Below are 57671 nucleotides of genomic sequence, written 5' to 3'. Positions count from 1 at the left end.
GAATTCCTAACCCATTTAACCAAACAAAATGTTTTTTGTATTCTTTGTTTTCTTCACTAATCTGCATGAGTTTCATTAGTCCTGGGCTAGAATTTTGTAGCTCAATTTCCAGAACCATAGCCCAACCTCGCAATACGGGGCCACGCAAACCCAAAAAAATCCGGTTTTGGTAAATAGCTAAACCTTCAATATCAAAACCATTATCTTTTCCTGGAATTGCAGCTTTAATAAATGAGCCCAAATGAGGATCATTTGCTAAAGCTGCCATAAGTAAATTACCTTGCTGTGTCATCTGTAATTGGGCAGATGTTAACTGCAAATTTGAGTCTTGAGGATGTTCACAAGACGAGAATAAACTTCCATTTACAAAGGGGATTCTTCCTAAAATGTAACGATTCGATTCTGATTCAATTTTTGCCAGCCGAGAAATATTTTTTTGATCAGTATTATCAGGTTTTGGTTTCTTACGTTTGTAGCTATGAGAACCAACTAGCCATAAGTAATAATCTGCATAAGCCAGTCCTTCAATATCAATTTCTTCGTCTTCTGATGCAGGTAAATTAAGAAATTCTGCTACTCGAAACTGTTGGTGTTCTGCAAATTTATTTTGCTCAATAAAAGTTAGTCGTTCCAATATTGTAGTTTCATCTGAACCCAGCCATAAATGCTTTCCTTGGATTAGGGTTATGGCTGAAATATCTGTTCTGTGTTCTCGAAAACTATCAGTAAAAGATAAGATAATTTGCTGGAGTAAATGCGAATTTGACATTTTTTATTGATTCCCTGAATTTAGGAAGATGTTAAATTTAATACATATTTTACTATTATAGCCCAGGTAAGAAAATTAAAATTTTTAGATTGCAGTTTTTAGAAAAGCTAGGATTCTCGTTTATAAGGAAAGATTGAAAAGTGTTACAAAAATTTTACTCAAAACTTAGCAAATAAATATACAAGATAAATCTAATGCTATTATGCAATAACCCAACTAAGTATCTAGTTGCAATTAATTATGAAATTAGCTACAAAACCCACAATAAAAACTTTAGGGGAATACGCCTACCAAGCGATTCAAAAGCATTTTAACAAAACTTTAAAATACGCAAAAACTGTTAGAAAAGATGAAGATCCCGAAGCACTACACCAGATGCGTGTGGGTATGCGCCGTCTCCGCACCGCAGTTAGCAGGTTTGATTTAGCGCTAAATTTGCCAAAGCCAGCCAGCGATAAAAATATTGGTAAAATTGCCCGTAGTCTTGGTAGCCTGCGAGACTTGGATGTACTAAAAGAAAGTTTAGAAACGCTTTACCAGTCAAAATTACCCAACAAAGAACAGGAATCTTTACATAAAGCCTTTAATGCTTTAGCAAAACAGCGGGAAGTTGCATTATCTGATGTATTGAAGACACTCAAAAATGAACCATACAAATCTCTTAAGCAAACATTAGAAGATTGGTTAGAAAAACCCAGCTATCAACCTTTAGCTTCTCTGCCAATTCAGCAAGTACTACCTGATTTATTGTTACCTGAAGTCAGTATTTTTTTCCTACATCCAGGATGGCTAGTAGGAACCCAATTTACTGATTCTGAAGTAAAGATTCGCACTGATTGGAAACCAGAAAAGATAGAACAACATTTGACTAACAAAGGTGATACTATTCATGATTTACGCAAACAGTCCAAACGTGTACGCTATCAAATGGAATTATTTGCCGACTTATATACTGAATCTTACGCAACTTATATTGCAGAAGTAAAAAGTATACAAGATATTTTGGGTAGCATTCAAGACAGTGTAGTTATGGGAGAGTGGCTGATGGATATTTTTAAGTCAGAATTTAATACTCATCTGCCTACATTTGCTAATTTATTAGCAGAAAATCGCTACCAATTATGGCAACAGTGGCAACCTTGGCAAGAACGTTACTTGACAGTGGAAAATAGACATAATTTTCGTTTAGCAATCTTGCATCCTGCGTAAAAGCTGGGAGTTATTTCAATACGGTTCGGTTAATGTTTGTCTGACAAGATCGGTTCTGTTGCTACATCACCTAGGCGGATGCTGACTAGTAAATCTTGCCATTGTGTCTGAAGGGCTGTATCTAGAGGCTTTTTCTGCCGCATTTTTGCCAGTGTTGTGAGTGCTTCGTGCCAGATACCATTTTGGGCATAAATAGCAAACTGTTGTGAGGGTGTTGCTGTTTGTAGTTGCTGGGTAATTTCTTGACTCAGGTTAACTCGTTTGACTACTCCTTCGACATAAACAGGCGGCGATTGTTCTTGTTTGTCGCAAGAAAAAGTCAAAAACCAACGGTACTGTTGATTAACAGCTAACGCGGGAGCATCAGCAGATAGAGAAACGCTGATGATTCCTGGATTAGTTGGAGTCGCTATCGCTTTTTGATAAATTAGGTTTGATTCCTGATCTTGCAGCACAAACATAGCTGGAAGATTCACATTTTGGGAATACGGCACATAAAACCAAAATGTTGGGTGTGATGCTGTAGTCAATCCCCAAACATTAGTCACTGATGGCGGTTCTTGAGTAAATGGTACTAAAGCAGTCAAATCCTGTTTGACTTGTGGACAAGAGCCGCGTTTGGCTCCACCCAACACCCGACCCCCAGGAGCAGGATCTTTTGGCGGTGGCGGCGGATTAAAATACACTTTTTGGGATAAAGTCGCCATATTATGATTAGGTGTTGGCACTGGTGTTGCTAATGCCAAGGTTTGACTAGCTAAAAAACCTGCGTAGCCCAAAGCTAATCCTAAAAGTAGTTTCATTAGTTGTAAACTCCAGTTTGTGTGTGGCTGAGAAAGTTGATTTTATCTGCTTAGACTTCTCTTATCGGCGGTTAATTATTTATTTTTTAAACTTTTGCCAAAAATCTGATTTGCAATTTTGCATTGAAATCGCACCTGCTGTTCCTACCAACAATAAAGCTGACGGGACAAAAGGAACCCATATACCCCAGATTAATAGACTAAGACACAGTAAATACAGTACGCCAGAGATAATACCTACCGCTAATGCTAACATCGGTAGCCACCGCCACCGCCAAGCCAGTAATCCTCCTACCACAGACCAACTCCAAATCCAGATAAATTCAAACCAATATGACCAAACTGTCAGCAATGGTCGTTTATTCAAGACTGCACTGAGAATTTGGCTGATCATCTGTGCTTGTACTAGCACTCCTGGCGTTTGTACATCTAATCTGCTGCCATAGGGAGTAGCCCAGTAGTCAGGAAAATCACCCCTAGCTTTTACACCAATCAAGATGATTCTATCTTTGATGACATCAGAGTTCATCGGACTAGATAAAATCTGGGTGAGTGTGACTGTTTCAGCAATTTTCTTGGCCGCGCGATAGTTGAGTAAGGTTTGTCCGCCATTAGCATCGATGCCTTGATAACCTCCACTACGAGACGATAGACGCGGAAAAACGGTATTACCCAACTGTAAATTTCCTTGTGGGGTGAATTTTGGTTCAATTCCCAAAGGTAAAAGATAGCGGAATGCTAATTGTGTACTAAAGGCATAGTCAGCTGTACATAAAGATGCTGTCTCTGGGGTGAAAAACATCAGATGGCGACGTACAACTCCATCAGTATCACGGATAAAATCACTGAATCCTTGCCGTTTTTTGGGTATTTCTGGCGGTGGTTCAATGCCTTTGGTCATAACTGTCGAATCGCTACCTTTACATACACCAATCAAATTGGCTGTTTTTTGCAATCGCAAAATCAAATCTGGCTGTTCAGCTGGAAAATCACGATAAATATCTAAACCGATCGCTCGCGGTCTGTGCTGCTCTAATTTTATTAGTAGGGCATTTAATGATTTGTCAGAAAGCGAAGTTCCCTTCAAAATCTCACCGTTACGGCGTTGTGTTGCTAAATCATCATCGTCAATTGTGATAATTAACAGCCGTGAATCGGGGCTTTCTTCAGGACGCGATCGCATCATAAAATCAAATGCTTGGAGTTCTGCACTTTGGAGTCCTCCAAAAAACCGCAACCCCAAAATTATACCTGTCATCACCACACTAGAGAATAAACCTAATTTCCATCGCAATTTGAGAGATTGGGGTAAAATCTGAACTTCTGGCATGACAGTGGGTGTGAGTTCTTGCCAAGTCAGCGGTATCTGGGCTGGATTTTGACAAATTACAGGTAGCCACGTAGCACAGGGAAATCTATCTTCTAAGCCTTGTAATCGTTCTCGCGCTTGGCGTACTGCTTGGTATAAGGGTTTTCCCCCAGCAAAGCTAGTTAAAAAATACTTCAAAAATTCTTGGGCTACCTGGTCGGGGACAGGTTCGCGCATAATTACCATTTGAGGGATTTGGAGATCAGCTAGTTCTCGCGCCAGTCCCAAACCATCACAGGAGTTAAAAATCGCCAAATGCAAACCTTTTTCAATGGCTTGCTTGAGGGCATATTTTAACTCGTTAATGCTGAGGCTATCGGTTTTATTTAAATAAATTCGCCCGGTGACATCATCTCCTTGACTAGAACTGTGTCCGGCAAAGAATAAAATATCCCAATTTTTTCCCCACAGATAATCGCTTAATTCTTGACGCTGTGGTTCTACTAAAAAGGTGATATCGGCATTTTGACACTGTTGCAAAATCGCTAAATCAGCCTGAGTATCAATTCCCTGACTATTGCCGACAATAGCTAAAATTTTGACTTTGGGGTTTTGGGTGCGGGGTTGGAGGATGCGATCATAGGTTGGTGATGCGATCGCTATTTCTGTTTTAGGATAGCGATCGAGTAATTCCCACAGATGCCAAGGTAATCTCTGCAATTGGCTATTATCTGTTTGTAAAATTACCCGCACTTCGTCTGTCGGCATGAGTTTTTCTAGCCATTTCTCTCTTAAAGGGCGAAACTCTTCTGCTCGTAACCAAGTGTTAAAACGTGCCTGTAAAACGTGAGCTAAATCTTGACAACTTTGGGTGATAGAAACGTTGGTTACTTGGATCTTCTCAGCATCCAAACGATAACTGTTGCCTGTCTGGCGATAACTCGATTGCCAACGGGTGTAGTAAAGCGGCATTTCTGGACATGGCGGCAATCTACCAGTGATTTCGGTTGTCGGGCGATCGCTTTCTTCCCCAATCTGAAGATTAACACCAAATCCTTCGTTAAAACTAGCATCTGTAAATTTCAAAACCACTAACTTAGCCATGACCGTCACTGCACTGGAAGTTAAAAGTCAAAAGGCAAAACATCTTGAGATCGTTCAATCCAAAATCTACAATCTAAAATTCTTCTGACTCCTGAATTCTCAAATAATAAAGTGTTCTTTAATACTCATATCACCTAATGAGATTCCCACACTAAATTGTTCTTGCATTTCACCACGAAATTGCAACTGGATGTAATTATCAGCACTTCTGGCTTGAGCTTCCAAAAATACCTCTCCCGACTCATCTAAAACCGTGAGTTTTAATCCTTCAGGTAAATAAATTTGATTGCCTGTAGGGTGTAATTGTAAACGAATGCTGGTTTGAACATTTGGTTCTGGGCTAATTTCTACAATTAGCATCAAGGGTTGGTTAACTAGTTGGATACCCAAATCAATCAATTTTGCCCGTTTGGTAGCTGCTTGCGGCTGGTTGGATGATTCTTCCGTAGTTACACCACCACGAAAAGCATAAGCAGGTCTAGATTCTAACAAATCTCGCAATGATTCCACCGTTTCCCAGCCAGCATCAACTTGACCGATAAACCATTGGCTCAAATTTATCAGTGTTTGGATTGGAGAAGTTTTCAAATGTGCGATGCGGTCAATTAATTTTTCTAGAGGTTGCAGTTGATGTAAAGGTAATAATTCAGTGTCCACACTCCGAATAAAACCTAATAGGTTTGCTTCTTGCAGTGATTCATCTACTTGCACTACTACATAACCTACTCGGTCTTCCCAAGTTTCTGGCGGCATTAAGCATACCTGTTCGGGCAATTTTATTGGGCGACATTCCAGACGACCAACAGAGGAAATTTCCAGGTCGGCTACGTTGGTACACAACTGCATTATGGGGTTCCAACTATCCCCAACGTTGAGGTTAGTGGGAATTTCCATCATTTGCAAATAGTCATTTACCACCCACACAGCTAATGTATTCAATCGAACTTGCTCTGCTTTTGTGGGGTTAGGTTGTTGATTGGCAAATTGTTGAGCAATTGTGTGAGCTGCTTGAGTAATGGGCAATTTGATACCTAAATCGTCTACTCTGTGGGTACTTTTAGTCATGGTTTAATACTCTGTTGTCAAGGACGGTGCTGTGGTATATATCGCCTGCATTCACTAAATTTATGCCACAAAATCGGAAAGAAGAGGAATTTCTGCACGTTGTTGTGTTACCAGAGGTTTGGACTCACGACAGGAATCAAAATTAAAACCCAGGGGTACGCAGAGTTTTTATGAAATGTTTATTTTTTGAGCGACTAAGTAGAAAGGTGCAAATAAACCGAACTATGTAACGGAAAGTAAAGTAGCTTGAAAACCTGTTCCCTTCTGCCTTCTGCCTCCTGCCTTGTCATAACGACAATTTTTAACACCGACCTACTTAATAGTTAGTGCGGCTTGTTGAGGGAATCGCTCAATTGAGTATTTGTGTAATTGGGAACCCAACCTTCTGCTGAGGTGAAATAGCGCACGCCTTTAAAATTTAAAGATGCTGTGGGACTACACCAATGCTCAACTCCTGCGGGGATAGAAATGTAGTCTTGAGATTGCACTAAAAGCTGTACTTGGCTACCATCTGGTCTGACAAAGCCAAAGATCATTTCTCCAGCTAATACATAGAGGAGTTCAGGCGCAGTATGAGTATGGTAACGACTATAAGTATCAAGCAGCATCTGGAGATTAGGCACACCTGGATGCACATTCAACAAGTCACACCAGAGAGAATTATTATCTTGTTGAAGAAATTCAAAGACGCTGTTATGCAATTCTACGATGTAGTCTTTCTCTAAGGCAGTCAAAACATCCTGTTCTAGTAGATTGACGAAAAGAAGCGATGTTCCTGGGTCATAGTGTTTGAGATGCACATCAACAGGAGCAAGTTCACGCACTATCTGACTTAAATCGCTCTCGACAGTACATTCTTCTAGTAATAGGATCGCCATGACAGAAAAAAATGATTAACTTTTAAAAAGTATACTCAAATTTGATCCAATAAGTCACAATCACCGATAGATATGCTGGAGTATATTTATCAGTTACGTACCCACACACTGATGGTGAATAATTTTAAATTTTGCATTTTAAAACAACTATGGTGATGAATTATCATCCTTACCATAAACATCACAATTTGGCGATTGAGCGTTAAACAGCCAAATCCATCTTTAGTAACTTAAAATTAGTGAAAATTACATGATAGTTTAGATGACAAGGAATATTTTAAACTCACTATCTCTGATTTTTGATCATTAAAACTTGCAAGATTTTTATGGCGATATCACAAGGAATATCTAAAGCACGGTACAAGTCATTTAAAAAATTTTTTTCTTCTTCTGTAACTATGGTTTCTGTCATTACCAAATCTGCGGCTACAGCAAACGCTGCTTCTCGTAGCTCTGGCGATAAAGATTCTTTAGCTGCATTAAATAAGGCATTAAAACCATCGTGCCGAAGAATACTTAGATTTTTTTCTAACAGCTTGTTGATGATATCTTCGGAATAACTACTAAAAAGTTGGAGCCGTGACAGTACAGTGGAGATACTACGCACTTGCTGTTCGGAAAGCACCGCATCCGAAGTAATCGCTACCAAAGCAATAGCAGCAAAAGCTTCTGTTGATGTTAATACCTCTGGGGCTTGGTTTTCTCTGCCCAGGATTGTGTCTAATAAATTCATAATCTTTGCTCCTGGATTTGAGTCTCAGTAGCGTACAGTTACCTTGATGTTGTTGAACTTTCAGGTAGTTCTGCAACGCTGTGAGACTTTCAACATTTAGTGTTCCCAGGATTTGACTACGGCGAACACCTACCTGTACTTGGTGGTTTTTGGCAAGTAGTACACCATCAAGCTCTAAGTTAGCGTTCTCCTGTTTTTTCAATTGTTTCTATCATTGCCAATCCTATACCAGAAGCTGCAATTAGCAGTATTGCTGATAGCAAATAGGCGTTAGTAAACATCCGAAGGGCATCATCAAAGAAAATATAGGTGGTCATTGCATCACCTTTGAACTCTATGTAGCTAGTACTATTTATTTCTCAACATGCTGACTAATGATTCCCGTTGAAAAATTGCTAGTAATTGCATCTTAACAAAACTTTAGCTCCTAAAGTAAGAGGTTTCTAAGTTTTTCTTTCTGAAGATTCTGTGAATTTCAGCAGAATTTGGTAAATAAAAATACGGAAACTTTTTTATGTAGAAATTCAAGCATCCTAAACTACCGCAAAATTGTCTATAAAATTAGTAAATTAAGTAACATATTAGCTGTAATTTTTATACAATGTTGGACAGGTAAATATCGACAAAATGCTGATTTTACAACGATATAGACGGCAATACAAAATATATTGCGGCTGGAATACTGATAAAAAAAGTTGTTGTCAATTCATTTTTAACCTTTAGCTATTTTTTTCAATAAATTTTTTGATTACTTAATCAGTACTAAGGGTAAAAAATATGGACAACATGATAGTCGTAAGTTGTGAACAAGATTTTGTAAAGAATTGTAAAGATTAATTGTCTTGTAGAGGTGGCTAATTTTGGATGATGAAATAGGCGATCGCCTATTGATGATACATTGAAGCAGCAAGCTTGGATTTGCTAAGATTTCCAATGCGTAAACTTTTGAAACAGGGCAACTCTTCACTACCATGCCAAAATCTGCAATTGACGCTAAAGACGCAGCAGCTATCCAAGCCGTAAGAGAAGGGGTTGCTGTGTGCGATCGCTCTTTTTGGGGACGCATCCGTGTTTCTGACGAAGACCGCATCCGCTTTTTACACAATCAAAGTACTAACGATTTCCAGAGTCTCAAGCCTGGACAAGGCTGTGATACCGTGATGGTGACATCCACCGCCCGGACAATTGACTTAGTAAGTGCCTACATTCTTGATGATGCAGTACTGCTGTTGGTTTCGCCCAATCGTCGAGAAATTTTAATGCAATGGCTAGATCGCTACATCTTTTTTGCTGATAAAGTGCAGTTAACAGATGTGACAAATGAAACTGCTACCTTCAGCCTCATCGGAACAGCCAGTGATGTGATTGTAGAAAAGTTGGGGGCTGGTGCAATTATTGGTCAACCCTATGGCAATCATCTTTTGGTTGGTGATGGCATGATTGTAGCCGTGGGTAGTGGGTTAGCTTCTCCGGGATATACGCTAATTCTGCCAGCTGCCGAAAAACAGAAAGTGTGGCAGCAAATCTTAGCATTAGGAGCAGTCGAGTTGAGCGATCGCGCTTGGGACGCGTTACGAATTATTCAAGGAAGACCAATCCCAGATGCAGAACTGACTGATGATTATAATCCTTTAGAAGTTGGTTTATGGCAGACTATTTCTTTGAATAAAGGTTGTTATATCGGACAAGAAACCATCGCCCGATTGAATACCTATAAAGGTGTCAAACAAAATCTTTGGGGTATTCGTCTCAGCGCTCCCGTGGACATTGGAAGTGCGATCGCCCTTGGAGGTGACAAAATTGGTACGCTCACTAGTTATACTGAGACGAGTGACGGTTATTTTGGACTAGGTTATATTCGCACTAAAGCTGGTGGTATTGGCTTAAAGGTGCAAGTGGGAGAAGTTGAGGGTGAAGTTGTAGAAATTCCATTTGTTTCTCATGAGTATCCACTGTGAGCATCTTGTTGAGCGATCGCTCACAAATATGTAGCAGTTAGGTACACTTAAGCTAATAATCATTCAAATTTCATCCCCGCGTCTCTCCTTCTCCGCGTCACCAAGACTATGCAATTTAAAGGCAGATTAGCTTATCCTAGCGTTAACACTTTAGATGGCAGATCCACTACTAATTTTCGGTTTTTTAACCACTGGCCACCAAGTAGTATTTCTAGCAGTCCTTGTCCTACATGAACAGGAATATCAAAGTTTTCTCCATCAATTCGCACTTTTCCTAAATAGATATCAAATTCCGCTTCTCCTTGGGCTGTTAGCATTGTTTGCTGTTCTAAATATATCCAATCAAGTGCTGCTAAATCCTGGTTATTAATTGCCAGCCACCAAGAAAACCCTGTATCAAAAAGTGCATCTACTGGTATTTCTAATCCATCAACAGCTATCAACTCTATCTCAAAAAATAATTCATCTTCATCACCAAAGTTTCCAGAAATCATATCCTACCGCACACCCCAGTTTCATTGATGCGGAAAACATGCAGCCTAGCATTTGGGTATTTTTTATGTGCTAGTTGTGTAACTAGTAATACATCCTCATTAATAAAATATTCTCCACTTTCTGGCTCAACTGCCATGTACTAGTTGTAGTGTGTTCTTACTAATTCTGGTTGTACTTGAGCAAAAATGAATTTGCAGCGTTGTTTGAATGCTTCTCGTTCAGCTTTCCATTGAGCTTTCTGTTCTTCCGTCCACTGAATTTCAGGGAAAATTCTTCCCCGACGTAGTGTATGAGTAGACTTTGCTTCAGTCATAGTTGCTCCCACTTCACTGTAATGGTGCTTTGTTACGAGCAGTTACTAACTGGACTGTAAAAGTAGAACCTTCATCTAGTTTACTTCTCACAGAAATAGAACCACTACAACGCCACAATAACCGCTTGACAATAGTTAAGCCCAATCCAGCACCACTCAGTTCTTCAGTAACTCCAGAACGTACACGATAAAAGCAGTCAAAGATTTTAAAAATTTCGCTTTCAGCAATACCAATACCTGTATCACGAAATTCTAACTGCACATAATCGCCATAAAGACGCGCTTTGACCCAGACTTGCCCACCTTTGGGGGTAAATTTAATGCTGTTATGTAGCAAATTAATCACTATCTGCTTAATTCCACCAGTGACACACCAAACAGATGGGAGTTCTGTGGGTACAGTGTAGGCGAGCATAATTCCTTTTTCTTGAGCCACAGGCTGGTAGGTGCTAACTACTCCGGGTACGATATCCGACAGGCGCACTAATTCTAGACTTGTTTCTTCTAAATTATGCTCCAGATTGACAATATCCAATAGACCAGTGATCAGTGTACTCTGGCGATCGCACTGAGTATTTAGCATTTGTAAATAACGTTGTCGCTGCGGCGGTTTTAGGGTGGGGGAATTTAACAGCGACAGTGCTGTTTTCATATGTGTTAGGGGTGTTCGCAACTCCTGACACACACTGCTTAAGTAAGCATCTTTGAGTTGCTCTTTGTTTTGCAACTTTTGATTTTGCTCTTGTAACTTGGCAATGCGTTTGTTCGCAATTTGACGATGAATTACATTCTGGCGCTGGAGTTGTTTTACCAGTAGTTGACTCATGAGCGCTGGTTCTATTGTATTGGGGTAAATCAACTCAGCCGGAAAAACTGCGGATGATTCAGGTGCAGCCACCTGTTTCATACCATCTAAAACTTGCTGAATTACTCTCCCTTCCATTGTTATGACAGCCAGCAATGACGGAATTTTATTATTTTTGGCTTTGTTGCTGTTTTGATTTTTTTGACGTGGACGACGCGCCACTATTAAACTACAAAATTGTGGCGAGGATACTATGAGAAAGTATTCTCGCCGTAGTTGATAATTTGTCGGTAATTGCACCCAGTTTTCCTGGGTTGGGGTGGTGCTTCTAGTATTTTCTTCTTCCTCACTGCTAATTTTCCCCATTCGACAAATATTAATAACTCCAGATGCACCGATCGCAGATTGATAACGCCTTAATTCTGTGTGCCAAATTTTTCCTGGGGGTAATTTAACCCAAAAAGTTGCGGCAATCTGCTGCTCAATCAATAAATCTATTTGCGACCTCACTAGCGATAACAGACTAGCAGGATTGCTTGGCAATGGTTGAGGTGGTGCTTCCACTCCCAAGGCCAGCTGATATACGGATAGCTCCTTACGCAGAGAATCATTCATGAGTCAAGCACAACAAGGAAGAGGAGGAAGAAATAATTATGTCATTGATTGCTAGTTTTATGTATATGTTTTTTACAAAAAGACTACGTAAAATACATTAAGTTATAAAAGGGCAAAGAAAGTATGAAGTGTGAAGTCTAAAGTCTGAAATAACTTTTAATGTGAATTAGGTGGTGAAAACCTTGTAATTTAGTTGCCGATTCTCACATTATGGTTTTGAACAAGCCGGAAAACCTTATGCAATCACATAATTTTTTAATCCACACCCAGCGCGAAGCATAAAACTTCATACTTCATACTTCACACTTCACACTTCATACTTTCCTAGTCTTTCCTGTAAAGCATCCCGCGCATGTTCTCGGTCATCAAAGTGGATTTTTTCTGTACCCAGAATTTGGTAGTCTTCATGACCTTTACCAGCTAACAACACTCCGTCACCGGGTTGGGCTTGTAAAATAGCGGTACGAATGGCTGTCGCCCGATCGCAAATTACAGTCGGTTGCACAGTGTCGGGAATTCCGGCTAAAACATCTTGCAGAATTCTTTCTGGGTCTTCGGTGCGGGGATTATCGGAAGTTACTACAGCCACATCTGCTAAATCTGCGGCGATTTTACCCATTTTCGGACGTTTAGTGCGATCGCGATCGCCACCACAACCAAACACGCAAATCATTTTACCAGGAATAAACGGCCGTGCTGCTTTGAGCAAGTTTTCTAAGCTATCGGGGGTATGAGCATAATCGACAATGACGCTGATATCTTGTTGGGGAGTAACTTGTACTCGTTCCATCCGTCCAGGAACTCCGGGAAAATCAGCAATTGCAGCTGCGACTAACTGTAAGTCTAGTCCTAAATGGAGAACTGCTCCCACTGCTGCTAAAACATTTTCTAAATTGTATTGTCCAACCAAAGGTGAACGAAACGCCACTTCACCCTTTGGTGTATGTAATCTCCCATTTACACCATTTGGTTCATAGTGTAAATCACTCATCCACAAATCGGTATTGCGATCGCCTATGGCGGGGCGCAGCCCATCGCTGACACTGTAACTCCAAACTTGCTCTGGGGGCAATCCGGCTATTAATCTTTGTCCGTAGGAGTCATCAGCGTTAATTATTGCTTTTCCCTTCAGATAATCGGGACTAAATAACAACGCCTTCGCCGCAAAATAGTCCTCCATGTCGCTGTGATAGTCCAAATGGTCTTGGGTGAGATTGGTAAATACTCCCACCTCAAACGGACAACCCAAAACTCGACCTTGGGCTAAAGCGTGAGAACTCACTTCCATTGCGCCAAACTCACAACCAGCATTTACTGCTGCTGCAAGTTGCTGCTGTAGTTCCACTGCAAACGGTGTAGTGTGGACAGCAGTTTGCACAAAACCCGGCCAGCGAGTGTATAAAGTCCCCATCAAAGCCGTAGCTAGATGAGCTTTATTGAGCAGAAATTCAATTAAGTGAGTAGTGGTCGTTTTACCGTTTGTGCCGGTTACACCCACTAATTTGAGTTTTTGCCCTGGATAATCGTAGAAAGTCGCAGCTATTTGCGCGCAAGCTTGAGTCATATCACCGGCGCTAATCACCACAGCCTCCGGCGTGGGAGGATTTTTTTCGGCTGCTTCGGAAGAAACGATCGCCGCTACCGCACCAGAGGCGATCGCACTTGGCCAAAATTCTCCACCATCTACCCGTGTTCCTGGCATTCCAATAAATAAATCTCCTGCACCGCAAGCATGGGAGTTAGTTTTTAACCCCTTAACTTCCGCGTTTTCTAAAACAGAATTATTAGGCAATTGTGCCACACTATCTACTGCTGCTAGTAATTCCCGCAATTTCATCTTGTGAACCTCGCCACACGCTCGTCTTGCGCTTATTCTGCATCATTTTTTTTGGTATTGGATAAATACTTACATAACATTTGCTGAATTTGCTGGACATTAGCACGGGGAGAAGGACGCGGTAAAGGTTGCTCAATCACCTCTGCGCCTTGAATATGGGCTAAAACCAGCACTGGTACTTCATATTCATACGCCAGCCACCAATCTTCACGAGTTGTAATGTCACGGATTTCTAACTCTACAGTCAAATTTTGCGTCTCTAAAATTTGTGCTAATTTTTCCTGCAAGCCCTCGCACAAATGACAACCAGGTTTACTGTATAAAATCAATCTCATAGAAGTATGAAGTATGAAGTGTGAAGTATGAAGTATGAAATTTTATGCTTCATTCTTCATTAATTCTAAAATTACAGCAAGTTCTAAGAGATAGCCGACAAAAAGGCGGGATGGTGTCGTCTGCCTTTTAAGATGGACTATAGTTCAGTTTTTGTGGAGTTTTGGGAATGACCGCAACAGATCCTGTAAAGTTGATGAAACAAGAGGTTGGTAAAGCCGCCGCCCTACTAGTAAAATCAGGTTCAATTGTCGGTTTAGGTACGGGTTCAACTACAGCTTATACAATTCAGTATTTAGGCGATCGCCTTAAATCTGGTGAACTAAAAGATATTGTCGGTATTCCTACTTCTTTTCAATCAGAAGTATTAGCGAAGGAGTATGGTGTTCCTCTCACCACCTTAGACGCTGTTGACCACATTGATATTGCCATTGATGGGGCAGATGAAGTTGACCCCCAGAAGAATTTGATTAAAGGCGGCGGTGCAGCACATACCCGCGAAAAGGTAGTTGATTATTTAGCCAGTCAATTTGTTGTCGTCATAGACAGTGGTAAATTAGTAGACCGCTTGGGTTCTGCGTTTGCAGTCCCCGTAGAAGTCATCCCAATGGCAATTACTCCCGTCACCAATGCCATTAAACAACTTGGAGGTAAACCAGAACTGCGTATGGGTGTAAAAAAAGCCGGGCCAGTCATCACCGACCAAGGTAACTTTGTTCTTGATGTCAGATTTGACTCAATTGACGACCCAGTAAACCTAGAAAAAATTCTTAATAACATTCCTGGCGTTTTAGAAAACGGCATTTTTGTCAACTGTGCAGATGTAGTTTTAGTTGGCGAAGTAGTAGACGGTCAACCAGTAGTGCGGCAATTGTAATATCAATTTGCCTTGAGTGAAAGTGCGGAATATCTGAAGAAGATGAGGAGGAATAATCAGTTACTTCCTCATCTCCCCCTATTTCTCAATAAGATTTCTAAGCACAACTTATAGCAATTCGCAACACTTAGGCTCCTTTCCCTGCGAGACGCTATGCGTAGTAGTAGGTTGCGTTATGGACGACAGTCCTAACCCACCGAAAATCTTCTAATACTTTTGTCAATCAACAGCAAGATATACCTAACAATATCATAATCAAAATTGATGACGATAGCATCACCATTGCTGAATTCAAAGAAATCGCAGCCGAAGAAGATGCGAAAGTAGAAATGAAGATTTTTCGAGAAATTCTTGCAGGAGAAAAACACTACTTTCAAGGAAAAAGAGACTTTTTGTTAGCCAATGCAGGTTTATTATTATTGGCTGCTAACAAAGTACCTAATATTCATGAAAACATTGTAAGTCAACTCAAAACAGGAGTGCAAATGGCTGAATATTTAATTAATTCCTGTAAGTCATAAAAAAAATTCCATCAGCTATTATTGACACTATAATAAAATCTTTATTGGACATCAAGCAAGAAAGCTAACTTTCATAATGAATTGCATGATAACCAATAAATATGTGGTGAATTATTCATTTATTTTATTAACTCAGATAGATGAATAACTCACCACAACTTGGATATTTGTTCAGAAAAAGCTGTCTCACATTTTCGTGTAAATCATCCATAGCAACACCCGTTGGTTTAAAAAACCTACCTTTAATTTTGATTTGAATATCTTGTTTATTAGCAATATCTTGGAATAATCTAGTGTTTTGGATGTAATAACCCTGTTCACATAAAATATATTTTACTTTATCGTAACTACCTTGAACTAGGTTGCGTTGAATCACCTCAACTTTAACGTACAGGCAATTTTCTAAAGAAATAGTTCTAGTATCTTGCCATATCTCGTCAAATCTTTCATTGATAAATGTAGCTACAGGAGAATCTACAGGTAATCTTAACTGTTTACCCATAGTTGTCAATTTTCCAGAGCGAAAGAAAGTAACGAATAAATTCGGAGTACACATGTAAATAGCTAAAGGTTGGCTAATGTTATATAGCTTAACTTTTAATTTATCTTCTTTTTTATTAGCTGCTAGTTTGTAAATTATTTCCTGTATCTCTCGCAGATTGATATAAATTCTTTCAGCAATATTAATATTGCTAAATTCCTCAGACACACCTTGCAATTCTGCAAAACGAGCTGCAACTAAATCTTTATTTTCTGGATTTAGTAGCAAAATTTCAACCTCTGCACTATTGTTTTCAATATATTGCAATATAGCTTGAGTAAATTTTTCCTTGTAGACATTATCTCTCAATAATTCTGTCCAAGTCTCTAATATTCTAATGGTAACGATAGAATTATTAGGGTTTCTTTTGCCAATTTTTGTGTTCTTAACTATAGAAATAAATTCAGATTTATTAAAATAATCTAACTCTACTCCTTGCTGTTCATCCAATTCTTTTAAGTGATAAAAAACAACATCAAAAGCAATAAAAGTACATACCGCACCCAGTAAATTAAAACCCATATTTTGCCAAATATTTAACCAATCAATTTCACCTTGAAATAGCAATGGCGAAATAATTAATAATACTGATATTCCAGAAAGAGCAGAACCAACTTTTACAGATGGACTCCGCAGTAAATTTCTGAATTTGCTCAAAATTGAATTAAATCTATACTGTCTAAGTTGTCTTGCCTGCATTGGCATTCTAAGTTTCATTAGATTCACTCTCCTTAAATTTATGATTGGTTTATAAGTGAATACAGATACGGTTTAGTTAAAAGAAACCCAATCAACTGATTAGAAATCTTGATTTATCAGCGTAGATTTGCGGTTAATTATGCTGATCTAAACCGTATTAGCTTATAAGTGAATGTTTATGCCAAAATTATTCTTAGTTTTGAGCCTAAGCTTGCTCAGTCAACTCGAAAATGCTTGCTATGTATTTCGTAGTAACTTTTAGATACCAATACAATATTCGACTCAAATTCCAAAAGTAATAATTTGGACTTTGGGCTGTTTTAAAAACTAAGTTATTCAATTACTATTCTGAGAATCTAGAAGCAGAACATTATTTATGAAAATAATATTCATTCTCTAAACCTACCTTTCTATGCCGACGAAGTTAGCTGACGGGCTAGGACTGAAAGGTGTCCATCCTGGAAAAACACAGAATTAGCCCCACAATAAATTGGTTCCTCCGCTCTGTATTACCACACACTTAATAGCTAGGCAAAACAGTATTAGGCAGATATATCTTCCGTAAATACTCGTATTTGTTTATATTACATAAATTTGTAACACAATACTCTGTTTTAGACAAGGATTAAAACAAAATAGAGAATTTTGAATACTCTACAATTTGATACTATTTCCTTTCCTAAAAGTTTTCTGGAGAGCCAAAAATATTACCTCATTTTCTGATTGCGTTATTGAATTGGGAATGAATCATCACCATACTTCCTCCCCCGCCATTCCCGTGGAGTGCGGAACGCAGATAAGAAAATGCGTAACACGGCGATGGGATCAGCTAAAGGAGATAGCCAGAATAACCAGCCAGCTTTAGCAGTTTTGCGATCATATGAAGGTGCGATCGCCAGTAACATTCCAAAGCGAATCAGCAACAAAAATCCATTCAACCCCAGCAATAAAAGCAGAGGAAGTAAAATAGGCTGGGGAAAAATCAAGTAAAAAAGTAAAATCAGCAGGGGTAAACCTTGCACTGCTGAAAGTAGCCATAAATCTCCCCAAATTTGTCCAGATGTCGATGCGTCTTTCAAATCGAGACTGCGCCCCCACTCTTTCCAAGTCTCTAGCGCCCCCTCATACATCCGCACCTTCAGTACATTTGCCCCGTCTAAAAAACCTACTCTATATCCTTGAGCCGCAATATACCGCGCCAAAGTGACATCATCACAAAAGGAACTACTGGCGCTGGTATAACCACCCACAGCCGCTAAAACAGAACGACGACATAAAAAGCATTGCCCATTTGCCATCACCCTTTCTGGTTGCTCAGTTCTAATCCCCGCCGGATCGAAGCGATACAACAAAGTCATCAATAAAGCTGGTTGCAACAAACACTCCCCCGGATACTGAAGAATGAACTGAGGTGAGAGTGACACCAAATCATAGCCTTGTGCTATTGCAGCCTGGACTAAACTAGCAACTAAACCTGGATGTGGTTGAGTATCAGCATCCATCCCCAAAAACCACTCGCTATCTTCTGAACTGTGCAAAAAGCCGTTATGTAGCGCCCAAGGACGACCTACCCAATTAGAAGGTAAGGGATCATCTGTCATCACGCGAAAGCGTGGATCTTTCTGTTGTACAGCTTTTACTAAGTCAGGAGTCCCATCTTGGGAGTTACTATCTACAACGATAATTTCTCTCACTTCGTAGCTTTGCTGACTCAAGCCCGATAATAAAGGAGTGATCCGGCGAGCTTCGTTTAACGTAGGAACAACAACGCTGACATTACCTAAAAGCTCCGGTGTTGGCTGCTGGGGTTGAATTGGAGGCAGTCTTCCCGGCCCTTTTAGCAGACGCGACAGCAGAATCGCCGCTGCTGGTAGTTGGAAAAGTAGCAATATAAACAGTACGGTACTTTCTACTGTTAAAGCGTTGTCCATAGATATGTATTAATGTATTAGCTCTACTAGGGCTTCCCTGTAACCTGAAACACAGTTAAGTATAAATTTTATCAATTAGGTAACTGTGAAAATTGTAAAGTTTAGTTAAAATAATACACTTTTTTTCTCGTTCTTAACCTTCCGTTTACCTACGCATCTCTTCTTTAGGATTATGTTAGAAGCGCTCACATGGAAATTTACTGAAAAGTAACACCAATGCTATCACGTCTACACGCAATAAAAAATAACCGCTTTGCAGCTTCAACAGCAGTGTTATTACTGACATTTAGTCTAGCTGCTTGTGGCGGACAGCAAGGCTCAGACAGTTCTGCTACAAAAGAAACACCTGCTGGCACAGCTCAAGATGCTACAGCCTCCAGCCCAGTTAAATTGGATCTTGGTGGCAACGTTGCACTAACTGGTGCAGGAGCTTCCTTTCCCGCCCCATTATATGCAAGTTGGTTCACAGACTTAAACAAAAAATACCCCAATTTACAAATTAACTATCAGTCAGTGGGTAGTGGTGCTGGAGTTGAGCAATTTGTCAAAGGCACTGTAGACTTTGGTGCCAGCGACGTTGCCATGAAAGATGATGAAATACAAAAAGTGCCTCAAGATAAGGGTGTACTTTTATTACCCATGACAGCAGGCAGCATTGTCCTGGCTTACAACTTGCCCGATGTTCCAGAAATGAAGCTACCACGGGCTGTTTACACTGATATCTTGTTGGGCAAAATTAAAACTTGGGACGACCCAAAAATTAAGGCTGCTAACCCAGATGCCAAGCTTCCCAACCAACCAATCACAGTTATCTATCGTTCTGATGGCAGTGGTACTACAGGTGTATTTACACAACACATGAGCGCCATCAGTCCTGAGTGGAAGACTAAAGTTGGTGATGGCAAAACCGTTAACTGGCCAGTGGGTGTTGGTGGTAAGGGTAATGAAGGTGTGACTGCCCAAATTCAACAAACTCAAGGTTCTGTTGGTTACATTGAGTACGGCTATGCCAAACAAAATAATCTCAAAGTTGCGGCTTTAGAAAACAAAGATGGCAAATTTGTTATGCCTACAGATGAGTCAGCAGCCAAAACATTGGAAGCTGTAACTCTACCAGAAAATCTCCGTGCCTTCATTACAGATCCAGAAGGTGCAGATTCTTATCCTATAGTCACCTACTCTTGGATTATGGTTTACAAGAAATATCCTGATGCTGCCAAAGCCAAAGCAGTAGAAGCTATGATCGAGTACGGTTTAACTGAAGGTCAGAAAGTAGCTCCAGAATTAGGTTATGTTCCTCTACCGCAAAACGTTGTTCAAAAAGTAGCTGCTGCGGCTGATCAAATCAGTCCAGACTATAAAATTGCGGTTGATGGTAACAACACCAACGCCAGCAAGTAGCGTTTAAAAAACATTAGTACTTACTTACACGAGGCATCTACGGTCAAAAATTGATTAATTAATAGTAAAAATTTTAACTATTAACTATGACTTGTCGATGTCTCAATTTTTCAAGACGCTATAGAGATAATTTTACTAAGCTGGTTCTTTCTCACATTTTTCTTCGATTTAATCTATAAAGTCAGTATTCATGACTACAAATTCTCAAGATTTGCCATCAGCAGCAATCAGAAATCGTTCTGATCTCGATCAGTCTTTGGATCGGGGCTTCATTTTGCTGACTAAGGTTTTTGCATTGGCAGTTGCGGCCACTTTATTATGGATTGCTGTACAGGTTACCATTGCTGCTTGGCCTGCCATCCAACAATTTGGTTTGAGCTTTTTAGCCAATAGCACTTGGAACCCAGTTAATGATAATTATGGGGTGTTACCTCAGATTTACGGAACTCTAGTTAGTTCTTTAGTTGGTCTACTAATTGCTGTGCCTATAGGCGTTGGTACGGCTGTTTTATTGAGTGAAAATTTTCTGCCATCTAAAGTCAGATTAGTGCTGGTGTTCTTGGTAGAACTTCTCGCTGCTATTCCCAGCGTTGTCTATGGAGTATGGGGAATTTTTGTATTAATCCCAATTGTAACCAACGTGGGCAAATGGCTACATCAATACTTTGGCTGGTTTCCCCTTTTTAGCACCCCTCCTTCTGGCCCGGGGATGTTACCTGCGGGGATGATTTTGGCAATTATGACTTTGCCAATTATCACAGCTATATCTAGAGATGCCTTGATTTCTGTACCATCTAGTTTACGCCAAGCATCTATAGGATTAGGCGCAACACGTTGGGAAACGATTTTTCAAGTACTGATTCCATCTGCCTTTTCTGGGATTGTTAGTGCTGTGATGTTAGCACTTGGTCGGGCAATGGGAGAGACAATGGCAGTCACAATGTTGATTGGTAACTCCAATAATATTAGTCCCTCACTGTTAGCTCCAGCCAACACAATTTCTTCTTTATTAGCAAATCAATTTGCAGAAGCTAGTGGTTTGCAAGTTGCAGCTTTAATGTACGCTGCCTTAGTTTTGTTTGTACTTACATTGATAGTCAATATTTTGGCAGATTTTATTGTTTTCCGAGTCAAGCGAGTGTAGCTTAGTTGTGGGTTAAATTATGACTTATGATTATCCTGAAAGGGATTTAACTCGTGCCGCGATGTCTCCTCGGACACTGTTTAATACAGTTATGACCGGAGTGGCATTTGTCTGTGGAGTTTTGGTACTAGTGCCTTTGGTGGCAGTACTTTCTTATGTTCTAATTCGCGGTTTTAGCAGTCTTAATCTCAGCGTGTTCACTGAATTGCCGCCTGCACCCCTCAGACCAGGAGGCGGTTTTGGTAATGCTATTATCGGAACTTTGCTGATGGTGGGGATTGCAGCTTTAATTAGCATCCCCTTCGGTGTGATTGCAGCAATTTACTTAACTGAATTTAGTTCTGGTAATATAGCTAGGTGGGTACGTTTTGCTACTAATGTCTTGAGTGGAGTGCCTTCGATTATTGCTGGGGTGTTCGCATATGGAATTGTGGTTTTGACATTAGTAAAGCTGAACTTAGGTTCGTATTCAGCGCTTGGTGGAGGATTTGCTTTGGCAATTTTGATGTTGCCAATTATTGTTAAAACAACTGATGAAGCGTTACAGCTAGTATCGCAGGATTTACGACAAGCATCTGTAGGTTTAGGTGCGACTAACTTTCAAACTGTTACACAAGTTGTATTACCAGCTGCATTACCAGCCATTGTAACTGGTTCAACCTTAGCGATCGCCAGAGCTTCTGGTGAAACTGCTCCCTTACTATTTACTGCTTTATTCTCTACCTTCTGGCCCAATAGCTTACTTCAACCAACAGCTTCTTTGGCTGTTTTGGTGTTTAACTTTGCGATTTCTCCATTCCAAAATTGGCAGTCATTAGCTTGGGCAGCATCTTTAATATTAGTGTTAATGGTGTTAATTACCAGTATCTTTGCCCGGTGGGCAACTCGCCAAAAAGCCTAGTATAAAAAGGTAAAAGTAAAAAGGCAAAAGTAAAAAGAAAAAATACTTATACTGCCAGCTTTTTACCCATTTCAAATGGCCTGCTTATTTACGCCGTATTTTACTAGCTCTAATTACACCCCAACAAGCAACTCTTTGCATTGCCATCCCAAATACTTAAATTAGACCCTTTATGGCTACTAACATTAGCACAGTGAATAGCACCGACACCGTATTACGTACAGAAGACCTGAACGTTTATTACGGCAAATTTTTAGCATTACAAAATATTTGGCTGGACATTCCCAAAAATAAGGTGACAGCCTTTATTGGCCCTTCTGGCTGTGGTAAAAGTACACTGCTACGATGCTACAACCGTCTCAATGACTTGATCGATTCCTTTAGAGCAGAAGGCAAGGTTTTTTATTACGGGAAAAACTTGTATGCTTCCGATATCGACCCTGTAGAGGTGCGTCGCAGAATTGGGATGGTGTTTCAAAGACCAAACCCATTTCCGAAATCAATTTATGACAATATTACTTTTGGGGCTAAAATCAATGGCTACAAAGGTAATCTGGATGAATTGGTAGAACGGAGTTTGCGCCAAGCAGCTTTGTGGGATGAAGTCAAAGATAAACTACGGCAAAATGGTTCGTCTTTGTCAGGTGGACAGCAACAAAGATTATGTATTGCGCGGGCGATCGCAGTTCAACCAGAAATTATCCTGATGGATGAACCTTGCGCTGCTTTAGATCCCATCTCTACCTTGCGGGTTGAAGAGCTAATTCATGAACTGAAAGAGCAATATACCATCGTTATTGTTACTCACAATATGCAGCAGGCGGCGCGGGTTTCTGACAAGACAGCTTTTTTCAACGTGCGCCCTACAGAAACAGGTGGTCGGATCGGCTATTTGGTTGAGTATGATGCGACTGAAGCGATTTTCAATAATCCCCAACAAGAAGATACCCGCAATTACGTTAGTGGTAGATTCGGTTAATTATTCCACATTAATTAAATATTACAAGAATCCAGGATTAGGTATGCAGTGCATATCTAATTTTATTTTTTGGCGTTGCTGAATTTAGGGATGAAAACAAGGATTTTTGGTTATACCATTTCACGTTAATTACGATGTACATGAATTTTGGAGAGACGCGATATATCGTGTCTCTACATGGCATGTATTTGTATCAAATTTTTGGTGAAATGGTATTACGCAGAATTAATATCTGGAGATATAAAAATTAGGGTGTGTTGCGCTATGCGACAACATACCCTACTAGCTAAATTCTAGATTCTGCTTCAATTACTGCAAATTTGTTGCAGAGTAGCAGTGAAATTAGGATAAGAAATGGCAGCTGCTTCGGCGCGGTGAATGGTGGTAATTCCCTTGGCTACTAGAGATGCGATCGCTAAACTCATGGCAATGCGATGATCTGTATGGCTGTCAACCTCAGTACCTACCAAGGGTGTACCACCGACAATCTCCATTCCATCGGGTAATTCGGTAACTTTGGCTCCCATTTTATTGAGTTGCTGCGCCATCACCGCAATGCGATCGCTTTCTTTAACTCGTAATTCCTCAGCATCCTTAATTACCGTTGTACCTTTGGCAAATACCGCCGCTACTGCCAAAATCGGAATTTCATCAATTAATCTGGGGATGATATCTCCAGCTATGGTGCAGCTTTGCAAACGACTAGAACGCACTCTTAAATCGGCTACTGGTTCCCCGGCGACTTGGCGCTGATTTTCTAGTTGGATATCTGCACCCATCAGTGCTAATGCTTCCAAGATGCCTGTACGGGTGGGATTCACGCCGACATTCTCAATTAACAGTTCCGAACCCGGTACAATTGCCCCAGCCACTAACCAAAAAGCAGCGGAACTGATATCGCCGGGAACTACGACTTTCTGCCCGTACAATTGGGCAGAACCAGTAATCGTGACGCTATTGGTTTCGGGGTCTGTAGTTAATTCTGCCCCAAATGCCCGTAGCATTCGTTCGCTGTGGTCGCGGGAAAGGGCTGGTTCGGTGACGGTGGTTTGACCTTCGGTGATTAAACCTGCCAGCAATATACAAGATTTAACTTGGGCAGAGGCAATGGGAGATTGATAGTGAATTGGTTTAAGGGCTTGTCCTTGAATGGCCAAAGGTGCGAGAGAATTACCCTTGCGTCCCCAAATTTCCGCCCCCATTTGTTGCAGCGGTTTGACCACCCGCGACATGGGACGCGATCGCAAGGAACTATCACCAGTCACAGTAAAAAAGCGTCCTGAATGAGAAGCCAAAAGCCCCAACATTAGACGTAGTGTAGTGCCAGAGTTACCAGCATTTAACACATCCACTGGTTCTTGCAAGTTCCCTAAACCAATGCCTTTTACTCGTACCAATTCTGTATTCAGTTCCGAAATCTCCGCACCCATAGTCTGAAAACAACTAGCAGTGCTGCGGGGATCTTCTCCTAAAAGCAGACCCGAAATTTCGGTTTCACCTTGGGCGATCGCACCCAACATCAAAGCCCGATGAGAAATTGATTTATCTCCTGGGACTCGAATGCTACCCTGTAGAGATAAACCAACAGCTGGTGGCTGAATAATTAACTTATGAGATAAGTCTTCTTGTGTTTCTAGAGTTATAACTGAAGCCGACATTAGAATAAACTAGCTTTTAAATATACTGGAAGTTTCTTTGCGACTTAGTTTGCCGCTACTAAGTACTTCTTCCCTAGTATCCTATCGTTATATTGGTATTACTAGTTTAACCTTCGGCGAATCCGTTCTCGCAACCGGTAGGGAGGTTCCACTCAAGCAGCTACGCAACACACTTTCTTCCCGACACAGTTGGTCTGCTGTTGTAGTAACTAGTGTGTGATTTCAATTGTTCGTTGCAAAATCTAAAATTCATAAAAGTACAAGTATTTATTCACGGTATTTAAAGTTACCTATTTATGAAAAAAAATGTTGTTTTTAATATTTTAATTGAGATTTAACTTATTTTTGTGTTTATATATTTAGCTTACCAAATCAGCATATTCAGTTAAGATGAAGCATGTTTTACTATTTTAGTTGCTGGTTCTGGACTGCTAAACTCCCTGGTATTAATTTCATCTTGTTATTCAATAGTTGTTAGCCCCTATTGCTCCCATGCTGACCCATCATCGCAAGCCTGTGTGCTTATCACTAATTTCCACTGACCTGCCTTTCTGGTCAGTGGTAGAAACTGCCGGAACACTGTATCAGAAAGATACTGAACGATTTCATTTACTGTTAACTGCACCACCTCTCATTACCTGCGAAGTGGAAACTTCCCCAAGTGTAGAGGAAATCTTGCCCCACCGCACAAGCAATACTTCCGTTCCCAGCAGTCCCAGAGTTTTGTGGCTGGAAATTTCTCCGTATCGGGTAATTATGACTATGCAAGGTAATGATCAAGTGAGTTACCGTCACTTCTGGGAACAAGGCGTGTATGGTGTTAGCCGTTATTGGCTACCAACCGAATCATTGCAACCCCATAATCCGATTCGCTTACGCAATTTTACGAAAACATTGACACTTATTGGCAAACAATTCCCAGAGAGGTTGCGGCTGGAATATGAATTGTGGGCAGAAAAAGTTCAACTGGGATCTTATATCCTCAATCTGGAAATTAAACACTGAAAAATTCGCTTTTTTCTATCCTGCCTTTTCCTAAAATTGGAAAAGGCATAATATTTACAGCAGAATTAAGCTACCTGGAGAAAGACAAATAAAGCCTAAAAAATGACATGACTTTGCCCATTGATTTTTGGTTAGGTTCATTGCAGATTCATCCGCACATTTTATTTGAATCTTTAAAGTAAATCAGCGATCAAATCATCAACCCTTCCCCTCTTTGCTGTTGCATCTTTAAAAGCTTGCATCACTTCCTGAGCATTAGCCAAAATTTCAATGCGGTGATTCTCTTTATTTTTAATAAGTAGTAATTAATACAAATACTAACTAGTCATTAAATTCCCGATTTTTCCTGAAAATTGGGGATATTTTTGTTGGAGATATTTTTATTTTAGTGATTGACTTGTATAAATTTATACTTTAATATTAAAGATATGAGAAAGGCGATCGCCCCTCACGCCAGAGTCTGCGATCGCCTTTCTTTCAACACCTAAATTAGGAGTCGATTATGATCATGGCACAAGAAAGAGAAAATCCTGAAAATCAACAGTCTGTTCCCCAGTCATTTCCTAAAAGAGAACGCATTAAACATTTATTGATTGGTTCTCCTAAAGCTGTCACCAGCACAATACATTACTTGCAAGCAGTGGGTTATGCAAATGTCGGTGATTGGAGTCCTTTATTATCCACAGATAACCCTGATGAAGTGATGAGTATTTTAATCCGCCAAATTTTAACCGCATAACTTGAAACCACAACCCCGATTTTTCTCTACAGTCGGGGTTGTGTTTTGCTAAATCGTCTTAAAGATCCCCCTAAATCCCCCTTAAAAAGGGGGACTTTGAATTGAATTCCCCCCTTTTTTAAGCAGGGGGGCTAGGGGGGATCGAAATGCTACTAGACAACTTGATAAGACTTGTGTGTACACTGTAGCCCACAAGGAGAGGGGCTGGAAGCACTCATCGAATTCACGTTAACTCAACCGTATTGGTGTTTTGCTGACATATCAAACTTTTTCTTTACTCCTCAGTAGTTTCTTCCTTCAATTGCGGACGCTGCTGCTCGGCATGAATTGTTAAAACCCTTGCCAAGGAATCTACCTCACAATCTTTGTATTGTTTACATCCTTCCACGACTTTGAGAGCTTGTCCCCAGTTTTTCAGGTTTGCTTCTGCTTCGGCAATGGCACTTAAGGCATCGGCTTTGAAAGTGGAATTGGTGATCTTGTTGGCAGAGTCGAGGGCAGTTTGCAGTAACTCGGCGGCTTTTTGTTGGTTGTTGAGTTTGCTATAGGCTTCGGCAATGGCTCTTAAGGTAGAGGCTTTGTTAGAGGAATCGGTAATTTTGTTGGCAGAGTCGAGGACAGATTGCAGCAACTCGGCTGCTTTTTGTTGGTTGTTGAGCTTGCCAATGGCTGCGGCAATGTCACTTAAGTTATCGGCATTGAAAATGGATTCGGGAATCTTGTTGGCAGAGTCGAGGGCAGATTGCAGCAACTCGGCTGCTTTTTGTTGGTTGTTGAGTTTGCCAATAGCTGCGGCAATAGGTCTTAAGGCAAGGGTTTTGTAATTGGAATCGGTAATTTTGTTGGCAGAGTCGAGGGCAGATTGCAGCAACTCGGCTGCTTTTTGTTGGTTGTTGAGTTTGCTATAGGCTTTGGCAATGGCGCTTATGGCAGAGGCTTTGTAAATGGAATCGGTAATTTTGTTGGCAGAGTCGAGGGTAGATTGCAGCAACTCGTCAGCTTTTTGTTCGTTGTTGAGTTTGCCAATGGCTGCGGCAATGGCACTTAAGGCAGAGGCTTTGAAATTGGATTTGGTAATTTTGTTGGCAGAGTCGAGGGCAGATTGCAGCAACTCGGCTGCTTTTTGTTGGTTGTTGAGTTTGCTGTAGGCTTCGGCAATGGCACTTAAGGCATCGACTTTGGAATAGGATTCGGTAATCTGGTTGGCAGAGTCGAGGGCAGATTGCAGCAACTCGGCTGCTTTTTGTTGGTTGTTGAGTTTGCCAATGGCTTCAGTAATGGCTCTTAAGGCATAGGCTTTGTAAGAGGAATCAGTAATCTTGTTGGCAGAGTTGAGGGCAGATTTCAGCAAATCAGCAGCTTTTTGTTGGTTGAACTTGCTGTAGACTTCGGCAATTGCACTTAAGGCAGAGGCTTTGAAATTGGATTCGGGAATCTTGTTGGCAGAGTCGAGGGCAGATTGCAGCAACTCGGCTGCTTTTTGTTGGTTGTTGAGTTTGCTGTAGGTTTCGGCAATGGCACTTAAGGCAGAGGCTTTGTCAGAGGATTCGGTAATCTTGTTGGCAAGTTTCAACGCTTGAGCGAAATTTTGATCCTTAGCAAAGGCGGAAATAGCTGCTCCTTGATAGCCAGGATTGTTGATTTGTTCACTGGCATTAGTTAACTGCCTGCGAATTTGAGTTAGTTGCCCCAAAATTGTATAGTTTAACCACCCCCAAATACCCATTCCTAAAACGGCAATAAACCCAATAATCCCAAAATTGCGATAAATTCGCTGTTTACTTTTGTGGATGAGCTTTTCTTTTTGTTTTTGCCTGTCTCCCCACATCAAATAAGATTTCTGCTGTTCAATTAACCATAACTCCCGCCAGCCTAATAAATAACGGGGATTTTGGTGACTATCTATCCAAATTTTTACCTGTTTATTGAGTAATTCATTCGCCTTATCTGCCTTGGGCAAAATCTTTCCTGATAGCTTCAGCACCGCCGGAATCATCCGCTCATGTGCTAATTGATAGGCAGTTTCATCTTCTTGTTGCAACGGCATAATTAAACGCTCTTGCTCTAGCCAACGTACTGCATCTTGGATATCTTTTGCGCCTATCGGCTTGAGTTTGTCTTGCAATTGAGCTAGAGTAAATGCCCCCGCCCTTGTCAATCCATTAGAATCAATTAACTCCAAAAGCAGCTTCATCACCGCTTCTTTTTGGGCTGATGTGGTTGATTGTTCTCGCAGGGTTAATAGTCCCTCAAGATATTGATATAATAAGCCTTCAAATCTGCCAATTTTATTTAAAGCATCCTTGTCAAATTTGCGGATTTCGGTTGTTTTTTGATCGCTAATTACTAAAGAAAGAATTTGAATATCTACAGGAGAAATCGGCTCATCAGATTTATCCTTTCCTCTATCGACTAATTCTTGTTCGACAAAGGTTTCTATATCGCGGCGCTCAAATTCTATATCTTCTGCTTTGGCAATCTCCTCTAAAACTTTGGTTGCTTGTTCTACAGAAAACTTTTTTAGCTTAATACTATTCTTAGAATCAAGAGAATAACCCAAAACTTGCTGAAGTTCATGTTGTTGATAAAATAAATCTGAGCGAAAACTCATTAAAATCTTGACAGCAATTTCCTCATTGCCATACCAATTATTTAAGGCATCAATAAGAGGACGACGAGCATCTGCTGATTGATAATGAACAAAAAACTGTTCAAATTGATCAAAAAAGAGAATTAAGGGTTTTTGGACTGTGGCAATACTTTGATTGAGAACAGCAATCAAGTCTAATTGCTCAATTTCTTCACCAGATAAATTTAATTTTAATTCTTTGTTTAACGTCTTTTTCACTGTGATTAACGGGTCTTTATCGGTAAACTGGATATAAATTCCCTGTTCGCTTTCCAGTTGCGGAATTAAACCTGCTTGTAAAAACGAGGTTTTGCCACATCCCGATTCACCCCACAAAATCCCTAAGCGAAAGTTAGCATTATTGAGAATCCTTAAACAATTCCTAATATCTTGATGGCGCTGCAACTTACTAAAAATTTCTGCATCCGTTGCGGTAAAAGACAATAAACCTTTAATCGCCTGACGTTCAACAGGGTTTTGTGCAGCATTAGATAGGGATGGTTTAACGAAAACAGCAACAACAACCGCAGCGATAAACATTATCCCGGCAACCAGACAAATCCAGAGAAACCATCGAGAATTTTGTTCGCCTAAAAAATTAGCGATCGCAGCCCTCGACAGCCAAGCGAGAATCATAGTAGACAGAATCAAGCAAATCAGTTCAACCCATTTCTTCTCCCGAACCCATCCCGCTACCGTTTGTACAAAACCAGCGATCGCTTCTGTCGTTTTCTTGATATTCTCTAATACATCATTGATACTAAAAGGCGGCGTGGAGTCAGCCATAAGATAAATCTGCAATTTTATAAAAAAATCAGCAGGTGGACAAAATTCACAAGAAAATAAAATCTCTCAAGTCCAGACTCTGCCTTGATTTAGCATCAAATTTATATTGTCCACCTGGCTAAGTATAGCGGTATTTACGTAAGGAAAGCAAAGAGAAAACGTTACAGCAGGGCTAATATAGCAATCCTATTTGATTTGTAAACTTGAAGAGGCTCAGATCCCCGACTTCTTAAAGAAGTCGGGGATCTTATTGCTCACGAATTTTCTATGAATGTCGTGATGTTTGTAATCAAGAAGATGGTATTTCAACTTTCAAGCGTTTAAACATGGCTTCTCGTGCTTGCATTGCTAAATCATCTTCTAATGGTTTGAGTGTGACGGGTTGTTGATATTTCAATCGCAATGCTGTTTGAATTAACCAGTCAGCAACAAAAGGATTTTTTGGTAACAAAGGGCCATGAGAATAAGTTGCGATCGCATTCTGATAAAATGCGCCTTCTGTACCATCTTCGCCATTATTGCCTAAGCCATACACCACACGTCCCAAGGCTTCCACTTTTCCTAACTTAGTACGTCCACCGTGATTTTCAAAACCGACTAGATAAGGTTTGCTACCTGTCATTTCTGCTAAATCTTGTGCTAGGCGTGAGGCTGTAACTTCAATTACCAAGTTACCGATGCAACGTTTGGTATTTTCGCCGGGATGGACAGAAACTAAATCGAGTATCCCTAAGCCTTCAATCCGCTGTCCTAGTCCTGGTTCGTAATAATGTCCTAGCAGTTGCGGTGAACCACAGGTAAATACGCCTGGTGTACCATTTTCAATTTTCTCGCGCATTGCGTCGGCTTTTACACCTTGCAAGTCACGCATGACGATTTCTTGCTGGCGGTCTTGTGCGCCACCGCCAACAATCACATCTACAGATTTAATATCTTCAGCGGTGGAGTTTTGGTCTAGAGGTAATACTTTGACGCTGTATTCCCGCCACTGGGCGCGACGTTCTATAGTGATAACATTACCGCGATCGCCATAGGTACTCATCAAGGTCGGATACAGCCACCCAATTGTTAATTCTAATTGTTGAGAACTCATAACTTTTTACTCATAACTGATAATTTATAACTTTTTTCTCCCTATGGTTGCAGAATCCGGTGCATATCCAAAACCGGAAACGCTGGGGTCAGCATATCGTAAATCCGCCCTCGGTAATGGGTTTGGTAGTTAAAATTTTTGGATGGACATATAGCAATTGTCGCCAGGCTTCAGTATTTTAGGTCACAGTTTTGTGATTGTCAGACAGTCATAATCTCCACAGGTAACTGTAAATTTACTAAATACTGGGTAAACAGTTACACTGTTTTTTCAAATTCCGCAAAAGTTAACTTTGTTTAACTAAGCAACAAATTGTGAATATCTAAAACGGAGATTATATGCAAGCAATTGAAGCTCCCAATTTGACAGTAATTGCATTTGAAAATGCAGTTCCTTTGTCTCAACTACCTTCTGTGTGGCAAGATATTGCTAAAGGATTGGCAAATGTGGGAATCCCTGATCCACAAAGCTATGTTGAGATGGCACAGTTATTTCAATATAAGTTAGAACAGGGTGATGTTGACTTATTTAACGAACGTCCAGAACTAGAATATCTCAAATCATCATTCTCCCAGCTATTTGAAAAGTTAGCTTGGGAAACCCTAGAATTTTATGGTTATGACTTTATCAAAACTAGCTATCCAGATTTTGCTACACTGCTTCAATATGTAGAATCAAAGGGAGAAAAGTTTGCCAATGAAGTAAAAGTAGCTCGGATAGGAATAGAACTTTTTCAAGAATTTGGCTATGAACTACCTGCTAGTTTTTATCATGTGCATTTAGCACCAATTTACCGCGATCATGTATTTGAAGAACGCGCTTTAAGGTTTGATAAGCGTGATATCAAACATAAGCGTTCTTGGGATGCGATATTACACGCAGGTAAGGTTTTTGCGATGCAAATGAAGGTGCAAAGTATAGCCTCTAAATATGGCTTTACTTATCAGCATGGTTGTGGTTGCAATTCTCATTTATCTTCTATTGATACATCTCGTGGGGTATTTGAGTATGAATTCAATCCCGAAAAGCGTCAACGGTGGTTGAGAAGTTTTATCTGGACTGCTTGGTATGAATACGCTTTCTTTCCTATTGTCCCGAATACCATTTATTTAGTTTAGGAAGTGAGAAAGATGAGGGAGATGAGAAAGATTATAAAAAAGCTTCTCAATTCCCAATTTCCCATTCCCTATTCCTAAAGAATTTTTCTTCCAGTCAACACTTCACGCACTTCTAGCATGGCAGAATAAGTAGGTAGAATGTGCAAAGTTTCATTATCTGGTGTATTTTTGAGTGCAGTTGCGATCGCTTGACGTAAATCTGCTTCTACAATTAAATTTAATTGGCTTTCGGTAGACTTTTCGCTATAACGCAGACGTAAGGCCATATCATAGACGCGATCACCACTCACGACAATAGTTCCGCCGCGTTCGACTAATTTTTCTGTATCCACATCCCAAATCCAGGATACATCAGTACCATCGGGTGTGCGATCGTTCAACACCATCAATGTAGTTTTGTCTGTACTTTGATTCACTACCCGAATGGTTTCGTTTGTTCCAACAGGGTTTTTTGATAATAAAATTCTGACCTTTTTACCGTTAATTACTAAATCTTCCGCGCGACCAAAAGCAGCTTGGAAGTTATTAATACTATCTCTAATTGTTGTTTCATCAACGCCCAATTCAATAGCAGCAGTGGCAGCAGCTAAAGTATTATATTTGTTATACAAACCAACAAGGATTTGTCCCCATTCGCCGCTTTCTAAAGTTGGTTTACTCTTAGTAAAACCACAACTCGGACAAGTAAAATCTCCCAGGTGGGATAAGTAAACGCCTTGGTAATCTAAAGAATGCCCACAATTGGGACAATAGATAGAATCAACAGCGTGCTGAATCGCTTCAAGATATTGTTCTGGCTCATTCAACCCAAAGAATAACACCCGTTGAGGTAACTGCTGGCCGAGGTAAGATAACGTCGGGTCATCAGCATTCGGAATTACCACCGTTTCCTGTGGGAGAGTCGAAATTACCTTCGTCCAGCGCTTACTAATAGTGTCTACTTCCCCGTATCTGTCGAGTTGGTCGCGGAACAAGTTTAAACAGAGAATAATTCGCGGCTGAAGCGGTGTTAAAACCTTCGGTACAATATTCTCATCTACTTCCAAAATGGCGTAGTCAACATCCAGCGTACCCACCAAGTTAGTGTCTTCTAGTAGCGCTGTCATCAAGCCATTTTCTAGATTTGCACCTGTGGAGTTATGAGCGATGCGGTAGCCTTTATTTTCCAGAATTGTTTTTAAAAGCAGCGAAGTGGTAGTTTTACCATTCGTCCCAGCAATCAGAATCACGCCATTTTTTACCTGCTGACTCAATAATTCCAAGAGTCGAGGTTCAATGCGACGAGCAATCGACCCTGGTAATACACTAGCAGCACCCAAACGCAGCGATCGCACCGCAAATGTTACAGTTTTAGCCGCCGATACTGCAAAACCCAGTCGCAGTCTATCTATCAGGTTGATTTTTTTTCCCACTTCTTTACCTTAATCTTCTGATGGTTGCTAATTAATGTAGTTGTAAATTTAATCTTGTGAGTTTAGCGAATCTTGACTCAAAAAGCCAGCACTAGGGAAAGTATGAAGTGTGAAGTCTAAAATTTATTTTTCACACTTCATACTTCATACTTCATCCTTGAGACGTTATCTTAAAAAAGAGTGCGCGGGTGTAATTACATATCCAACCCAGGTTGCCAAATTCAGCACAAACTTACGACAAATCGTAGCTTACAAGGTTCCTTTTGATGAATAACCCAAAGTTTCTTTTTTTACAAAAACGAATTGCTGACTGGCGACGGTTGGTATCTAAATGCCTGTTGTTGCTTGTTTGTGTACTGTTGTTCAGTATCAAGCCCGCTTTTGCTGGTATTAATGATGATATTTACGATGGCAATATGTTTGTAGTTTATTCTGGCAATGGTTCCTTGGTTCCACCAAGACAGACATTAGCACAGACTCTAGAAGAACATAAACCCGCATTTTTGGCTTTTTATGTTGATGACAGTAGCGATTGCAAAAAATACGCCATTGTAATTTCTCAGGTGCAGGAATTCTACGGTCGAGCAGCAGAAATAATACCAATTGATGTCGATACGATCGCACCCAAAGAGAAATATGATCCAACAGAACCAGGATACTACTACTCTGGTGCTGTGCCTCAAGTTGTAGTGTTTAATCAGTCAGGCCAAGTAGTTTTAAACAAAAAGGGTCAAGTACCTTATGAGGAAATAGACGATAAATTTAGAGAAGTGTTTGATTTATTACCTCGTACTGAATCAGTACAATTAAAAAGGCGCTCATTCAATGAATTTAGTAGTGAGTTAGCGAAATAAGTAGAAAGGTGCAAATAAACCGAACTATGTAACGGAAAGTAAAGTAGCGTGAAAACCTCTTCCCTTCTGCCTTCTGCCCTCTGCCTCCTGCCTTGTCATAACGACAATTTTTAACACCGACCTACTTAAGTGCCAGGGTAGACCGAGATGGTCTACCTTAATTTTTAGTACTGTCGGCTACTGCATCACCCATCATGCAAAGGATAATGTTTAAATAACCAGTTTTAACAAAAGGGGAAATTAATCAATAGCCCAAAGTTCAAAACTATTGACTATTGACTAATAACTAATGACAAAAAGAGTAGGTTCTGATGTCAAAAGTTTACATTACCGAAGAGCTAATCCAAATTTTGGCAGCCGAACGCCAAGCTTGTCTGAAGGGGGAGCGTCTGAAGTTAGAGGTAACAGTCTCTGGCAATCCTGTAATAGACCAGTTTATCAGAACTGATGGGTTCCAAAAGTTTACTGCCTATCAAGATTTTAAGACGGCTATTCACGATTATCAAAGAGAACATCACGTTTCAGGTATTGTCTGGCGCGAGATGACAGTTAAAGGTAAAATTTTGCGCTATCCAGAAGTAGATACTCAATTAATAGCCCTAACTAGTGACATGGCAATATTACAATCCGCAAAAAATTCTATATTGAATTTTTGGTATGAAGTTACTGCGGATATGGATTTATATTTGAGTTTTAATAACAGTAAGCAATACCAACAAATTACCACATCTGATGTCGAAAGAATTGCTCAAAGAACCGAATGGGCAAGTTTATGGAAGTGGGAAAATTCTAATTTTCTAGAAATGATTTTACAGCTAGGATGGGGCAATCCCGAAGAAGCTAGTTATAAAAGAGGCAGACCCCACTCTGGTAGTGAATACATTCATGCAGTCAATCCTGGTAATTTACCTATTGGTTAAGAAATAGGTAAATTATTAATATTGTAATTAACCACCGTCAAAAAGACGGACAAAAAACCGTTGATTTTCCTGTCTCAATCAGGCACTCTATCTGTATCGGAAATTTACAATATACAGATCAGTAGTGGTATGAAAGTCTGCGAAGTTATCAAAATTATAGAAGCAGATGGTTGGTATCTAGCAAGAACTAAAGGTAGCCATCGTCAGTTTAAACATCCTGATAAAGCTGGTACAGTAACAGTGTCTGGTAAGTCGAGTGTAGACGTACCAATTGGTACTTTAAAAAGTATCTGGAGACAGGCTCAATTGGAGGCAAACTGATGCGTTATACAGTAGTAATTGAGAAAGGAGAGACTAGCTACGGTGCTTATGTACCAGATTTACCCGGTTGTGTAGCTGTGGGTGAAACTTTAGATGAGGTTAAAATATTGATTGCGGAAGCTATTGAATTTCATCTAGAAGCAATGCTAGAAGATGGTTTGCCTATTCCTCAACCTACAAGCATTGCTCATGAAGTTGAAGTATTAAATTAAGTTTTATTAAACTAAAAGCACCTACACTACCAAAAACTAAGTCCTAATTTACGAAAGTTAAAAGGTAGGCTTTTCATCCTACCCCAACTACTAACTAAACTGGATTAAGATATAGGCGCTCAAACTTAAAAATAACACCTAACCTTTCAACGCTTTTCTAAAGTTGCGCCGATAGGATTTATTTACTATGAATACTGGCCATAACAAAGATAAAGCAATGCGATTGGGTAAAGATGGCGTAAAATTAGTCCGCGTAAATCCATTCCAAAACTTCCAACCAATACCCACATAACCTACTATCAAAAAAAATACAATTAAGTTGCTCATGGCGATGAACTCCGTTCGCTACTGACACAATTTAAGTTAAGAATTGTCAAAATATCTCAGCAATTCTTAATTTATACTAAATAAATTATACTTCAGACTCTTGAGAGACTTAATAATATATTCTGTCATTCCAATGTAAAGTAGGCTCTGATATTATAGCTAGTTAACTAAGTATCTATTGCCACAATAAAACATAGCTATAATAAAAACCAAATTATACAAGTCAAAAATAAATAGATTATTCTATATTTCTACCTGCTTTTTTTGGCTGGCTTATTACCTTTAAAGCCTTTGAAACTGTCATAATAAGTAAACTTGATTGCTAGAAACATTTCTTAATTTTTTCTAGACAAATAAGGCTAGTGTGTTGAGTAAATATGCTTAACACTTATTAGATGCCTCTTGTGGAAGTTCCATAAATCAGAACATCTATAAGACACTAAAGAAAGACAATACTCTCAAGGGTCTGCAAGCAGCTAATGCTGCAAATAACTTAGGAGGATTTATGCGTGCAGTACTGATGGCAGGCGGTTCGGGGACACGGCTTCGTCCGTTAACTTGCGATTTACCTAAACCTATGGTGCCGATTCTCAATCGTCCCATTGCCGAACACATTATTAATCTTCTCAAAAGACATCACATCAGCGAAGTAATTGCCACATTGCATTATTTACCTGATGTCTTGCGAGACTACTTTCAAGACGGCAGTGATTTTGGTGTACAAATGACCTACGCTGTCGAAGAAGATCAGCCACTTGGTACAGCAGGCTGTGTGAAAAATATTGCCGAACTTCTGGATGAAACTTTTTTAGTGATTAGCGGTGATAGCATAACGGATTTTGACCTAACAGCAGCGATTGAATTTCACAAACAAAAACAATCAAAAGCCACTTTGATTTTAACTAGGGTTCCTAATCCCATAGAGTTTGGGGTAGTAATTACCGATGAAGCCGGCAAAATTAAGCGATTTTTAGAAAAACCATCTACAAGCGAAATTTTTTCAGATACCGTTAACACTGGTATTTACATTCTTGAACCAGAAGTTTTGGATTATTTACCAGCTAATACTGAATCTGACTTCTCTAAAGATTTGTTTCCCTTACTTTTGGCAAAAAATGAGCCAATGTATGGTTACATTGCCCAAGGTTATTGGTGTGATGTTGGTCATTTAGATGCCTATCGGGAAGCTCAATATGATGCGTTAGATCGTAAGGTAAAACTAGATTTTGCTTATAAAGAAGTTTCGCCTGGTTTTTGGGTAGGTCAAAATACTTTTGTTGACCAGACTGCTAGTATTGAAACTCCAGCAATTATCGGTGACAATTGCCGCATTGGGGCTAGAGTACAGATTGAAGCCGGAACTGTGATTGGTGATAACGTGACTGTTGGTGCTGATGCCAATCTCAAACGTCCGATTGTCTGGAATGGCGCAATTATTGGGGAAGAAGCACATCTGAGCGCCTGTGTAATTTCTCGTGGTAGTCGTGTAGATCGCCGCGCCCATGTATTAGAAGCTGCTGTAGTGGGTTCGCTATCTACTGTAGGAGAAGAAGCGCAAATTAATACTGGCGTGCGTGTTTGGCCTAGTAAAAAAATTGAGTCTGGTGCGATTTTAAACATCAACCTGATTTGGGGGAACACCGCCCAACGAAATTTATTTGGGCAACGTGGTGTGCAAGGATTAGCCAATATCGACGTTACCCCAGAATTTGCTGTACGGTTGGGTTCTGCTTATGGTTCTACCTTAAAACCTGGTTCTAAAGTTACAGTCTCTAGAGATCAGCGGAATATTTCTCGCATGGTAACGCGATCGCTCATTGCAGGTTTGATGTCCGTTGGGGTTTATATTCAAAATCTCGATGCTACAGCTATCCCCATCGCCCGTACAGTTATCCCCACAATGTCGGTGGCTGGCGGTATTCATGTGCGAGTACATCCAGATCGCCCCGACTATATTTTGATTGAATTCATGGATGCTAAGGGGATTAACATTTCCAAAGCCCAAGAAAAGAAAATTGAAGGGGCTTACTTTAAAGAGGATATGCGACGGGCGCTGATTCATGAAGTTGGTGATGTCGCTTACCCCAGCCAAGTTATTGACCGTTACTGCACGGCTTTTGAGAAACTATTGCATGTTTCTACCTTACGCAACAGTCGAGCCAAAGTAGTGATTGACTATGTTTATGCGGTGTCGGGTGCAGTTTTACCCCAAATGCTAGATAAATTTGGCGCGGATGCAGTGGTACTAAATGCCAGCTTAAATAAACATGCTGTCACCACAGGCGATCGCGAAGCCTTGTTAACACAGCTAGGTCATGTAGTAGAAGCACTGAAGGCTAATTTTGGTGTGCAAGTCTCAGCTAATGGCGAACAGCTAATTTTAGTAGATGAATCAGGCTTCCCGATTCGGGGGGAAATGTTAACCGCACTGATGGTGGACATGATTTTAACATCTAACCCCAGAGGCACGGTAGTTGTACCAGTTCACGCCTCCAGCGCGGTGGAACAAGTCGCCCGTCGCCACGATGGGAGAGTGATTCGCACCAAAGCCAACCCCACAGCTTTGATGGAAGCTTGTCAAAGAAATTCCAATGTCGTGTTAGGCGGTAGTGGCGAGACTGGGTTTATTTTCCCGCAACTGCATCCGGGATTTGATTCCATGTTTTGCATTGCCAAGATTATTGAAATGCTGACAATTCAGGAGCGATCGCTCGCTACTGTTCGCGCAGAATTACCCCGTGTGATTCATCGCACACACACCATCCGCTGTCCCTGGACAGCCAAGGGTGCATTAATGCGTTACTTGGTAGAAACTCACCCAGTCCAAAACCTGGAACTCATCGATGGAGTGAAAATTGGTCAACCTTACGATGACAATTGGCTATTAGTTTTACCTGATGCCAGCGAACCATTAGTACATTTATATGTCAACAGTAGCGATCGCGATTGGGTAGATGACACCATCCGCAACTACCGCAACCGTGTCCAAACTTTTGTGGAAAGACAACAAGAATATCACCCAGCAGAAGTTTGAAGCGTTTTTAGTCTTGGAAGAGTACATAAGTAGTCGGACACAATAAAATTCATGGGTGGAGATAGGTGACAGGTTAAAGGTTACAGGTTACAGTCAAAAATTTGTGTAATTAATTCTGTCTGATTACTTAGCAGACACAAGATCCCCGACTTCTTAAAAAAGTCGGGGATCTAAACCTCATCTATGTTGGGATCTGGAGTTTTTGATTATTCTGTTGTGTCATTGCGACGTAAGGAAGCAATCTCATAATCTCGATAAAAAACTACGATTCTCAAAGTAGACGAGGTTTAAAGCCCAGTTTCATACTTGAGACTTTACACTTCAGACTTTTTTTAGATGTCAGCATCTGAGGTAATCATCTAGCTTGGGAAAGTCAGATAATTAATTGAGACTACCCATGATTAATATTCAAGCTATTACGATTCCTGATCCCCAAATTCCCACTCCGCAACCAAACCCCGTACCTAACCCGGAACCTACACCGCAACCAGCAATTCCCGAACCCGTACCGGAAACTGTACCCGCGCCTATTCCTCAGACAATCCCAGCGCCAATTCCCCAAACAGTTCCCGGCACAATTCCCCAAACCATCCCTGAACCTGTTTGAATTATCTTAGTAGTTTAATTCAAAATCCAAAATCTAAACTCCAAAATGCTAAGAGCCGGAATTGTCGGACTTCCCAACGTCGGAAAATCTACTTTATTTAATGCCTTAGTAGCCAATGCCAAAGCTGAGGCTGCTAATTTTCCCTTCTGCACGATTGAACCGAATGTCGGCGTTGTCTCAGTACCGGATGAGCGGTTAAATGTGCTGTCGCAAATTGCCGGTTCTGTACAAATTATCCCAGCCCGTGTTGAATTTGTGGATATTGCCGGTTTGGTGAAAGGTGCGAGTCAAGGTGAGGGACTGGGGAACCAATTTTTATCTCACATTCGAGAAGTTGATGCGATCGTTCATGTGGTGCGTTGTTTCGAGGATGATGACATTATCCACGTTGCGGGTTCTGTTGATCCAGCGCGGGATATTGAAATCATCAATTTAGAACTCGGTTTAGCAGATTTAGGACAAATTGAGCGACGAATTGAACGCACCCGCAAACAAGCACGCACTAGTAAAGAAGCGCAATTTGAAATCACAGTCCTAGAAAAATTAGTTGCGGCTTTAAATGAAGGTCAATCTGCGCGTCAAGTCAGCTTGAATGAAGAAGAAGCAGAAATTATTAAAGGACTAGGACTACTCACCAATAAACCAATTATCTACGCTGCCAATGTTTCAGAAGATGAATTGGCAACAGGTAATGAATTTGTCGAAAAAGTCCGGCAAATTGCATCTGGTGAAAATGCTCAAGTCGTCATAGTTTCTGCTCAAGTAGAAGCAGAATTAGTTGAATTATCCGAAGAAGAAAAAGCTGATTTTTTAGAATCTTTAGGTGTGAAGGAAGGCGGCTTAAAATCTCTGATTCGGGCAACTTACAGCTTGTTAGGTTTGCGGACATATTTCACTAGCGGCCCCAAAGAAACCCGCGCTTGGACAATTCATGCTGGCATGTCTGCACCCCAAGCAGCAGGTGTAATTCACTCTGACTTTGAACGGGGATTTATTCGCGCTGAAACAGTTGCTTACAATGATTTAGTAGCCAATGGTTCGATGAATGGTGCTAAGGAAAAAGGCTTAGTCAGAAGTGAAGGGAAAGAGTACATTGTCCAAGAAGGGGATGTGATGTTATTCCGCTTTAATGTGTAAAGAGTAGAGACGTTGCAATGCAACGTCTCTACAAGAGTTAATTATTTCCACCAACCATATAGATGTAGGAACCGAAATTTTCATCATCAGTACCCACAATTAAACCTCCTGCTGTACCGGGTACTAATTCCATACCTTCAATTTTGTGGTAATTAGAGCGGTAGAGAGAAACCAGTTGTGGACTCTGCCGCCAAATTATTTTATTACTACGTAATCCCATGTAACCAGCAACATATATAGCAGATTGGAAAGGGCCATCATCTCCAGCATCATTAGCTGAAGTGACATATACAATTCCGCCGGAGTCTATTTTTAAATCCGAAATATGGCGCACATTACCAGAGGGAAAAGGGACTGTAAAATTAGCAGAACCTATATGAGTTATTTGATATTTAGTTAAATCGAGCATTCCCCAATAAATAGTAGCTGGTTGTTCTCCTTCTCCTCGATGCGCCCAAACAGCAACTAACTTGCCATCGATATCTTGCAAGGCAAAAGCTTCAAAATTACTTCCTGGTGGAATTTCTGAGAGATTAAATTCCTTGATTACAGAAATAGTTTTATTGGTAGGCTCGAACTGAAGATGATAGGCTTTTCCCGAACTCGCTAAAGCGATAAAAGCAGAGTTGCTGGTTCCGGGAACTGATGTTAAAGCTTCTAAATCTACAGGTAATGTTATTTTGCTTTGCCAGTTTACCGGGAAATACTCAGGTGTATTCTTACCTTTAATGCTAATGGTTGCTAGACGAACTTGATTTTTTTGTTTGTTATCATGGACAATCAGAAAATCGAAAGAATCGCTTTGCTGTTCTAACAACGCTATCCCACTAATGCCAAAAGGGATACCACCACGCACAGGTAGCCATTCTTGTCCCCAAACTCGCTGGGATAAAAGTATGAATGCGCCTGATATCAATATAGTGATAATTAATTTAACAAATCGTGGCATATTAAATCAACTAAATTTTGTTTAGTCTAGCTCATAGTTTGTTGCCAATTTTGGGTGTTTATATCTGGATTCATCTTAAATTAAACTTTTTTAGATAACTGCCAAAGTTGAATGGAATAACACAGATGGTTATCAAAAATAGCGCGTGCTGCTAACCCTTCAACAATTGGCTTTTCTAGCCAACGCTGAAATGCCCAACGAAGGAGTGCGTATAATGGTGGAACAGCGATCGCTAAAACATCAGCAATATATTTGCCCGTTGTTAGTCCAAAGGTCTGGAAGTTATCAACACATAAGTCAATGGTTGGTGCAATGTGGCTGGAAATGTCTTCAGTCTTGATTAACTGAAATCCTGCTTTTTCCAACGCCCCTTGGAGTTCGCTGGCGACATGACAATTAGAAAAAATACCTTCTCGGTATTCGGCACTAAAACGCATCATGTCTGCAAGCAGCAGATAGCCACCATTATCCAATAAACGAGCCGCACCTTGAGCTAAATCAACAGCCGCAATGTATTGGCTGCTTTCGCTAAATAAAATCAAGTCATAAGAGTTTGAGGTGTGAAAATCTTCAAATCTTGTTAAATAGAAAGGTACTTGACCGTTGGTATTCTTGATAAACTTCTCTTGTTGGATTGCATCAGGGGCTAATCCCTCAACAATGAAACCGCGATCGCATAAATATGCTGCGTTACCACCGATACCACAGCCGACATCAAGCACAGTTTTTATCCCTTCTGGAATAAAACTCAAAAGTTTAGCTGCATAGGCAATTTGCGCCACACGCAAGCTAGTTAAAGTTAATTCTTCACCCTTTTTAGGTAGTGATTCCCAATACCCGTAATGAAGATAGACAGAATCTGTAAGTCCCATATAATAATCTATCGCTGCATTTTGGTAGCGAGTAGCTTTGGGAAGATTAACTAATTTTGGTTTTTGCATTTAGAGTTATTAATTGATAAAAACATTTATACCTGTATTCATAAAGACAATGACTTAAGTAGGTCGGTGTTAAAAATTGTCGTTATGACAAGGCAGGAGGCAGAGGGCAGAAGGGAAGAGGTTTTCAAGCTACTTTACTTTCCGTTACATAGTTCGGTTTATTTGCACCTTTCTACTTAGATTTATGACCAACCTAATTCATTTCCTGAATTTGCAAGCGAATGCTGTGTTCGGTATTGCTGCTAAGTTGTAGTTCCATAACTTCGGTACCGAGGGGTTCAATGCAGCTGAGGAGCGATCGCAAGTTTGGTGTACTTGCACCAGTATCTACATACAATCTATCTGCTAAACTGCCAATGCGTTTCCACGTCATGTATAACTTGCCAATCAGTTGTTCAATTTGCGAGGCTTGATTAACTAAATCCGCTGCAACACTTAAACAGCCGACTCTGTGAGCTTCTTCTAGGGCTGTTTCAATGTCTACTTCTTCCTTAATTAGCACTTGGACTTGCGCCGCAGATTTAAGATATTTTGCCAGTTGACGCGCTTCTGTAGTCACTTGCTTAATGGTATCTACATCAGGGTTAGCAATGATTTCTTTTTGAATAAATTTTTGGTGTTGTTCTGGTAGTTTTTCCATTTCTTTTACCAGTGGGGCTATGTAGCGTGGCGGTAAAGAATTGTCTGCGGCTTTTACCTTCACTGTTTCAGGTATTAAATCTGAGGACATAGCCATCCATTCATCAGTGAGTTGACGAACTTCCCGCCGCGTGATGCGATCGCCTTTTTGAGCGGCTTCACTCACCATTTGTTGGACTTCTGGGGACGATTTAGCTGTTTCCACAAAGGCACGTTTGCTAAAGTTATTGACTGCGGCGGGTTCAAGTTTTCCCTCCTCTAAAAGAGTATCAGCACTATTGGCCAGTTGAATCCACGAGTAAGCTTGACTTTTACTGATTTCTCGTTCCTTCAGCCATTTGAGAAAGCCTGTACCCCTGCCATCACCGCCTTTTTTCTCTCTATCGCGCACTGCTCTTAAAATTCGTCCCCGCCAAATTTCTGTTTGCAAGTCAAAGCGATCGCAAACCTGCCAAGCTATATCCAACTGCTGTAAAAAATCAGACTCAGGAATCTGTTCATCTTCTGGGTCTGGCAGTTCAAAGGTAAGATCAGTTGGCTGTTGCAAAGCAGCAGCAAGGTCGTTGATAGAATCGGTATCTTGCACGATAGATAACTGACTGACTAGGGTATAGGGTCGGCTTATTATGACATAATCTGCGTGGGATGAGGCAAGATGCTATTTCCGTTTAATCTTGTTGCTGAGAGAACTTGTAACCACCCCACAAAGATAGAGCGATCGCCATTACTAATAAAATCGGTACACTATACCAAGGAAACTCGGATAACGGTAAATAAGCAGCCGCTCTTAATCCAGTACTGGCGTAAGTTAGAGGCAATAAGTAAACTACACATTTCAATGCCATTGGTAAGGTGCTGGGGTCAAAAAAGGTTGCGCCTAAGAAGGACATAGGAACAATCACGAAGTTGTTATATAGTCCCACAGATTCCAGCGATCGCACACTTAACCCGACAATTACCCCTAACCCCGCAAATACAGCACAATTCAGTACCAACAACAGCAGAAACAACGGATTAAGAAAATTCCAGTTACCAGTAAACAGCAGTGCTACCAAAATCACAGAACCAGATGTCATCAATCCCCGCACTACTCCCGCCAGCATTTTACCGACATGCAACGCTAGAGGATGTATGGGAACCAGCAACATTTCTTCAAAAGTTTTGCTAAAAAGCCTGTCTCCACAAATCGAAAATGTTGTACCGCCAAAGCTAATCGTCATCGACGATAGCGCCACCATCCCCGGCAGAATAAATTCTAAATAGTTATCATAATTCCCGGCAATCCCTGACCCTGGTCTAATTGAACTACCCAGTCCCAAACCAAAAGCTAAAATATATATCAGTGGAGATATTAAACCAGTGGCAGCAACTTGCGTGATTCTTGCACGCAATTCCAACCACTCCCCCCAGAAAATCGTGAGACTATCGGCAAGTAGAAGTTGAAATTGTGTAGTTTTAAACCTTGTTCCCCAGAGTAATGCTTTTTGAGATGTCACTTTTTTGTGTATCAAAGTTTCTGTAATAATACTTTACAATTTTTGTTACCTCAATTAATGGCTGTAATAAAAATCCTCATTTTTAAACTCATGTATTATTTATTACTCATATAAAGACGATACTATTTGGACTCGCAAAAGTTATAGCTTTTCTAAATTTTGCAGACAATCATCCTCAAGAATCGGCATACTTAAATAGGGAGAGCAGTTCAGATCGCTCCCTGCTTTCCAAAACGTGAAGGTGTTAAGTAAAAATGAGACGTAAATCTACTGGTAGATCAGCTACAACATCTAAGCCTGCGGCTTTCCAACCTTCTCTGTTCAACCTCACCACGATCGCAATTTTGGGAGGTGTACTGGTTTTAGGTATTGGTATTGGCATTGCTTTTAGCTCCACAACCACTTTAACGCCCTCAAACGTGGCTTCGCGGGAATTCATTGATACAAGAGCGCCAAACCCTGAAATTTGCGTACAGTATGGTGCTAGTGCAATGGTGATGGACGCTAGGCTGTTTGTCACACTCAACCCATTTAATGTTTATGTTGCTCAACCGAGTATGCGTCCAGGCTGTGTAATTCGGCAAAATAACTGGGCGATTTTAGAACAGCGAAAACTGATAACATCTGACCAAGTTAGAGAATGTAAAAATCGTCTGAATACCTTTGGTTTTACAGGTAATTTAGATAGCGACAAACCTGATATTAGATGTATTTATCAAAATGAGGCGGCGCAAAACTTTTTCACGTCTCAACCAGGAGCCGTTGGATCACCTCAAGAAACCGACAGATTTTAGTATGACAAGTTGAAGGCAGAAGAGAAGTTTTATTCTTTTGACTTTTTACTTGTAACTTAACTTATACCAATTCACGAAAATCTTGATACAAATTAATGGTTTTTAATTCTTTCCCTTTGCTCCCTGCCCCCTGCGACCTACTTGTATCAAACTTAAAGTGAAACGGTATTAGTATCTGGGTTTGGGAAGAGGTTGACCAAACTCAATTACTTCAATTTGGCGTTCATTTGATGGATAGTTGGGGATGCTTGGGATTGTAGGAATGGGAAAATTATTCAAATTACCGGGTTGATTTGAAAAGTTAGGTGGAGGAAGAATCGCGCCTTGAATTGGAGTAGGATTATTGGGAGTTAAGGGCGGTACAGTGATATAGGGTTGCTGTTGGTTAGTAGTAATGGGAGGTAGAGTACTCGGTAACTGTATATAGTTTGGGTTGGGATTTAAGTTAGTGGGTGTTTGAGGATAGTAGTTATATGAATTTGGTGGTTGGCTATTAACAGCAGGTTGTACGTTTCTGGGTTGAAGAGAGCTGCTAGAAGTAAAAGGACGTAATACCCAGCGCGTGGGGTTATATCTAGACACAGGTTGTAGTTTCACCTGTTGGGGGTCGAGCAAAGTTCCGGCTGCTAAATCTAGAACAATTCGAGTGATACTGGCATTCAATTGAGAAACTCGAACTCTTTGAATTGCTCCAGGATAATCTTGCCTGGTAACAACATAACCCAACTTAGTATCTGGTAGATCAATAACAAGGCGTGGAGGTTGGGATAGGTAAAAGTAATGGGGAGTTGTACCTGCTGAAAGAGTAAATTCTAGTTGTGATGCTTCTGGATAAAATCGCCAATCATTAAGTTTAGCGATCGGTGCAGCATTACTGCTACCAGTATCTAAAGTAATTGCTGTGTAAAATCCCAGTAAGCTTATAGCAACTAGCCGCTGGCTCCATAGAAAAAAACACTTAGTTTTTGTCCTTGTGTACATGATTTTGATACCTTGTATATTGAGACACCAAGAAGTTTTGAGGAATTGGTAAAAGGTGATACCCCATTAAAGGCAAATTTTAGGCTTGAAATTGCCCATTTATAGCAGGTGACAGGGAACAGGTGACAGGTGATACCGTTTCACTTTAAGTTTGATACAAGTAGGCCGCAGGGGGGCAGGGGGCAGGGAGCAGGGGGAAAGAATTAAAAACCATTAATTTGTATCAAGATTTTCGTGAATTGGTATGACAGGCTTAAAAGTCTTTTAGTGCATGAGTTTTATCATTGGCCGATGTCCTAACTGCCTTGGCTACTGCTATACCAAGTACCAAGTTCCTATCTTCCATAATTTGCCCATATTTCAATAGTTATTTAACTTTTGTGATTTTTCTTGGGTGGGTTTTTTGGCAGCAGTAAACATCATAGTTTGAGGGATACCATTGAAGGTTAGCTGACCTGTCATCTTACCTTGATCTATCAGTTGCATTTGCATTGTGACTGATTTACTTGGGTGAACCGGGGAGTTGGAATGATGACAAAGGATTTCTGGAGCAATTTTTCCAGAGAAACTTACCTGTTGATTTTTTAAGATACCTGTAAGCGAAAGCTGTTGTGTAGTATCTGCGTTGGACTTCATTGGCAATAAAGAGGCATTCAAATAAATACCTGATTGTTGCATATTCAATACAAGGGAGTCTGATTTTTTACAGTTAGGTAAATTTGTGTCCAGAGTGAAATGGTAGCGGCCGTCAATTGTTGGAGGAGCTTGAAGATGCTTTTCTCCATAGGTTGTGACAGTTTTAAACAACAGTAGCACTGAATATATAGCTACTCCATAGAAGGTCAAAGACTTGATATTAAAATGATTCATGGATTTAGCTTATGACTGTCGATTCTTGGTTACTCACTTCAGGCAGTACAGAAGCAAGATGAGAGGTAACTTGGCTGTAACGCCGGGTAATCAGTAGTGAGGAACGGCATTGAATGGCAAGTGCATCGGTGTATCTGCCAAGGGTTTGACGCTCTATTCCCCAAACGCGGCTAGTACCGGCAATTGTGAGGTCAACAGATTTGGAAGCGGCGACAACAGCTTGAATAGGCTCTGGGGATTCGACAGTTTTAATTTGAATGCGATCGCGTACACTATCGGGTAGTTGCTCCATCATCTTGTGCAATTCATAACTCAATTCTTCTTGATGATGATTTCCTCGAAGTACCTGTAAAATCTGCAACATACATGTGTCACGGTTAATCAACAGCCTCAAAGCTAAAATCAAAGCTAAATCGTCATGAATATTTGCCGAGTAAGGAACTAATAAGTTTTCTAGACGCTCTGCGCCTCGGTCTACAAATACGGCAACATCCACTGGTGCGATGCTCAGAATTTGACCAACTCTCCCACCTAAGCGATTGTTACTAAAAGCTGGACGATGCCATCCCACAAGAATTAAATCAGGTTGCTCAATTTGGGCTATTTGGGCTGTTTCCCGCGCCACATTGCTTGATATACGAATGATGGGATGCACAGAGGAACGGACAATTGGTGGTTCTAGAGTATTAATTAATTCTTCTAGTTGTTGGCGACGTTGTAAAATTAAGCGATCTGCTTCCACTGGAGTACTTTCAAAAGCATAATCTTCTTCTAGTTCAATTAAGCTGAGAGGATTTACGACAGTGGGTTGTCTGTAGTTCAGTGCGATAGCAACTGCCAATTGCACCAAACCTTTTTGAGTACTAGGATTAGCCACTGGTACTAAAATTCGGTAGAGCGGATGTGCATAAGATTCAATAATTGTATTGGGTTCTGTATTTGTTTCTGCGTCTAAGTCTGGTTTTATCACATCCAATTTGATCAGGCGTTTGGGATATGTCCACTCCAGCAAAGGTGAGGTCATAAATGTTGTCACTAATGCCATAATCACCAACATGGTAAAGACCAAAGGCGAAATTACTCCCAACTCTAAACCAATGTTGAGAATAATTAGCTCGGTTAAACCGCGAGTATTCATTAACCAACCGAGGGCTGAGGCTTCTCGTTTACTAATCCCACTGACACGAGCCGCTACATAAGTGCCAATATACTTGCCGGCGATCGCTACCAGCAACACCAATCCACACAACAGCCACAACTCAGGACGATTCAACAAGCCAATCTGTGTTTGCAAGCCACTGTAAGCAAAAAATATTGGCAGCAGAAATATCAGGACAAAATCTTCGGTTTTAACAGCTAATTCCCGAACTAAATCTGCATTCTTCGGCATTGCTGCACCGAGTAAAAATGCCCCAAAAATGAGGTGAATACCGATGAATTCGGTGATTAGTGCGGAAGCAACTACCGCCATGTAAATTACAGCTAGAAGTGGTTGGCTTAAACGCCCGGTACGATGATAGTAAATGGCTAATCGTTGCAGGAACCAACGCCCAAAGGTCAGTATAAAGCCAATATAGACTACACTCTGAATAATTGTGGGTATAGCATCAAAGAAGTTACCAGTCCGCGCAACTGCGATCGCTACTGCTAAAACACACCATGCTGTAACATCATCTACTGCTGCACAAGTTAATGCTAATGTTCCTAAACGTGTCCTCTGCAAATTGTTTTCGGTAATAATCCGCGCCAATACTGGAAAAGCAGTAATGGACATTGCTGCTCCTAAAAATAAGGCAAAGGCAGTAAACGAGACATTGGCATGAGAAACTAGAGGATATAGCAATAATGCCAGCAAAGTTCCTAAAGAAAAGGGTACTAATATGCTGACATGAGAAGTTAAGACTGCTACTTCTAACTGACTACTCAGATATTTAGGATTGAGTTCTAACCCAATCAAAAACATGAAAAATATTAATCCCACCTGAGATAAAACATTGAGAAACGGAATAGTTTCTGCTGGGAATAAACTAGCAGCTAAATGAGGCGCAACCAATCCAAATAAAGATGGGCCTAGCATAATCCCGGCGACAATCTCACCAATCACCAACGGTTGCTTAATTGATTTGAATGCCAGACCGATAAGCCGGGACAATCCAATAACAATCAGCACCTCGATCAAAACGAGAATAACTGTGTGCATGGTTTTCTCTCAATGACTATCTGGTTTCCCTAAGATAATTCTTTAAAGAAAGGTAAATTGTCAACCTTGTTCAGCATATTCCATGTAAATTTATACTTGATTACGATGTTAATTATTGTTACGGCACAGTCACACCAATTGGCAGTGAATTGCTGTGAATTCAAGAGATATTTAGAGAATATTAGACAAATTAGCGGTTTAAAATTTAGTCATTAATTAATAAATATTGGTTAGAACTTTGTCATAAATTTAAATGCTAATAAATGCGATTTAGCAATTTTATGCCAAAATTTTTGTCTAGAAATTTACAGATGGTCTATGTAATTAATACTAGATAAATAACTTAAAATTACCTCTTGATAATTTTAATCATTCGAGAGAAAGAAGATACCCAACTTCTTTAAGAAGTCGGGGATCTGGATACTATCTATAGCAGTAGCCAAGGCAGTTAGGACATCGGCCAATGATAAAACTCATGCACTAAAAGACTTTTAACCCTGTCACCTGCCATATCACAAATTCAGATAAGATTGCTATGTAATTAACTAATTCAATTACTTAATTAAGACAAAATCGAATGGAGCGATAGTAACATAAAGGTGAGGCGATCGCTCTTGGTAATAACACCACAATTACCGCAGTTGGTATTCTGGCTGAGAATGATAGGCTGCTAACGCATCCCATGTCAGCACATCGTCTAATAAAGCTTGATAGCCTAGTGTATTGGGATGTAGACCATCTGTACTTAAACGTTGGCGTAACCAAGTATCACCGCGTCCCATCCATAAGTCAAAAATATCTAAGTAGGGAATTTGGCGTTTGTTACAAGCTAGGCGAGTGGCTTCTTTGTAATGGTGTTGGTCATTATGATTGAAGTAAAAACAATCGAGAAATGGCATCTTTGCTTCATCTATTGGAACCATACCCACAAATAAAACTGGGCAAAGTTGTTGTGCTAAATCTAGCAAATGAGCGATATCCGATTCAAAAACAGCAAAATCAGTGTAGTTTTTGCCATTGGGACGACTTAACCGCGCTGAATCATTCACACCTACTGAAAGAATAATCAAATCAGGAACGCGATTGCGGAGTTCACCGCGATGGCGAAATTCTACTTCTAATCGTTGGGCGACTTGTTGTGTGCGATCGCCTCTGACACCTAAATTATATAAAACATGACCAGCACTATCCGGCAACATCCACCATCGCCGCAGTTGTTCAACCCAGCCACCGCGTTCAGGATCACCAAAACCGTAGACTATGCTGTCTCCAAGAGCGACAATCTTCAAAGACTGACATTGATTTGGGGCTAAAGACAGTTGCATTGAAGAAAGAGCTTGTAATGTTTGCATCCTAAAAAATACTATATTTTATATCTTTACAAGATTCTATACATTTCTACACTATTTAAGCGTGTATTTTTTGTCATTAATCCTGCAACGTTGTTTTTTCGGGATATTTCACAGCATTGAAGACTAATACCAATTCGTAATTCGTAATTCGTAATTCGTAATGACGCTCGTTCCTCGCTAACGTAATTCGTAATTAATAAACTCTGATTTGGTATGGGTTGTGGGGTTTGAATGTGTTGCCTAATTTTAGAGAAAAGGTATAATTACAGTGACTATCTGTTAGAAGCTAATTTATCAGCTACGCGGGTAGTTTCCGGTAGCCGATATTTTGGCGTACAGCGCAACACATAATCAACTGCTGTTGTCAAGCTAATTTTATGACCACTGGAAATATATAACGGTTTAACTCCGACGCGAGTTCGTAAAACTGCACCGATAGTTTCACCTTTATGTATTAGTGGTTGCCAACTACCTTTAGTTTCTGGTAATTCCTCATGTTTACCAATTAATAGTGATTTAGCCACACCAATTGTCGGCATATCCAAAATTACCCCCAGATGGCTGGCTATACCAAATCTGCGGGGATGAGCGATTCCTTGTCCATCACAGAGGATAATATCTGGTGCTGTTTGAATTTTTTCTAAGGCATCAAGTACAGCGGGAATTTCTCGAAATGACAAGAAGCCAGGAATGTAAGGAAATGAAGTCGAACGATGTGCTAGGGTTGTTTCTACCACTTGCAAATCAGGAAAACTCAGCACTGCGACAGCAGCGCGGCTAATTTTACCGTCATCTTCAAAACCCATATCTACCCCAGCAACATAACGGATGGGTTCTGAAAATCTATTTTCTGTAATTACTCGTTGACTCAAATTTTCTTGAATAGTAATAGCTTCCTCTATGGTTTGTGGCCAAATATGAGGTTGATAAATTTTCATAGGAACTTTAAGACGAGATGAGGGTCTTAGTATCTTGCTTTGTAACAGTTAAGGGTTAATTATAGGATTCCTATTTGATTTTTGAACAAAACTCAGTACACATTTATTCTTTCTTCCCTGTTCCCTGTTCCCTATCTCTACGAGTGATTCAGAAATCAAAGCGGGTTACTATAACAATAGCCAGCACAAGTTTTTCCCTAATCAAACTAATTATTATATATGTTTATATTTTTCCACTCCATATCTAAACACAGAATTTTATTCTGAGCGAATGGTAGATGATTAATTGTTTAATTTCAATTTAAAATTCAAAATTAGCAATTAGTCTGTTGGAAATTTTTGTTGAGTTTATGCTGTCAGGAAAATGGAAGTTTCTGCGGATTTTGATACTCAGTGTGTTTGCCACTGCTGTTACTAGCGTTTATCTCACCCAGCATCAATCTTCGATGACGAATTTACATCCGGGAAATGAAGAAAAACCACAATTTTCAGTCATGCACAATTCTGAAAATACTGAGGTTTATCCAGAGCGTGTTGACTATAAAACTATACCATTAGAAAATCTCAACTCGGCTCTCCAAGGTAGCGACCCTGAAACCTTGGCACTGAATGCTGTTGAAGATATCAGTTTAGAAAAAGGAACACGCAAGGTAGAGGTGACTTATCCGCAACCCAATCAAGCTCTAGTGACAATCACACACATCCCGCAAAAACGCGATTCGGTTAATGTCATTAAATATCGTGTGGAGATGAATACCTTTGGGCGATCGCTATTAGTGAGTTCACCACCTATATGGCAAATTGTCTGGGCTGGCTCCCAGATAGAGTGTAAAACTGGGAGTCGCCAAAGTAAAAGTCTGAAGTGTGAAGTATAAAATTTTCAGACTTCAAACTTCAGACTTCATACTTTATTAGATATCGCCGCGAATATCTTCGACAATACCATCGCGGATCACGATTTCAACCTGCATTTTGCTAATTAAGTTATCACCCCGTTCGACACGGAAAAATCCTTCCATCTGAAATTGATTGACTTCTTGATCCAACTCAAGCAACTGTACTTGCTGGAGGTTTTGCAGCATTTGATTTTTTTGCTCTAGGAATTCGCTTTTCTTTTGATTGACTTGCAGTTGGATATTGTCAATTTGTTGCAGGGTTTGGGGACTAGGTGGTTGGATACTTTGCTTTTGAATTGCGGCGATCGCTCTTTGTCCTTCCATATCGAGTTGTTGCAATTGCTGATCAAGTTGATTGATCTGGGCTTGTAATTGCTGCTGCACTTCCTCTCTCCAGAGGGGAGTAACAATAACTTTGACATTGACGACACGCTTCAAAAGTAATTGAGGGTTGGAGACATCCATATTTCACGTTCACTCTATAAAGTTTGCATTTGGAATGTTTAGACAAACATTCCATTAATCAGTTCGTGGTAGCTTTCTGCAACAATGTGTCGCCGGATTTTGAGGGTTTGAGTCATCAAGCCATTTTCGATAGAAAACGGTTCTAGAATTAGTCTGAATGGGCCGATGCGATCATCTGGGCGATAACCTGGACGGTTCTGCACTTCCCGATTCAATTCTTGGCGAAACAAATCCTGGATTATTTTACTCTCTAGGTCAACATTAGTGCTGGATTCTGAGTTTTGTTCTGGTAGATGTAATTCTAGGTTCTGACTCTCAGCCCATTTTGCCAAAGCGTCGAGATTGGGGACAATCAAAGCACCGAGACTACGCTGATCTTGTCCGACGAGCATGATTTGGTCAATATAAGGCGATCGCAAACACGCATCTTCAATTGGCTGTGGCTCGATGTTTTCCCCATTGGTCAAGACGATTGTATCTTTTGCCCTACCAGTCAACACCAAGTCATTTTGTGGTGTTACCCAACCCAAGTCACCGCTATCAAACCAACCTTCAGGATCAATGGCTTTGGCTGTGGCTTCGGGATTTTGGTAATACCCTTGCATGATTTGCGGCCCTTTCAACAGCACCAAACCTCGTTGTCCTTTTGGTAGAGGCTGGCGATTTTCAGGATCTACAATTTTTACTTCTGTCCCTGGAATTGGTTGCCCGGATGAACCACGGAAATTGCGCCAAGGACGACGGGCATTAGTCACCGGCGAAGTTTCTGTTAAACCGTAGCCTTGTAAAATTTCTACACCAATAATTTCAAAAAATGTATCTATGTGTCTTGGCAGCGCCCCACCACCACTAATTACTTGTTTGATTCTTCCGCCTGTGGCTTCTCTGACTGTGGCATAAACTAGTTTGTCTGCTAAAGCATGAAGCGGCCACAAAGCTAATACCTGTATTCTAGCCACTAATTGCTCCACGGCTGAGGCATGGACATGATCTAAACTCAATCCTTGGACAATTCTCCGGGCTTTGATATATTTCTCGCTAATGCCCAAAAAAGTATTAATTAGGCGTTGCTTGTTTGCAGGTTGTTCCCGAAACTGCTTTTGAACTCCTTCATAAATCGATTCCCACAGGCGGGGGACACCAATCATGAAATGAGGTTTAAATTCTTTCAAATCACGTTTAACAGAACGCAAGTTTGTGTAAATTTGCGTACAACCTTGGGCTAGTAAGAAGTATTCACCACTGCGTTCGTAACTGTGCCAAGTAGGCAGAATACTTAAAACAATATCCCCAGGCTGTGGTTGGACTATTGCTCTGAGGTTTCTAACTTGGTGCATCAAATTGCTGTGAGACAGCATTACACCCTTGGGTTTACCTGTAGTGCCAGATGTATAAATTAGAGTTGCCAAGGCATTAGGATCTTGCTGAACCCGCACCAATGTATTGTTTGCACCAATGTCCTGCAACTGGGGAAAGTTCAGAATTTTGAGTGCGTTGTCGGTTGGTGGAGTTTCATCAGAAAGTAAAATTACCAATCGAATGGGCAGATCATTCAGGCGCTCCCTTAATTTACTCAGGGTTTTTAAATCTTCAAGTACCAAAACTGTGCTGCCACTGTTGGCAATAATAAACAGCAGTTCCTCTTTTTCCGCTTGGGAACTACGCACTGCGTTAACAGCTCCAGCAGTCATGATACCTTGATCGGCAATCAACCACCGAGGACTGTTATCGGCAATGAGGGAAATGCGATCGCCTACTTGGACTTCTAAAGCTTGTAAGCCAGCCGCAAATTGTTGAATTTGATCAGCCAACTGGGCAAAAGTAATCACAGCTTCGGGTTTTGAGTGCGGAATCCGCAACGCCACAATACTGCCAAATTGCTTTGCAGCTAAAGGCCAAATCTCGGATAGCAAATTTACTTTTGTGTAATCTACTAAACCCTGTAATGCCAGCTTTTCTCTCTGGCTAATGTTAGATAATATGGAAGACGCAGGTTGGGTGTTTGACATAACACATTACCTAGAATGTAATAATTTTTTTCGTTCTAGCTTATTTTGCTACGACGTTACAATATTTTTCCTTTATCTCTACATCGCCGATTGTGTCAGCTATTTCGCAAAATCTACGGTTGTATTGATAAAAATTTATGTTAAAGTTAATTTATATAAACTGCAAGCAATACATGCTCCAATAACTGCTGAATTTGATGTTTGCAGACAAAAACAGCGACCACCTAACTTTTCAACGGGGGTGATTACCTATGAATTTCACAGATGGGATATTCCTCACTCTGATTAATGCGATCGCCTGTTTAGCATTTCCTAAGCTTCTGTTTGCGATTTTAGCTAAACGCAAGTCTCATCAAGCCTCTGCAACAGCGCCGACATCACAAAAAGCCAGAGTTGAAATTACTAGTTTCCCTTATTGTACGGTTTATACCTTGACAGGTAATGAATTTTGTAAATTCAGTCCTCATTTTTGTTCCCGATGCTCTAGTTATTGATGGACTAAAAACTCAGATCCCCGATTTCTCAAAGAAGTCGGGGATCTTGTTCTTCACAAAAAGATATTAAAAAATGTTTTTATATTTTTATCTGATGGTAATGATTGAAAATAAATCATCTTTTTCTTTCTACTCGCACTCAAAAGATATTGACCAATTTTCTGTTTCTGCACTACCAGTAGTGAGGCATTGATTCTTAATTTCTCTTAGCCTTGCGTTTACTTTATGTATCAAAGTTTGTAATGTTTCTAACTCTTCCTCGCTTAAAACCTCACCCTCCAACCAGGAGTTATTCAAAAGCTCTAAACAGTCATTTAAATCGCCGTAATATCCTGTTTCACTATTAGCATCATAAAAATTCCACTCTCCATCAGCAGGAAATTCAGCAGTATTCATTGGCATAACGTCTAAGCCTTTTGTAATTAAAATCAATTTAATTAATGTATTTAATAACTTGCGGGGGGGGGGGTAGAATTACGTATGGATACTTGAATTTTGCGATCGCAGAAAACAGAGTTATCAATCGATTCTTCTTTTTCAACATGATTTTGGCTTGCAGAGGCAGGAAATTTTAACTTTCTAGCATCTTGTTGATGTTTATACCCAGCATCGTCTAACTTTTTGGCTACATTACTCCAGCTTTTGATACACGTACCAGTCAAACTTTCAATATATCGATACAAACCTCTAGACAAGTCAACCCTCAATCCATTGGGTTCACGACTAAGTTCCATCGCAATCTCAGCAGGACTATAATTACATAACAACCCTCGTAAGCAAGCTTTTTCAGTCGCAGTCAGTTGTTTACACCGCCTCAGCCTTTCTTGTTGCTTAATATTGGCGATATCTTTGTATAGCTTTTCTAAGTTCCAATGCTTGTTTGCTTCGATAAACTTTTGCGCGAGATGATCGCCCTGTACATAAGGGTGTAATGCCATTACAGTTATGCTTAGTCCCTATCTTTAATATTAGTTATTGTAACTTCAGTACTTATACATAAATAATACTACATATAATTTTTACAATTTAGTGAAGTTCGTGAGGTTCAGATCCCCGACTTCTTCAAGAAGTCGGGGATCTAAGAGCAAGGTCATGTTACTTGCTGTACTAAATACTGTGGAAATTGCTAATACGCATTAGGTGATTTGGGGTAAGCGTTTTGGATAGAGTGTTTTAAGTATAAAAAGTATTTCTTTAGATCCCCGACTTCTCTAAGAAGTCGGGGATCTAGGAAAACTAGCGATCTCACTGACCAATATTAAGTTTAAGAGTGTTTAAATAAACAATTCTAAGAGTGTAAGTTAAATCAACTTGAACAGGACGTTTACGATGAAATTTAGTGGTAATTTTTTGCTCAGTTTGCTCTTTATATTCTCAAGCCTTACTTTTTTATTTCTCATTTTCGGGAAGAAACCAAGCTTTGCACAAAGCACTAATGCGGGGTTTAGCCCTCTTCTGTCACTTTCCGGAATAAGCAAGTAGTTCAGGAGCTAAATCATCCAGAAGCATAAAAGGGTTTAAATTGATTCATGGCTGCAATTAAATGATTGAATCCCAGTAACAAATGTGAATTAG

At 40.3% G+C, this 57671-nt stretch carries 52 protein-coding genes, 1 pseudogene and 1 riboswitch (1 of these 54 running past the window's edge); of the genes and pseudogenes, 21 read left to right on the top strand and 32 right to left on the bottom strand.

Annotated features, from left to right (window positions below; all coding sequences use genetic code 11):
- On the bottom strand, window positions 1-769 hold the 5' portion of the coding sequence (locus IQ259_RS03800; RefSeq protein WP_193881054.1) for a DUF3616 domain-containing protein. It extends 299 nt beyond the left edge of the window; the window shows 769 of its 1068 coding nt (coding positions 1-769); its start codon is at window positions 767-769; its stop codon lies off the left edge, out of view.
- Between the two features lie 240 nt (window positions 770-1009).
- On the opposite strand from IQ259_RS03800, the gene IQ259_RS03795 reads away from it, so the two are divergent.
- Window positions 1010-1978 carry a CHAD domain-containing protein gene (locus IQ259_RS03795; protein WP_193881051.1) on the top strand — a complete coding sequence of 323 codons (969 nt, stop codon included), beginning with the start codon at window positions 1010-1012 and terminating at the stop codon, window positions 1976-1978.
- 29 nt (window positions 1979-2007) lie between these two features.
- Here IQ259_RS03795 and IQ259_RS03790 read toward each other — a convergent pair whose 3' ends face one another.
- The 6 genes from IQ259_RS03790 to IQ259_RS03765 form a co-directional block, all read right to left on the bottom strand.
- On the bottom strand, window positions 2008-2781 hold the full coding sequence (locus IQ259_RS03790) for a DUF928 domain-containing protein (RefSeq protein WP_193881048.1): 774 nt from the start codon (window positions 2779-2781) through the stop codon (window positions 2008-2010).
- Window positions 2782-2860: 79 nt separating this feature from the next.
- On the bottom strand, window positions 2861-5194 hold the full coding sequence (locus IQ259_RS03785) for a CHASE2 domain-containing protein (RefSeq protein ID WP_193881046.1): 2334 nt from the start codon (window positions 5192-5194) through the stop codon (window positions 2861-2863).
- A gap of 99 nt (window positions 5195-5293) precedes the next feature.
- Complete coding sequence (locus tag IQ259_RS03780; protein WP_193881043.1) at window positions 5294-6259, bottom strand: DUF1822 family protein; 966 nt, start codon at window positions 6257-6259, stop codon at window positions 5294-5296.
- A 323-nt stretch (window positions 6260-6582) separates the two neighbouring features.
- A complete protein-coding gene (locus IQ259_RS03775) occupies window positions 6583-7137 on the bottom strand; it encodes an acireductone dioxygenase (protein ID WP_193881041.1) in 555 nt (184 codons plus the stop codon).
- A gap of 286 nt (window positions 7138-7423) precedes the next feature.
- A complete protein-coding gene (locus IQ259_RS03770; protein ID WP_193881039.1) occupies window positions 7424-7870 on the bottom strand; it encodes a tellurite resistance TerB family protein in 447 nt (148 codons plus the stop codon).
- Window positions 7871-8049: 179 nt separating this feature from the next.
- Window positions 8050-8187, bottom strand: coding sequence for a hypothetical protein (locus IQ259_RS03765; protein ID WP_193881037.1), 138 nt, complete (start codon window positions 8185-8187; stop codon window positions 8050-8052).
- 654 nt (window positions 8188-8841) lie between these two features.
- Between IQ259_RS03765 and IQ259_RS03760 the strand changes: the two genes are divergently transcribed.
- The gene (locus IQ259_RS03760; protein ID WP_193881035.1) at window positions 8842-9828 is read left to right on the top strand and encodes a folate-binding protein YgfZ; all 987 of its coding nucleotides are present in this window, start codon (window positions 8842-8844) and stop codon (window positions 9826-9828) included.
- 131 nt (window positions 9829-9959) lie between these two features.
- Here the strand turns inward: IQ259_RS03760 and IQ259_RS03755 are convergent, their stop codons facing one another.
- The 5 genes and pseudogenes from IQ259_RS03755 to IQ259_RS03735 form a co-directional block, all read right to left on the bottom strand.
- Entirely contained in the window at window positions 9960-10322 is a 363-nt protein-coding gene (locus IQ259_RS03755; protein ID WP_193881033.1) for an aspartyl protease, read from the bottom strand.
- A pseudogene (locus IQ259_RS03750) lies at window positions 10319-10636 on the bottom strand (hypothetical protein). Before IQ259_RS03750 ends, IQ259_RS03755 begins: the two are co-directional and overlap by 4 nt.
- A gap of 13 nt (window positions 10637-10649) precedes the next feature.
- Window positions 10650-12056, bottom strand: a complete 1407-nt coding sequence (locus IQ259_RS03745) for a DICT sensory domain-containing protein (RefSeq protein ID WP_193881031.1) — start codon at window positions 12054-12056, stop codon at window positions 10650-10652.
- 307 nt (window positions 12057-12363) lie between these two features.
- A complete protein-coding gene (locus IQ259_RS03740) occupies window positions 12364-13893 on the bottom strand; it encodes a UDP-N-acetylmuramoyl-L-alanyl-D-glutamate--2,6-diaminopimelate ligase (protein ID WP_193881029.1) in 1530 nt (509 codons plus the stop codon).
- A 32-nt stretch (window positions 13894-13925) separates the two neighbouring features.
- The gene (locus tag IQ259_RS03735) at window positions 13926-14228 is read right to left on the bottom strand and encodes a glutaredoxin family protein (protein ID WP_193881027.1); all 303 of its coding nucleotides are present in this window, start codon (window positions 14226-14228) and stop codon (window positions 13926-13928) included.
- Between the two features lie 167 nt (window positions 14229-14395).
- Between IQ259_RS03735 and rpiA the strand changes: the two genes are divergently transcribed.
- Both rpiA and IQ259_RS03725 read left to right on the top strand, forming a co-directional pair.
- A complete protein-coding gene (rpiA, locus tag IQ259_RS03730; RefSeq protein ID WP_193881024.1) occupies window positions 14396-15103 on the top strand; it encodes a ribose-5-phosphate isomerase RpiA in 708 nt (235 codons plus the stop codon).
- Between the two features lie 329 nt (window positions 15104-15432).
- Entirely contained in the window at window positions 15433-15624 is a 192-nt protein-coding gene (locus tag IQ259_RS03725) for a hypothetical protein (protein WP_193881021.1), read from the top strand.
- Window positions 15625-15751: 127 nt separating this feature from the next.
- Here the strand turns inward: IQ259_RS03725 and IQ259_RS03720 are convergent, their stop codons facing one another.
- Both IQ259_RS03720 and cruG read right to left on the bottom strand, forming a co-directional pair.
- A complete protein-coding gene (locus tag IQ259_RS03720) occupies window positions 15752-16882 on the bottom strand; it encodes a hypothetical protein (protein ID WP_193881019.1) in 1131 nt (376 codons plus the stop codon).
- A 379-nt stretch (window positions 16883-17261) separates the two neighbouring features.
- Window positions 17262-17408: riboswitch (cyclic di-AMP (ydaO/yuaA leader) on the bottom strand.
- 184 nt (window positions 17409-17592) lie between these two features.
- Window positions 17593-18795, bottom strand: coding sequence for a 2'-O-glycosyltransferase CruG (gene cruG / locus IQ259_RS03715; RefSeq protein WP_193881016.1), 1203 nt, complete (start codon window positions 18793-18795; stop codon window positions 17593-17595).
- 216 nt (window positions 18796-19011) lie between these two features.
- Between cruG and pstS the strand changes: the two genes are divergently transcribed.
- The 4 genes from pstS (at window position 19012) to pstB (ending at window position 23220) form a co-directional block, all read left to right on the top strand.
- Window positions 19012-20196 carry a phosphate ABC transporter substrate-binding protein PstS gene (gene pstS, locus IQ259_RS03710; RefSeq protein WP_193881013.1) on the top strand — a complete coding sequence of 395 codons (1185 nt, stop codon included), beginning with the start codon at window positions 19012-19014 and terminating at the stop codon, window positions 20194-20196.
- Between the two features lie 190 nt (window positions 20197-20386).
- The gene (gene pstC / locus IQ259_RS03705; RefSeq protein WP_193881011.1) at window positions 20387-21340 is read left to right on the top strand and encodes a phosphate ABC transporter permease subunit PstC; all 954 of its coding nucleotides are present in this window, start codon (window positions 20387-20389) and stop codon (window positions 21338-21340) included.
- A 19-nt stretch (window positions 21341-21359) separates the two neighbouring features.
- Window positions 21360-22241 carry a phosphate ABC transporter permease PstA gene (pstA, locus tag IQ259_RS03700; RefSeq protein ID WP_193881008.1) on the top strand — a complete coding sequence of 294 codons (882 nt, stop codon included), beginning with the start codon at window positions 21360-21362 and terminating at the stop codon, window positions 22239-22241.
- Between the two features lie 172 nt (window positions 22242-22413).
- Window positions 22414-23220, top strand: a complete 807-nt coding sequence (gene pstB / locus IQ259_RS03695; protein ID WP_193881005.1) for a phosphate ABC transporter ATP-binding protein PstB — start codon at window positions 22414-22416, stop codon at window positions 23218-23220.
- Between the two features lie 305 nt (window positions 23221-23525).
- On the opposite strand, the gene aroA is transcribed toward pstB, so the two are convergent.
- The gene (aroA, locus tag IQ259_RS03690; protein WP_193881003.1) at window positions 23526-24878 is read right to left on the bottom strand and encodes a 3-phosphoshikimate 1-carboxyvinyltransferase; all 1353 of its coding nucleotides are present in this window, start codon (window positions 24876-24878) and stop codon (window positions 23526-23528) included.
- 492 nt (window positions 24879-25370) lie between these two features.
- Between aroA and IQ259_RS03685 the strand changes: the two genes are divergently transcribed.
- Both IQ259_RS03685 and IQ259_RS03680 read left to right on the top strand, forming a co-directional pair.
- Complete coding sequence (locus IQ259_RS03685) at window positions 25371-25883, top strand: hypothetical protein (RefSeq protein WP_193881000.1); 513 nt, start codon at window positions 25371-25373, stop codon at window positions 25881-25883.
- Between the two features lie 508 nt (window positions 25884-26391).
- Window positions 26392-26622: a hypothetical protein gene (locus IQ259_RS03680; protein ID WP_193880997.1), complete on the top strand. Its 231-nt coding sequence runs from the start codon at window positions 26392-26394 to the stop codon at window positions 26620-26622.
- 274 nt (window positions 26623-26896) lie between these two features.
- On the opposite strand, the gene IQ259_RS03675 is transcribed toward IQ259_RS03680, so the two are convergent.
- Window positions 26897-30037: a tetratricopeptide repeat protein gene (locus IQ259_RS03675; protein WP_193880994.1), complete on the bottom strand. Its 3141-nt coding sequence runs from the start codon at window positions 30035-30037 to the stop codon at window positions 26897-26899.
- A 289-nt stretch (window positions 30038-30326) separates the two neighbouring features.
- Window positions 30327-31130, bottom strand: a complete 804-nt coding sequence (locus IQ259_RS03670) for a type 1 glutamine amidotransferase (protein ID WP_193880990.1) — start codon at window positions 31128-31130, stop codon at window positions 30327-30329.
- Between the two features lie 338 nt (window positions 31131-31468).
- Here IQ259_RS03670 and IQ259_RS03665 point away from each other — a divergent pair, with 338 nt between their 5' ends.
- Entirely contained in the window at window positions 31469-32248 is a 780-nt protein-coding gene (locus tag IQ259_RS03665; protein ID WP_193880987.1) for a hypothetical protein, read from the top strand.
- Between the two features lie 74 nt (window positions 32249-32322).
- Here IQ259_RS03665 and IQ259_RS03660 read toward each other — a convergent pair whose 3' ends face one another.
- Window positions 32323-33660: a Mur ligase family protein gene (locus tag IQ259_RS03660; RefSeq protein ID WP_193880984.1), complete on the bottom strand. Its 1338-nt coding sequence runs from the start codon at window positions 33658-33660 to the stop codon at window positions 32323-32325.
- A gap of 266 nt (window positions 33661-33926) precedes the next feature.
- On the opposite strand from IQ259_RS03660, the gene IQ259_RS03655 reads away from it, so the two are divergent.
- The 4 genes from IQ259_RS03655 to IQ259_RS03640 all read left to right on the top strand — a co-directional run bounded on the left by IQ259_RS03655 (window position 33927) and on the right by IQ259_RS03640 (window position 35967).
- On the top strand, window positions 33927-34514 hold the full coding sequence (locus IQ259_RS03655; protein WP_193880981.1) for a thylakoid membrane photosystem I accumulation factor: 588 nt from the start codon (window positions 33927-33929) through the stop codon (window positions 34512-34514).
- A 311-nt stretch (window positions 34515-34825) separates the two neighbouring features.
- Window positions 34826-35434 (top strand): hypothetical protein, encoded by a 609-nt coding sequence (locus IQ259_RS03650; protein WP_193880978.1) that lies wholly within the window; start codon window positions 34826-34828, stop codon window positions 35432-35434.
- A 129-nt stretch (window positions 35435-35563) separates the two neighbouring features.
- Window positions 35564-35755, top strand: a complete 192-nt coding sequence (locus IQ259_RS03645) for a type II toxin-antitoxin system HicA family toxin (RefSeq protein ID WP_193880976.1) — start codon at window positions 35564-35566, stop codon at window positions 35753-35755.
- The gene (locus IQ259_RS03640) at window positions 35755-35967 is read left to right on the top strand and encodes a type II toxin-antitoxin system HicB family antitoxin (RefSeq protein WP_193880973.1); all 213 of its coding nucleotides are present in this window, start codon (window positions 35755-35757) and stop codon (window positions 35965-35967) included. Before IQ259_RS03645 ends, IQ259_RS03640 begins: the two co-directional genes overlap by 1 nt.
- A 138-nt stretch (window positions 35968-36105) precedes the next feature.
- Here IQ259_RS03640 and IQ259_RS03635 read toward each other — a convergent pair whose 3' ends face one another.
- Window positions 36106-36294, bottom strand: coding sequence for a hypothetical protein (locus IQ259_RS03635; RefSeq protein ID WP_193880971.1), 189 nt, complete (start codon window positions 36292-36294; stop codon window positions 36106-36108).
- A 505-nt stretch (window positions 36295-36799) separates the two neighbouring features.
- Between IQ259_RS03635 and IQ259_RS03630 the strand changes: the two genes are divergently transcribed.
- The 3 genes from IQ259_RS03630 to ychF all read left to right on the top strand — a co-directional run bounded on the left by IQ259_RS03630 (window position 36800) and on the right by ychF (window position 41072).
- A complete protein-coding gene (locus IQ259_RS03630; RefSeq protein ID WP_193880969.1) occupies window positions 36800-39328 on the top strand; it encodes a mannose-1-phosphate guanyltransferase in 2529 nt (842 codons plus the stop codon).
- Between the two features lie 397 nt (window positions 39329-39725).
- A complete protein-coding gene (locus tag IQ259_RS03625; RefSeq protein ID WP_193880967.1) occupies window positions 39726-39935 on the top strand; it encodes a hypothetical protein in 210 nt (69 codons plus the stop codon).
- A gap of 45 nt (window positions 39936-39980) precedes the next feature.
- Complete coding sequence (gene ychF / locus IQ259_RS03620; protein WP_193880965.1) at window positions 39981-41072, top strand: redox-regulated ATPase YchF; 1092 nt, start codon at window positions 39981-39983, stop codon at window positions 41070-41072.
- 37 nt (window positions 41073-41109) lie between these two features.
- Here the strand turns inward: ychF and IQ259_RS03615 are convergent, their stop codons facing one another.
- The 4 genes from IQ259_RS03615 to IQ259_RS03600 all read right to left on the bottom strand — a co-directional run bounded on the left by IQ259_RS03615 (window position 41110) and on the right by IQ259_RS03600 (window position 45097).
- The gene (locus IQ259_RS03615; RefSeq protein ID WP_193880962.1) at window positions 41110-42021 is read right to left on the bottom strand and encodes a hypothetical protein; all 912 of its coding nucleotides are present in this window, start codon (window positions 42019-42021) and stop codon (window positions 41110-41112) included.
- 80 nt (window positions 42022-42101) lie between these two features.
- On the bottom strand, window positions 42102-42962 hold the full coding sequence (locus IQ259_RS03610) for a class I SAM-dependent methyltransferase (protein ID WP_193880959.1): 861 nt from the start codon (window positions 42960-42962) through the stop codon (window positions 42102-42104).
- A gap of 193 nt (window positions 42963-43155) precedes the next feature.
- A complete protein-coding gene (locus IQ259_RS03605; RefSeq protein WP_193880956.1) occupies window positions 43156-44187 on the bottom strand; it encodes a hypothetical protein in 1032 nt (343 codons plus the stop codon).
- Window positions 44188-44269: 82 nt separating this feature from the next.
- Window positions 44270-45097: an ABC transporter permease gene (locus IQ259_RS03600; protein WP_193880953.1), complete on the bottom strand. Its 828-nt coding sequence runs from the start codon at window positions 45095-45097 to the stop codon at window positions 44270-44272.
- A 254-nt stretch (window positions 45098-45351) separates the two neighbouring features.
- On the opposite strand from IQ259_RS03600, the gene IQ259_RS03595 reads away from it, so the two are divergent.
- Complete coding sequence (locus tag IQ259_RS03595; protein WP_193880950.1) at window positions 45352-45891, top strand: DUF3172 domain-containing protein; 540 nt, start codon at window positions 45352-45354, stop codon at window positions 45889-45891.
- Between the two features lie 168 nt (window positions 45892-46059).
- Here IQ259_RS03595 and IQ259_RS03590 read toward each other — a convergent pair whose 3' ends face one another.
- The 5 genes from IQ259_RS03590 to nfi form a co-directional block, all read right to left on the bottom strand.
- On the bottom strand, window positions 46060-46872 hold the full coding sequence (locus tag IQ259_RS03590; protein ID WP_193880948.1) for an AMIN domain-containing protein: 813 nt from the start codon (window positions 46870-46872) through the stop codon (window positions 46060-46062).
- A gap of 360 nt (window positions 46873-47232) precedes the next feature.
- Window positions 47233-47742 carry a hypothetical protein gene (locus IQ259_RS03585; protein ID WP_193880945.1) on the bottom strand — a complete coding sequence of 170 codons (510 nt, stop codon included), beginning with the start codon at window positions 47740-47742 and terminating at the stop codon, window positions 47233-47235.
- Between the two features lie 4 nt (window positions 47743-47746).
- Window positions 47747-49942, bottom strand: coding sequence for a cation:proton antiporter (locus tag IQ259_RS03580; protein ID WP_193880941.1), 2196 nt, complete (start codon window positions 49940-49942; stop codon window positions 47747-47749).
- Window positions 49943-50574: 632 nt separating this feature from the next.
- Complete coding sequence (locus IQ259_RS03575) at window positions 50575-51294, bottom strand: GDSL-type esterase/lipase family protein (protein WP_193880938.1); 720 nt, start codon at window positions 51292-51294, stop codon at window positions 50575-50577.
- A gap of 272 nt (window positions 51295-51566) precedes the next feature.
- Window positions 51567-52232 carry a deoxyribonuclease V gene (gene nfi / locus IQ259_RS03570; protein ID WP_193880935.1) on the bottom strand — a complete coding sequence of 222 codons (666 nt, stop codon included), beginning with the start codon at window positions 52230-52232 and terminating at the stop codon, window positions 51567-51569.
- Between the two features lie 329 nt (window positions 52233-52561).
- Between nfi and IQ259_RS03565 the strand changes: the two genes are divergently transcribed.
- Window positions 52562-53107, top strand: coding sequence for a hypothetical protein (locus IQ259_RS03565; RefSeq protein ID WP_339383946.1), 546 nt, complete (start codon window positions 52562-52564; stop codon window positions 53105-53107).
- A 36-nt stretch (window positions 53108-53143) separates the two neighbouring features.
- Here the strand turns inward: IQ259_RS03565 and IQ259_RS03560 are convergent, their stop codons facing one another.
- Both IQ259_RS03560 and IQ259_RS03555 read right to left on the bottom strand, forming a co-directional pair.
- Window positions 53144-53593, bottom strand: coding sequence for a YlqD family protein (locus IQ259_RS03560; protein WP_193880930.1), 450 nt, complete (start codon window positions 53591-53593; stop codon window positions 53144-53146).
- Between the two features lie 38 nt (window positions 53594-53631).
- Complete coding sequence (locus tag IQ259_RS03555) at window positions 53632-55602, bottom strand: long-chain fatty acid--CoA ligase (protein WP_193880927.1); 1971 nt, start codon at window positions 55600-55602, stop codon at window positions 53632-53634.
- A 251-nt stretch (window positions 55603-55853) separates the two neighbouring features.
- Here IQ259_RS03555 and IQ259_RS03550 point away from each other — a divergent pair, with 251 nt between their 5' ends.
- Window positions 55854-56096: a hypothetical protein gene (locus IQ259_RS03550; protein ID WP_193880924.1), complete on the top strand. Its 243-nt coding sequence runs from the start codon at window positions 55854-55856 to the stop codon at window positions 56094-56096.
- A gap of 129 nt (window positions 56097-56225) precedes the next feature.
- On the opposite strand, the gene IQ259_RS03545 is transcribed toward IQ259_RS03550, so the two are convergent.
- Together IQ259_RS03545 and IQ259_RS03540 are read right to left on the bottom strand one after the other, a co-directional pair.
- Entirely contained in the window at window positions 56226-56492 is a 267-nt protein-coding gene (locus IQ259_RS03545) for a hypothetical protein (protein WP_193880922.1), read from the bottom strand.
- Between the two features lie 50 nt (window positions 56493-56542).
- Window positions 56543-57034, bottom strand: a complete 492-nt coding sequence (locus tag IQ259_RS03540; RefSeq protein WP_193880919.1) for a hypothetical protein — start codon at window positions 57032-57034, stop codon at window positions 56543-56545.
- Window positions 57035-57671: the final 637 nt, after the last annotated feature.

The sequence above is a fragment of the Fortiea sp. LEGE XX443 genome, assembly GCF_015206815.1.
In the GTDB taxonomy this organism is placed as follows: domain Bacteria; phylum Cyanobacteriota; class Cyanobacteriia; order Cyanobacteriales; family Nostocaceae; genus Nostoc_B.
The sequence above is the reverse complement of the archived record's forward strand: the minus strand, read 5'-3'. Positions and strand labels throughout refer to the sequence as shown.

Excerpts from the sequence above, each read along its gene's own strand:
- IQ259_RS03795 (WP_193881051.1), top strand. The coding sequence starts at position 1,010 with ATGAAATTAGCTACAAAACCCACAATAAAAACTTTAGGGGAATACGCC.
- IQ259_RS03790 (WP_193881048.1), bottom strand. The coding sequence starts at position 2,781 with ATGAAACTACTTTTAGGATTAGCTTTGGGCTACGCAGGTTTTTTAGCT.
- IQ259_RS03785 (WP_193881046.1), bottom strand. The coding sequence starts at position 5,194 with ATGGCTAAGTTAGTGGTTTTGAAATTTACAGATGCTAGTTTTAACGAA.
- IQ259_RS03780 (WP_193881043.1), bottom strand. The coding sequence starts at position 6,259 with ATGACTAAAAGTACCCACAGAGTAGACGATTTAGGTATCAAATTGCCC.
- IQ259_RS03775 (WP_193881041.1), bottom strand. The coding sequence starts at position 7,137 with ATGGCGATCCTATTACTAGAAGAATGTACTGTCGAGAGCGATTTAAGT.
- IQ259_RS03770 (WP_193881039.1), bottom strand. The coding sequence starts at position 7,870 with ATGAATTTATTAGACACAATCCTGGGCAGAGAAAACCAAGCCCCAGAG.
- IQ259_RS03765 (WP_193881037.1), bottom strand. The coding sequence starts at position 8,187 with ATGACCACCTATATTTTCTTTGATGATGCCCTTCGGATGTTTACTAAC.
- IQ259_RS03760 (WP_193881035.1), top strand. The coding sequence starts at position 8,842 with ATGCCAAAATCTGCAATTGACGCTAAAGACGCAGCAGCTATCCAAGCC.
- IQ259_RS03755 (WP_193881033.1), bottom strand. The coding sequence starts at position 10,322 with ATGATTTCTGGAAACTTTGGTGATGAAGATGAATTATTTTTTGAGATA.
- IQ259_RS03745 (WP_193881031.1), bottom strand. The coding sequence starts at position 12,056 with ATGAATGATTCTCTGCGTAAGGAGCTATCCGTATATCAGCTGGCCTTG.
- IQ259_RS03740 (WP_193881029.1), bottom strand. The coding sequence starts at position 13,893 with ATGAAATTGCGGGAATTACTAGCAGCAGTAGATAGTGTGGCACAATTG.
- IQ259_RS03735 (WP_193881027.1), bottom strand. The coding sequence starts at position 14,228 with ATGAGATTGATTTTATACAGTAAACCTGGTTGTCATTTGTGCGAGGGC.
- rpiA (WP_193881024.1), top strand. The coding sequence starts at position 14,396 with ATGACCGCAACAGATCCTGTAAAGTTGATGAAACAAGAGGTTGGTAAA.
- IQ259_RS03725 (WP_193881021.1), top strand. The coding sequence starts at position 15,433 with ATGAAGATTTTTCGAGAAATTCTTGCAGGAGAAAAACACTACTTTCAA.
- IQ259_RS03720 (WP_193881019.1), bottom strand. The coding sequence starts at position 16,882 with ATGAAACTTAGAATGCCAATGCAGGCAAGACAACTTAGACAGTATAGA.
- cruG (WP_193881016.1), bottom strand. The coding sequence starts at position 18,795 with ATGGACAACGCTTTAACAGTAGAAAGTACCGTACTGTTTATATTGCTA.
- pstS (WP_193881013.1), top strand. The coding sequence starts at position 19,012 with ATGCTATCACGTCTACACGCAATAAAAAATAACCGCTTTGCAGCTTCA.
- pstC (WP_193881011.1), top strand. The coding sequence starts at position 20,387 with ATGACTACAAATTCTCAAGATTTGCCATCAGCAGCAATCAGAAATCGT.
- pstA (WP_193881008.1), top strand. The coding sequence starts at position 21,360 with ATGACTTATGATTATCCTGAAAGGGATTTAACTCGTGCCGCGATGTCT.
- pstB (WP_193881005.1), top strand. The coding sequence starts at position 22,414 with ATGGCTACTAACATTAGCACAGTGAATAGCACCGACACCGTATTACGT.
- aroA (WP_193881003.1), bottom strand. The coding sequence starts at position 24,878 with ATGTCGGCTTCAGTTATAACTCTAGAAACACAAGAAGACTTATCTCAT.
- IQ259_RS03685 (WP_193881000.1), top strand. The coding sequence starts at position 25,371 with ATGCTGACCCATCATCGCAAGCCTGTGTGCTTATCACTAATTTCCACT.
- IQ259_RS03680 (WP_193880997.1), top strand. The coding sequence starts at position 26,392 with ATGGCACAAGAAAGAGAAAATCCTGAAAATCAACAGTCTGTTCCCCAG.
- IQ259_RS03675 (WP_193880994.1), bottom strand. The coding sequence starts at position 30,037 with ATGGCTGACTCCACGCCGCCTTTTAGTATCAATGATGTATTAGAGAAT.
- IQ259_RS03670 (WP_193880990.1), bottom strand. The coding sequence starts at position 31,130 with ATGAGTTCTCAACAATTAGAATTAACAATTGGGTGGCTGTATCCGACC.
- IQ259_RS03665 (WP_193880987.1), top strand. The coding sequence starts at position 31,469 with ATGCAAGCAATTGAAGCTCCCAATTTGACAGTAATTGCATTTGAAAAT.
- IQ259_RS03655 (WP_193880981.1), top strand. The coding sequence starts at position 33,927 with ATGAATAACCCAAAGTTTCTTTTTTTACAAAAACGAATTGCTGACTGG.
- IQ259_RS03650 (WP_193880978.1), top strand. The coding sequence starts at position 34,826 with ATGTCAAAAGTTTACATTACCGAAGAGCTAATCCAAATTTTGGCAGCC.
- IQ259_RS03645 (WP_193880976.1), top strand. The coding sequence starts at position 35,564 with ATGAAAGTCTGCGAAGTTATCAAAATTATAGAAGCAGATGGTTGGTAT.
- IQ259_RS03640 (WP_193880973.1), top strand. The coding sequence starts at position 35,755 with ATGCGTTATACAGTAGTAATTGAGAAAGGAGAGACTAGCTACGGTGCT.
- IQ259_RS03635 (WP_193880971.1), bottom strand. The coding sequence starts at position 36,294 with ATGAGCAACTTAATTGTATTTTTTTTGATAGTAGGTTATGTGGGTATT.
- IQ259_RS03630 (WP_193880969.1), top strand. The coding sequence starts at position 36,800 with ATGCGTGCAGTACTGATGGCAGGCGGTTCGGGGACACGGCTTCGTCCG.
- IQ259_RS03625 (WP_193880967.1), top strand. The coding sequence starts at position 39,726 with ATGATTAATATTCAAGCTATTACGATTCCTGATCCCCAAATTCCCACT.
- ychF (WP_193880965.1), top strand. The coding sequence starts at position 39,981 with ATGCTAAGAGCCGGAATTGTCGGACTTCCCAACGTCGGAAAATCTACT.
- IQ259_RS03615 (WP_193880962.1), bottom strand. The coding sequence starts at position 42,021 with ATGCCACGATTTGTTAAATTAATTATCACTATATTGATATCAGGCGCA.
- IQ259_RS03610 (WP_193880959.1), bottom strand. The coding sequence starts at position 42,962 with ATGCAAAAACCAAAATTAGTTAATCTTCCCAAAGCTACTCGCTACCAA.
- IQ259_RS03595 (WP_193880950.1), top strand. The coding sequence starts at position 45,352 with ATGAGACGTAAATCTACTGGTAGATCAGCTACAACATCTAAGCCTGCG.
- IQ259_RS03590 (WP_193880948.1), bottom strand. The coding sequence starts at position 46,872 with ATGTACACAAGGACAAAAACTAAGTGTTTTTTTCTATGGAGCCAGCGG.
- IQ259_RS03585 (WP_193880945.1), bottom strand. The coding sequence starts at position 47,742 with ATGAATCATTTTAATATCAAGTCTTTGACCTTCTATGGAGTAGCTATA.
- IQ259_RS03580 (WP_193880941.1), bottom strand. The coding sequence starts at position 49,942 with ATGCACACAGTTATTCTCGTTTTGATCGAGGTGCTGATTGTTATTGGA.
- IQ259_RS03575 (WP_193880938.1), bottom strand. The coding sequence starts at position 51,294 with ATGCAAACATTACAAGCTCTTTCTTCAATGCAACTGTCTTTAGCCCCA.
- nfi (WP_193880935.1), bottom strand. The coding sequence starts at position 52,232 with ATGAAAATTTATCAACCTCATATTTGGCCACAAACCATAGAGGAAGCT.
- IQ259_RS03560 (WP_193880930.1), bottom strand. The coding sequence starts at position 53,593 with ATGGATGTCTCCAACCCTCAATTACTTTTGAAGCGTGTCGTCAATGTC.
- IQ259_RS03555 (WP_193880927.1), bottom strand. The coding sequence starts at position 55,602 with ATGTCAAACACCCAACCTGCGTCTTCCATATTATCTAACATTAGCCAG.
- IQ259_RS03550 (WP_193880924.1), top strand. The coding sequence starts at position 55,854 with ATGAATTTCACAGATGGGATATTCCTCACTCTGATTAATGCGATCGCC.
- IQ259_RS03545 (WP_193880922.1), bottom strand. The coding sequence starts at position 56,492 with ATGAATACTGCTGAATTTCCTGCTGATGGAGAGTGGAATTTTTATGAT.
- IQ259_RS03540 (WP_193880919.1), bottom strand. The coding sequence starts at position 57,034 with ATGGCATTACACCCTTATGTACAGGGCGATCATCTCGCGCAAAAGTTT.